This window comes from Ignatzschineria larvae DSM 13226 (assembly GCF_038500265.1).
GTDB lineage: Bacteria > Pseudomonadota > Gammaproteobacteria > Cardiobacteriales > Wohlfahrtiimonadaceae > Ignatzschineria > Ignatzschineria larvae.
In genome coordinates this window covers 351,030-392,500 of sequence record NZ_CP150637.1, presented here as the reverse complement: position 1 = coordinate 392,500, position 41,471 = coordinate 351,030, and the positions used below count along the sequence as shown (strand labels likewise).

The 41,471-nt window shown below is 40.8% G+C and carries 32 protein-coding genes (2 of these 32 cut by a window edge); 6 read left to right on the top strand and 26 right to left on the bottom strand.

Annotation, left to right across the window (positions count from 1 at the left end; translation table 11 throughout):
- On the bottom strand, window positions 1-852 hold the 5' portion of the coding sequence (gene guaA, locus WMO13_RS01725) for a glutamine-hydrolyzing GMP synthase (RefSeq protein ID WP_026879414.1). 678 nt of this gene lie to the left of the window's left edge; 852 of the gene's 1,530 nt are visible here — the first part of the coding sequence; it begins with the start codon at window positions 850-852; its stop codon lies off the left edge, out of view.
- Between the two features lie 311 nt (window positions 853-1,163).
- Between guaA and WMO13_RS01720 the strand changes: the two genes are divergently transcribed.
- The 3 genes from WMO13_RS01720 to WMO13_RS01710 are packed head-to-tail and all read left to right on the top strand — an operon-like array spanning window position 1,164 to window position 4,015.
- On the top strand, window positions 1,164-1,403 hold the full coding sequence (locus WMO13_RS01720) for a FeoA family protein (protein WP_034856089.1): 240 nt from the start codon (window positions 1,164-1,166) through the stop codon (window positions 1,401-1,403).
- Window positions 1,404-1,406: 3 nt separating this feature from the next.
- Window positions 1,407-3,755, top strand: a complete 2,349-nt coding sequence (gene feoB, locus WMO13_RS01715; protein ID WP_034856091.1) for a Fe(2+) transporter permease subunit FeoB — start codon at window positions 1,407-1,409, stop codon at window positions 3,753-3,755.
- Window positions 3,752-4,015 (top strand): FeoC-like transcriptional regulator, encoded by a 264-nt coding sequence (locus WMO13_RS01710; protein ID WP_026879416.1) that lies wholly within the window; start codon window positions 3,752-3,754, stop codon window positions 4,013-4,015. Before feoB ends, WMO13_RS01710 begins: the two co-directional genes overlap by 4 nt.
- Before the next feature lie 214 nt (window positions 4,016-4,229).
- Here WMO13_RS01710 and WMO13_RS01705 read toward each other — a convergent pair whose 3' ends face one another.
- Window positions 4,230-6,512, bottom strand: coding sequence for an FdhF/YdeP family oxidoreductase (locus WMO13_RS01705; RefSeq protein ID WP_026879417.1), 2,283 nt, complete (start codon window positions 6,510-6,512; stop codon window positions 4,230-4,232).
- A gap of 237 nt (window positions 6,513-6,749) precedes the next feature.
- Here WMO13_RS01705 and WMO13_RS01700 point away from each other — a divergent pair, with 237 nt between their 5' ends.
- Window positions 6,750-7,505 (top strand): IS5 family transposase, encoded by a 756-nt coding sequence (locus tag WMO13_RS01700; RefSeq protein WP_342386815.1) that lies wholly within the window; start codon window positions 6,750-6,752, stop codon window positions 7,503-7,505.
- 291 nt (window positions 7,506-7,796) lie between these two features.
- Here the strand turns inward: WMO13_RS01700 and WMO13_RS01695 are convergent, their stop codons facing one another.
- From WMO13_RS01695 to xth, 14 genes are all read right to left on the bottom strand, one after another.
- On the bottom strand, window positions 7,797-8,222 hold the full coding sequence (locus tag WMO13_RS01695) for a YqaA family protein (protein ID WP_026878444.1): 426 nt from the start codon (window positions 8,220-8,222) through the stop codon (window positions 7,797-7,799).
- A 70-nt stretch (window positions 8,223-8,292) separates the two neighbouring features.
- Window positions 8,293-9,585 carry a bifunctional phosphopantothenoylcysteine decarboxylase/phosphopantothenate--cysteine ligase CoaBC gene (gene coaBC / locus WMO13_RS01690; RefSeq protein WP_034855274.1) on the bottom strand — a complete coding sequence of 431 codons (1,293 nt, stop codon included), beginning with the start codon at window positions 9,583-9,585 and terminating at the stop codon, window positions 8,293-8,295.
- A 275-nt stretch (window positions 9,586-9,860) separates the two neighbouring features.
- Window positions 9,861-11,390 carry a ribonuclease G gene (gene rng / locus WMO13_RS01685; protein WP_245601141.1) on the bottom strand — a complete coding sequence of 510 codons (1,530 nt, stop codon included), beginning with the start codon at window positions 11,388-11,390 and terminating at the stop codon, window positions 9,861-9,863.
- Complete coding sequence (locus WMO13_RS01680; protein WP_026878441.1) at window positions 11,390-12,565, bottom strand: phosphoglycerate kinase; 1,176 nt, start codon at window positions 12,563-12,565, stop codon at window positions 11,390-11,392. The genes rng and WMO13_RS01680 overlap by 1 nt, the downstream gene beginning before the upstream one ends.
- Window positions 12,555-13,538 (bottom strand): thioredoxin-disulfide reductase, encoded by a 984-nt coding sequence (gene trxB / locus WMO13_RS01675; protein ID WP_051396104.1) that lies wholly within the window; start codon window positions 13,536-13,538, stop codon window positions 12,555-12,557. Before trxB ends, WMO13_RS01680 begins: the two co-directional genes overlap by 11 nt.
- 282 nt (window positions 13,539-13,820) lie before the next feature.
- Window positions 13,821-14,909: a polyamine ABC transporter substrate-binding protein gene (locus WMO13_RS01670; RefSeq protein ID WP_026878440.1), complete on the bottom strand. Its 1,089-nt coding sequence runs from the start codon at window positions 14,907-14,909 to the stop codon at window positions 13,821-13,823.
- A gap of 160 nt (window positions 14,910-15,069) precedes the next feature.
- A complete protein-coding gene (locus WMO13_RS01665) occupies window positions 15,070-15,504 on the bottom strand; it encodes a c-type cytochrome (RefSeq protein WP_026878439.1) in 435 nt (144 codons plus the stop codon).
- Window positions 15,505-15,660: 156 nt separating this feature from the next.
- The gene (gene ubiB, locus WMO13_RS01660; RefSeq protein ID WP_026878438.1) at window positions 15,661-17,292 is read right to left on the bottom strand and encodes a ubiquinone biosynthesis regulatory protein kinase UbiB; all 1,632 of its coding nucleotides are present in this window, start codon (window positions 17,290-17,292) and stop codon (window positions 15,661-15,663) included.
- Window positions 17,293-17,421: 129 nt separating this feature from the next.
- On the bottom strand, window positions 17,422-18,168 hold the full coding sequence (ubiE, locus tag WMO13_RS01655) for a bifunctional demethylmenaquinone methyltransferase/2-methoxy-6-polyprenyl-1,4-benzoquinol methylase UbiE (RefSeq protein WP_156923245.1): 747 nt from the start codon (window positions 18,166-18,168) through the stop codon (window positions 17,422-17,424).
- A 135-nt stretch (window positions 18,169-18,303) separates the two neighbouring features.
- Complete coding sequence (gene aroE, locus WMO13_RS01650) at window positions 18,304-19,131, bottom strand: shikimate dehydrogenase (RefSeq protein ID WP_051396103.1); 828 nt, start codon at window positions 19,129-19,131, stop codon at window positions 18,304-18,306.
- A complete protein-coding gene (gene mutL, locus WMO13_RS01645; RefSeq protein WP_026878435.1) occupies window positions 19,131-21,077 on the bottom strand; it encodes a DNA mismatch repair endonuclease MutL in 1,947 nt (648 codons plus the stop codon). The genes aroE and mutL overlap by 1 nt, the downstream gene beginning before the upstream one ends.
- Before the next feature lie 153 nt (window positions 21,078-21,230).
- The gene (gene bamC, locus WMO13_RS01640; protein ID WP_169727760.1) at window positions 21,231-22,163 is read right to left on the bottom strand and encodes an outer membrane protein assembly factor BamC; all 933 of its coding nucleotides are present in this window, start codon (window positions 22,161-22,163) and stop codon (window positions 21,231-21,233) included.
- A 239-nt stretch (window positions 22,164-22,402) separates the two neighbouring features.
- Entirely contained in the window at window positions 22,403-23,278 is an 876-nt protein-coding gene (gene dapA / locus WMO13_RS01635; protein WP_026878433.1) for a 4-hydroxy-tetrahydrodipicolinate synthase, read from the bottom strand.
- 276 nt (window positions 23,279-23,554) lie between these two features.
- Window positions 23,555-24,319: an exodeoxyribonuclease III gene (xth, locus tag WMO13_RS01630; RefSeq protein WP_026878432.1), complete on the bottom strand. Its 765-nt coding sequence runs from the start codon at window positions 24,317-24,319 to the stop codon at window positions 23,555-23,557.
- 252 nt (window positions 24,320-24,571) lie between these two features.
- Between xth and glnA the strand changes: the two genes are divergently transcribed.
- Window positions 24,572-25,984: a type I glutamate--ammonia ligase gene (glnA, locus tag WMO13_RS01625; RefSeq protein ID WP_026878431.1), complete on the top strand. Its 1,413-nt coding sequence runs from the start codon at window positions 24,572-24,574 to the stop codon at window positions 25,982-25,984.
- 283 nt (window positions 25,985-26,267) lie between these two features.
- On the opposite strand, the gene WMO13_RS01620 is transcribed toward glnA, so the two are convergent.
- The 10 genes from WMO13_RS01620 to WMO13_RS01575 all read right to left on the bottom strand — a co-directional run bounded on the left by WMO13_RS01620 (window position 26,268) and on the right by WMO13_RS01575 (window position 39,168).
- A complete protein-coding gene (locus WMO13_RS01620) occupies window positions 26,268-26,930 on the bottom strand; it encodes a GntR family transcriptional regulator (RefSeq protein ID WP_026878430.1) in 663 nt (220 codons plus the stop codon).
- An 81-nt stretch (window positions 26,931-27,011) separates the two neighbouring features.
- Window positions 27,012-27,629 carry a malonate decarboxylase holo-ACP synthase gene (locus WMO13_RS01615; RefSeq protein WP_026878429.1) on the bottom strand — a complete coding sequence of 206 codons (618 nt, stop codon included), beginning with the start codon at window positions 27,627-27,629 and terminating at the stop codon, window positions 27,012-27,014.
- Window positions 27,620-29,299 (bottom strand): biotin-independent malonate decarboxylase subunit beta, encoded by a 1,680-nt coding sequence (gene mdcD, locus WMO13_RS01610; RefSeq protein ID WP_026878428.1) that lies wholly within the window; start codon window positions 29,297-29,299, stop codon window positions 27,620-27,622. Before mdcD ends, WMO13_RS01615 begins: the two co-directional genes overlap by 10 nt.
- Window positions 29,289-29,588, bottom strand: coding sequence for a malonate decarboxylase subunit delta (locus tag WMO13_RS01605; protein ID WP_026878427.1), 300 nt, complete (start codon window positions 29,586-29,588; stop codon window positions 29,289-29,291). Before WMO13_RS01605 ends, mdcD begins: the two co-directional genes overlap by 11 nt.
- Window positions 29,569-30,540 carry a triphosphoribosyl-dephospho-CoA synthase gene (locus WMO13_RS01600; protein ID WP_051396102.1) on the bottom strand — a complete coding sequence of 324 codons (972 nt, stop codon included), beginning with the start codon at window positions 30,538-30,540 and terminating at the stop codon, window positions 29,569-29,571. The genes WMO13_RS01605 and WMO13_RS01600 overlap by 20 nt, the downstream gene beginning before the upstream one ends.
- Entirely contained in the window at window positions 30,541-32,181 is a 1,641-nt protein-coding gene (gene mdcA, locus WMO13_RS01595) for a malonate decarboxylase subunit alpha (protein WP_026878426.1), read from the bottom strand. It lies immediately after the preceding gene.
- A complete protein-coding gene (locus WMO13_RS01590) occupies window positions 32,178-33,092 on the bottom strand; it encodes an ACP S-malonyltransferase (RefSeq protein WP_051396101.1) in 915 nt (304 codons plus the stop codon). The genes mdcA and WMO13_RS01590 overlap by 4 nt, the downstream gene beginning before the upstream one ends.
- Before the next feature lie 10 nt (window positions 33,093-33,102).
- Window positions 33,103-34,674, bottom strand: coding sequence for a purine/pyrimidine permease (locus WMO13_RS01585; RefSeq protein ID WP_084331420.1), 1,572 nt, complete (start codon window positions 34,672-34,674; stop codon window positions 33,103-33,105).
- A 124-nt stretch (window positions 34,675-34,798) separates the two neighbouring features.
- On the bottom strand, window positions 34,799-35,896 hold the full coding sequence (locus WMO13_RS01580) for a M42 family metallopeptidase (RefSeq protein ID WP_034855273.1): 1,098 nt from the start codon (window positions 35,894-35,896) through the stop codon (window positions 34,799-34,801).
- 386 nt (window positions 35,897-36,282) lie between these two features.
- Window positions 36,283-39,168, bottom strand: coding sequence for an insulinase family protein (locus tag WMO13_RS01575; RefSeq protein ID WP_026878423.1), 2,886 nt, complete (start codon window positions 39,166-39,168; stop codon window positions 36,283-36,285).
- Window positions 39,169-39,702: 534 nt separating this feature from the next.
- On the opposite strand from WMO13_RS01575, the gene lepA reads away from it, so the two are divergent.
- A protein-coding gene (gene lepA / locus WMO13_RS01570) for a translation elongation factor 4 (RefSeq protein WP_026878422.1) crosses the window boundary here: on the top strand, window positions 39,703-41,471 show its 5' portion. It continues 25 nt past the right edge of the window; the window shows 1,769 of its 1,794 coding nt (coding positions 1-1,769); the start codon lies at window positions 39,703-39,705; the stop codon falls past the right edge of the window.

The following is a 41,471-nucleotide window of genomic DNA, read 5'->3' as shown; positions in this document are numbered from 1 at the left end:
TTTACTCAAGAACCGATCTTTCGCATCAATACGAATAATGTTAAGACCAAATTTACCACCTAAACTCTCCATCACTTGATCCCCTTCGCCTTTACGAAGTAAACCATGATCAACGAAGATACAAGTCAATTGATCTCCAATCGCTTTTTGTAATAGAACACCTACCACACTAGAATCAACGCCCCCTGAAAGCGCCAATAAGACTTTTTTATCGCCGACTAATTCTTGGACTTTTTTGATCTCTTGTTGAATAAAGTAATCCATTTTCCATTGATCAAAACAGCCACAAATCTCATAAGCAAAGTTGCGAAGCAGTTCAAGACCAAATGATGAATGCTTTACCTCTGGATGGAATTGAACGCCGTAAAGATTTCTCTCGGGACACTCCATTGCAGCAATCGGACAATCACTACTATGTGCTGTTACCTCAAACCCTGCAGGTACTTCAGTTACAAGATCACCATGACTCATCCAAACAGATTGTGTTTCTGGTAGGCCATCAAAAAGTGTTGTCTCTTTGAGATCAACATGCAGAAAAGCTAAACCATATTCCCGATTTGAAGCTTTTTCTACTTTACCACCCAATTTATGGGTCATCAATTGCATACCGTAGCAGATCCCTAATACAGGAATACCTAGATTAAAGATCTCTGGATCAATCGAAAATGCATTATCCGCATAAACACTATTCGGACCACCTGAAAGAATAATACCTGAGGGCGCCATCGCTTTAAGCTCTTCTGCTGTTACTTTATGCGAGATTAACTCTGAAAAAACCCCGATCTCACGTATCCGCCGCGTGATTAGTTGATTATATTGACTACCATAATCCAAAACGATGATTTTTTCCATCAAAGCGCTCCTCAAAAGCTTAGTTTAAAAAAGTTCGATCTATTATAGCTGATCTACAACTAATTTAACTATTTCCTCAAAAAATTAATCAAACCCTATAAATCAAAACGAGGAAATCCGTTACCTAAACCTTACATATTTTGCATAAACCATATACACAGCAATACGTTAAACCATTATCGATTAAAAAAACAACATTGATAAACATGATAGTGATCATGAAAATGGTTTAGAGTAATTGATAATCAATCTCAATAGGAATATATTTACATCAGTATTTTACTTTCCTCTATATTTATCGAGAGTCGATCATGACAATATTCACCCTTGATCAATTAGCAGTTAATGAGACTGCCATGGTTAAACAATTGAATACAGCCGAACCACAATATCGCAATAAACTGCTCGCTATGGGAATTACCCCAGGCTGTGAAGTAAAAGTGATTCGCACCGCACCGCTTGGTGATCCTATGCAGATTATGATTAGAGGCTTTCAGCTTTGCCTACGCAAAGCGGAAGCTGCCTCTATTATTGTGGAACAGGGAATTTAAATTATGGCTAAAACCATTGCTCTCTTAGGAAACCCTAACTGTGGGAAAACAACCCTTTTTAATGCCTTAACAGGGCATCAACAAAAAGTGGCTAACTGGCCAGGCGTAACCGTTGATAAAAAGAGTGGGCATTTTACCGTTAAAGGTCAATCCATTGAGGTAATCGACCTCCCTGGTACTTACTCCTTTGAGAGTAGCGATAATAATACCTCTCAAGATGAATTAATCGTACGAAATTATCTCCTCAATGCACCGGACACACTCATTATCAATGTCATCGATGCAGCTAATCTACAAAGAAGTCTCTATCTCACATTTCAGCTTCTTGATCTAAAACAGCCAATGATTATCGCGCTCAATATGATGGATGTGGCAAAACTTGAAGGCATTGAGATCTATCTTTCATTACTGCAAGAAAAATTACACTGCCCTGTCATTGGACTCTCTGCCCGTAAGAATGAGGGTATTGAAGAGCTCAAAAAAATGATTGCGGTCTATGAACCGGCACCTTATTTAGATCATGAAGAGATCTTTGCAACACAGAGCCCGGCGGTTACCCAGATTATTAATGATGGCATTGCAGCACTCCCAGAAAATAGTCCTATCCGTTCGGCAACGCCTTGGCAACTCCTAGAGGCGATTAAAGGGGAATATCAAACAATCCCCTTATCAGAACAAGATCAATTTGCTTTACAATCTATGCAGCAGCAGATTGCGCAATTAGCAGATTGCGAGCTTGATATTATTTTAGCGAGTAGCCGCTATGAAGCGATTGACCAATTAGCCCAATCAGTGATTAAAACAACGGGAATTGCAAGTGGCAAATTAACCGCCAAAATTGATAGCTGGGCATTAGGTCGCTTTACCGGCATCCCTATCTTTCTCATCGTCATGTTCCTCATGTTTGCCATTGCGATCAATGTGGGCTCTGCCTTTATCGACTTCTTTGAGATTCTGTTTGATGCCATTTTTGTCAGTGGTTTAGGCCATCTTTTAGCATCCATCAATGCTCCTGATTGGTTAACAACCTTCTTAGCCAATGGAATTGGTGAGGGAATTAAAACCGTTGCTAGTTTTATTCCCGTATTAACAATGATGTTCCTCTGCCTCTCGCTATTAGAAGATTCTGGCTATATGGCTCGTGCAGCAATGGTCGTCGACCGCGGTATGCGTGCAATCGGCCTTCCCGGCAAAGCCTTTGTGCCTATGTTAGTCGGCTTTGGCTGTAACATTCCTGCTATTATGGGAACGCGCACCTTAGAGAATGAACGTGATCGATTAATGTCGATTATGATGATTCCTTTTATGTCCTGCGGTGCTCGTTTACCCGTTTATGCGCTCTTTGCTGTTATTTTCTTCCCCAATAATATTGGTATGATCGTCTATGCACTCTATCTCCTTGGAATTGTGGTTGCTATCTGCACAGGATTAGCCTTAAAATTCTCTATCCTTAAAGGTCCTAATACCCCTTTTATTATGGAATTACCGGCTTATCATATGCCAACGATCAAAGGGATTAGCATCACAACTTGGGATCGACTCAAAAGCTTCATCTATCGTGCGGGTAAAGCCATTATCATCGTAGTAGCCATTCTCGGGATTCTCAATAGCGCGGGTACAGATGGGACATTTGGTAATGAAAATAGTGAAAAATCAGTCCTCTCTACAATCGGTAGAACCATTACACCTGCCTTTGAGCCAATGGGTTTGACTGAAGAAAACTGGCCGGCAACCGTTGGGATCTTTACCGGTATCTTTGCTAAAGAATCAGTGATTGGTACCTTAAATTCCCTCTACTCTCACGATGCGCCCGAAGAAGAATTTGATTTCTGGGAGCAAGTCGGAGAGGCTTTCCAAACTATTCCAGAAAACCTGGCTGAATTACCCAAACTACTTCTCGATCCTTTAGGTATTAATGATCAGGTGGCTGATGGCGATATTATGGCAATCCAAGAAGCGAATGATGTCAATGATACGACCGTTTCTGAAATTCAACATTACTTTACCTCCACTGCTTCGGTAATCTCTTACCTGATCTTTATTCTGCTTTATACCCCTTGTGTTGCGGCATTAGGTGCTGTTTATCGTGAGGCAGGATTACGTTGGACGGTCTTAGTGGCGAGTTGGACCTTTATTATCGGTTGGATTTTAGCAACAGGCTACTATCAGTTCCATCTTCTTAATATAGGTGCTGGTATTGCGCCGATTATTTGGATCATCTCCTTAGCTGTTGCGCTCTTTGCACTCTTTATGCTTCTTCGTTATATGGGTAAAAAAGAGATCTTTACAGAAAGTAAGCAATTCATTGCACAGAGCCACAAAAAATCTTCTAAAGGGGATTGTTGCCAATGATTTTGATTAAGTTGAAAGCGTATGTTGACCGAGAGAAAGAGGTTCCACTCGGTCGCCTTGCTCATCATTTTCAAATGCCGGAAGATCTTATTGCCAATATGATGGAACATTGGGTACAAAAAGGGCTTATCCGAAAACAGACAAGTCAATGCGGTCAATTAGGGGCGTCACTCTGTGGTGGTTGCACTTCTAACTGCCATACAATGGCAGCACCAAAAGCAACACAGACAACTGTTATCTATCAAGCCGTAGAAAAATAATGATCTCAGTGAGGATTATTTTTCAATAATTAAACTATTCAGTACTACGTCATTGAACTGAGTAATCGAACTAGCCATTTAAATTAACCAATTGAATTATAAACAATAAAAACCACTTCTAGCTGATTACCGGAAGTGGTTTTTTATGCTCTATCTATAACTATCGACAAGATTTTTTAGTGGTAGAACTGAATCCATCTTTCTCTTACCACTATTAACTTGCGAGCTCTAATTTCACAGGAATATTTTTATAAGCGGGAATTCCGGACTGTTCATCGAAGTTCTCTAATTTCACCAAGTTATTCGCCTCAGGGAAATAGGTAGAGACTGATCGATCAGCAATATCGTAGATCACTACTGTTAAATTATCTAATCGACGATCCGTTGGATTACGATCTTTATCTAGTGCAATAATATTAACCTTTTGCCCAGCTTTAATACCTTGCTTCTTCGCTTCATTTTCACTAATAAAGAGTACATCCCGTTGCCCGAAAATACCGCGATAACGATCATTCATACCATAAATAGTTGTATTATATTGATCATGACTTCGCACTGTTGAAAGTGTCAACTCTGCATTCATTGCCGAACGAGGATCTTCAATTAAGCCATCTTGAGTCTTAATAAAATTCGCTTTACCACTCTTAGTAACCCATTGACGTACTGTAGCAGGATTCAAGAGATGAAACCCAGTCGGTGCTTTAATACGCTCGTTATAATCATGAAATGCCTCATAAACAAAAGCGATATCATCACGAATCTTACTATAATCTGCCACAAGGTCATCCCAAGGTACTTTCGTGTCTGGAATAGCTGCTTTAGCAATGCCTGCAACAACAGCACATTCTGATTTTAAATGTTCACTGACAGGTTGCAAAATACCACAAGATGCTGTGACAAAATTCATTGAATCTTCCACTGTTACTACTTGTCGACCTGTTTTTTGTATATCAATTTCTGTACGCCCTAAAACCGGTAGTAGATAAGTATTCTTAGAGGTTAAAAGATGAGAACGATTCAATTTGGTGGCAATATGTACTGCCAAATCTAGCTTCTGCATCGCTTCATAGGTTTTATCATGATCGGGCATTGCTTCAGCGAAATTCCCGCCCATACCGATAAAAGCTTTTGATGAACCGCTATACATCGCCTCAACAGACGCTACAACTGCATGTCCCCATTCAGTAGGAGCTGTAAAACCATATCGCTCTTTGAGTTTACCTAACATCGCGGCACTAGGTTTCTCGGTGATCCCAACAGTGCGATCCCCTTGTACATTAGAGTGCCCACGAAGAGGTAGGATGCCAGCACCAGGTTTTCCCATATTGCCTTTGAGCAATAGCAGATTCACAAGCTGCTGAATATTTTGCGTACCATGCTCATGCTGCGTAATTCCCATCCCATAACAGATAATGGTTCGCTCAGCTTGAATATAGAGCTCTGCAAACTCTTCAATCTCTGCTTTTGATAAACCGGATACATGAGTAATGTTATCCCAATCGGTATTTAAGACATCTTCCCGTACCGCCTCGTAGCCTACCGTATGATTTTTAATAAACTCAAGATCTAGGATAGGCTCATCACCATTCGCAACTGTAGCTTCATGCCGTTCGATCACGATACGCATCAAACCTTTCATCAAAGCAACATCACCGCCCACACGGACTTTATAGTAGTGAGACGCTAAAGGTGTCGCATGATCTGTCGCCATATCTACAGGGTTCTGTGGATAGAGAAAACGTTCAAGCCCACGCTCTTTAAGCGGATTAACTGCCACAATTTTGGCACCTCTTTTCACAACACTACGATAAGTGCTCAAAATACGAGGATGATTCGTGCCCGGATTATGACCAATATCAATGACCAAATCGACCGTATCAAAATCTTCAAAGACCACAGTTGATTTCCCCACACCGATAGAAGCCGCTAATCCAACGCTTGTGGGCTCATGACACATATTAGAGCAGTCCGGGAAGTTATTCGTGCCATACTCTCGGCCAAATACTTGATAGAGAAAAGCAGCTTCATTAGAAGTACGTCCAGATGTATAGAGTTCTAATGTTGTATGATCTTGATACCCTTGAAGAATCTCTCCAATCTCTTTAAATGCATCCTCCCACTCAATAGCCTGATAACAATCCGTTTCAGGATTATATTTCATAGGATGCGTTAATCGACCAAGATCTTCAAGCGAATGCGCATCCATCTTAGCGAGCTCTGATACAGGATTTTTAGCAAAAAAACCAGGTGTTGCAGTTTTACTAGTAGCCTCCCAAGCAACGGCTTTGGCACCATTTTCACATACATCAAAAATCGGTGCTCTAGCTGGATTGGGCCAAGCACATCCCGGGCAATCAAAACCATCGTGCTTATTCATATCAAAGAGCGCACGAATATCAGCGCCTTCCCGATCTTGCGCATCTAATGCTTCTACCACTGCTTTTAGAGCACCCCACCCACCGGCAGGCCCTTTATAATCTTCAATTTTCTTTGTCATTGTAAACCTCACTCAGGGATCTCATTTATTGATCATGCAGACCTATAAACAAAAATAGATTAATAGACTTCTATAAAACTCAACGGTTAACTATTACCCAAACTATTTATTAATATATAAAAATATCTATTAAAATACAATTTTATTTATTTTATATAGGGGCTGTTGAACATTGCAGTTCAAAATAAAAAAAGCGAGCGGTAGAATATTATCGTCAAAAAAAACCTACCTCTCGCTATGTCTCGAACCATGCTTACAGATAAACTATGGCTGAAACTGAAGCCTATTCTCCTAGATTTGAATATCTATGACAAACCAAATTTAAGAAATATCGTTGAGGGTATTCTATTTAGAATGAGAACAGGTGTTCCTTGGAGGGATATTCCTGAGCAATTTGGGCGACCTAATACTATTTTTAAAACTTTTAGTCGTTGGTCTAAAAATAACAAGCTCTTGAAATTATTTAAAAAACTATCACAAGATGTTGACTATGAATGGCTGTTTATAGATGCAACTCACATTAGAGCTCACCAGCATAGCACAGGAGCAACCGCAGATAATCCTCAAGCAATATCTAAAAGTGTTGGTGGAAATAGTTCAAAAATTCATATGATCGTAGATGCTTGCGGTAATCCCTGTGAATTTATCGTAACAGATGGAACGACCCACGATATCAAGGTCGCTCCAGAGCTACTTAGCAGGGTTCATTTAAATACGACAGATTACGTTAGTGCAGATAAAGGTTATGATTCTGAGAGTTTTAGAGAAGATATTATAAATCAAGGAGCTAAAGCTATTATTCCTAAAAAGAGGAATACTCTTACGAATAATAATCATATGGACTGGCATATTTATAAAACTCGGCATTTAGTGGAGAATGCATTTGCAAGGCTGAAACATTTTAGAAGTATAGCAACAAGATATGACAAGCTAAAACAACATTATGAAAACAACGTTGCTTTAGCTTGTGCCTATATTTGGCTGAAGTTATGAATGTTCAACAGCCCCTAAATAAAATAAAAAACATTAAAAATAAAAAGAGATTTGCCATTGAATCTTTCAAATAGATTCCCTGAATGAAGATCAGCGAAAAGAGAGTAAAACAGAGAAATATAGTAAGATCGGTTCAAAATAAGCTTATTTAAATGCCGGCACATCGGTTGTAAGAAGCAAAGAAGCTGTTCTATCCGAATAAGATCTGCCCGCATAAAAAAGCATCCTAAAGGGTGCCTTAATATGCTACCTATCATCTTATAATTTTGCATTTTATCAACACAAAGATTCTTAGATCACCTTTTCAGCTACTTCTAGAAAAGCAATAATAATGAGGTAACGTGCGCCTTTCCCAATTAAAATTGCTAAGCTTGCTTTCCAAATATTGAGTCGAAACCAACCCGCGGCGATCGGCAAAATATCACCAATAAAGGGCATTCCCGAAAGAAGCAACGTCCAAGAACCATATCGGCGAATATAATACTCCGTTCGAGGTTTGATCTTTTTATGATTCGGAATAATACGTCCGACAAAGAGCATAATCATACTGCCTACGGTATTAAAAATAGTCGCAACCAACCAAGCAGATAACGCAAAATCAGGATGTTTATGCAAAAAAGCCACCAGCGCAACCTCTGAACTTCCCGGCAAAATAGTCGAAGAAGTCACACTAGAAAGTGCTAATAATGATAAAGACTCAACAACTGAGAGTGCCATAATCGATTCCTTTCAAGATTTATCTCATAGATCAATCATAAAGCGGGTCAAATAAATTTATTCGACTAATTTATTCGCCCCATTCATTCGGAAACAGGGTTACAATAGCTTCTAGAATTTGTTGGGCAATCTCTGACTTATCAGCTTTAAGCAGCGGGATACGCTCACCACTTTGGGTAAAAAGAATCATCTCATTCTCAGATTCACCAAACACCTTCCCTCCTGAAACATCATTTAAGCAAATCATATCCACATTTTTACGCAGTAATTTCGCTTTTGCGTGCTCTTCCACAGACTCCGTTTCAGCGGCAAAGCCAATACAGAGTTTAGGGCGATCATCTCCTTTGGCAATTGTCGCTAAAATATCCGGGTTTTGTGCCAAAGTGAGCGTTAATAGATCTTGCCCTACTTCCTTCTTCATCTTCTGAGTAGCACGATTTACCACGCGATAATCAGCGACTGCAGCAGAGGCAATAAAAAGATCGCAAGCACCTTTCGTATCACTTGAAGTGGCTTTAGTGACTGCAGCAAGCATCTCATCGGCATTTTTCACTTTTACTAATTGAACATTTTGTGGGGCTTCAATAGCAACAGGCCCTGAAACTAGCGTCACCTCTGCGCCCATTAAGGCGGCTTTCTCGGCTAAGGCGTAACCCATTTTACCGCTAGAATAGTTACTGATATAGCGCACAGGATCGATCTCTTCTACCGTTGGGCCTGCGGTAATCACAACCCGTTTACCTGCAAGAGGTAATGATCTGGATCCTTTAAGGTCAGGGAAATTATTCAAATCACTCACATCACTCGAATGGTTCGAGTCATTCAGCATAAGTGAAGCCCTCATCGCTAAAATGGCATCACGAATCTCAGTAGGCTCTAACATTCGCCCTTCCCCTACTTCACCACAAGCTTGCGCACCATCTCCCGGCATTAGAATATGAATACCGCGCTGTTTTAAGGTTTCAATATTAGTCTGCGTTGCAACATTACGCCACATTAAACGATTCATTCCCGGCGCTAACACAATCGGTTTCTCGGTAGCTAGACAGATCGCCGTTAAAAGATCATCTGCCATTCCCATCGCCAATCTTGCCATACAATTCGCACTTGCCGGCGCAATCACAATCAAATCTGCCCAACGTGCTAACTCAATATGTCCCATTCCCGCTTCGTGAGTGGGATCAAGAAGATCATAAACTACAGGATGGCCGGATACTGCCTGTAACGTCAAGGGCGTAATAAAACTTTGCCCACCTTTTGTCATTACAACCCGTACTGTACAGCCCACTTCTCGCAAGCGACGTACTAAATCTGCTGATTTATAGGCAGCGATACTTCCTGAAACACCCAAAACAATATTCATAATAGTTCCCTACGACTAACCTTGATAATCCATCTGATGATCTATTCAATGACCTATTAAGTAGTCTATTGAATCTACATCATAAAAAGAGCGCTATTGTTGAGCTTTTTGCTTCAACGGATAACGCTCTTATAATCTACCTTTTTCATCTATTTTGGCAATGATACGTGTTAATTCTATTTACCCATCTACTTATGCCAAGCTCTTTACCTATTCAAGATTACCGACCATCAGCGACCCTAAATAGCAATTAATATTATCTACTTTCTACTTCATTACATTGGAACAATATCAAATTGTTCCACAGGATAGAGCTCTTCCGCTTGCAATCGAATATTCGCATCGATCTGATTTTGTAGATCAGCTACGCTATGTGCTTCTTCATCTAATAACCGCTCAATCACTTCCGGCGCGGCTAAAACGAGAAACTCTTTGAGGGTTGGAAAACGTTTTCCATCTCGAATTAATTCCCGCAATATCTCAAAACAGACGGTCGCACTCGTTTTTACATAACCATTCCCCTGACACTTAGGACAAGGTTCACACAATAACTGTACTAAACTCTCCCTTGTGCGTTTACGCGTCATCTGCACTAATCCTAATGAGGTCACCTCACTAATAGACGTTCGGGCATAATCTTGTGAGAGATGCTCAGAGAGCTCCTCTAAAACCCCTTGTCGATGCTCTTCGCTCTGCATATCAATAAAATCAATAATGATAATACCGCCGAGGTTTCGCAATCTTACTTGACGCGCTAAGGCTTGTGCTGCTTCAAGATTCGTCTTATAAATGGTCTCTTCTAGATTTCTAAATCCAACAAAGCCACCTGTATTGACATCAATAGTAGTCATAGCTTCAGTCTGCTCAATCATTAAATAACCGCCAGACTTGAGATCTACTCGTTTTTCTAAAGCAAGGTTGATCTCTTTTTCAGTATTAAAGAGATCAAAAATCGCTCGAGGCCCAACATAATACTCAATACGCTCGGTCATCTCAGGTAGAAAGCGAGTCGTGAAATCCATCATCCGCTTATACCCATCCATCGAATCAATCCGCACACGTTGAATATCTTTCGAAATGTAATCCCGCAGAATACGTTGCTCTAATGGGAAATTACCATAGATAATTTCGCCCACTTTTGACTCCGCAATACGCTGTTTTACTTCGCCCCAAAGACGATTTAAAAACTGCATATCTGCCCGTAACACCCAAGGATCAGCACCCTCAGCCGCTGTTCTTGCGATATAAGCGCCGGGGATCTCTGCTTGGTAATTTTGTAAAATTCCTTTTAACCGATCCCGCTCCTCTTCATCTTCAATCCGAATCGATACACCAATCACATCGGAATTAGCGAGGTAAACAAGATAACAAGAGGGAATCGAGATTTGTGTAGTAATACGCGCCCCTTTTGTACCTAAGGGATCCCGTATTACCTGCACAATTAATTCCTGGCCTTGAGTCAACAATTTAGTGATATCAATAGCTTCAGGATTGCGCTTCGTAGGAAGACGCTCATTCTCTTCTTCTCTATCACTACATTGATCACACTGCTCAGGTGCATATTCACTACAGCTTGTCTGAATATCACTCACGTGTAAAAAAGCAGCGCGATCTAAACCAATATCAACAAATGCCGCTTCAAGGCCCGGTAATACACGAATAACGACCCCTTTATAAATATTACCAACTAATCCCCGTTTTTCATCCCGCTCAATCAGCACTTCCTGCGCTATTGCATTGCTAATTACAGCAGCACGTGTCTCATTCGGCGTAATATTAATCAAGATTTCGTTATTATTCATCATTAATTTGCTCGCTTTTCCAACATCTCAACAGCAGGTAATACTTTACCTTCTAAGAGCTCTAAGAATGCGCCCCCAGCGGTTGAAATATAAGAAATTTTATCTGCAATTCCGAACGTTTCTACCGCAGAAACGGTATCACCACCGCCGGCAATCGAGAATGCGCTACTTGCGGCAATCGCTTCACCTACTTTCTTAGTACCTTCTGCAAAGTTTGCAAACTCAAATACGCCTACAGGACCATTCCATACGATTGTTTTCGCATTCTCTAAAATATGGTGATAAAGCTCAATCGTTTGTGGACCAATATCCATAATCATATCATCTGCTTCTATATCAGAAATGGCTTTAACAACCCCTTCCGCATCTGCAGAGAATGCTTTTCCAACCACTACATCGATCGGTAGTGGAATCTCTTTCCCTTCAGCTTCAGCACGAGCTAATAGCTTTTTAGCTTCAGGAACAAGATCTTTCTCCACTAAACTATTTCCCACTTTATAACCCTTCGCAAGCAGCAATGTATTTGTAATACCTCCGCCGGTAATGAGTTGATCCACTTTATCTAATAGGGCGTTTAATACGGTTAATTTTGTAGAAACTTTTGCGCCTCCAACAATCGCAACCATCGGCTTTTCAGGATGCGCAATAGCTTTAGTCAGTGCTTTAAGCTCTTTCTCTAAAAGAAGCCCTGCAGCAACCTCTTTCGCTTCCATCCCCACACCATAAGTAGATGCTGCTTTACGATGTGCCGTTGCAAACGCATCCATCACATAGACATCACAGAGATTCGCCATTTTTTTAGAGAGCGCTTCATCATTTTTCTTCTCTCCTTCAAGGAAGCGAACATTCTCAAGCAGTTTCACTTGTCCAGGTTGAATCTCAACCCCATTAATCCAATTTTTGACTAGGGGAACCGGCATTCCTAAGCGGTTATTGAGCCATACAGCGACAGGAGCTAAAGTAAATTCTTCATCTTCAACCCCCTCTGCCGGACGACCTAGATGAGACATGATCATCACAGCGCCCCCTTTCTCTAAGATCTTTTGAATAGTCGGAAGAGCTGCCTCTAAACGTGCATCGGAAGTAATCGCACCATCATGAATAGGAACATTCAGATCTTCACGAACTAAAACACGCTTACCTTCTAAATTAAGATCATCTAATGTATTAAATTTCATACTTGCTCTCCTCGTTGTGAATACTACCAATACTATCTAAATAACGCTCAGCATCAAGCGCTGCCATACATCCTGTACCCGCCGAAGTGATTGCTTGTCGATAATGTGAATCCATCACATCACCCGCTGCAAACACCCCTTCTACTGAAGTTGCAGTTGCATTCCCTTCTAACCCCGATCGCACCACAATATAACCATCACGCATTTTCAATTGCTCTGCAAAAATCACGGTATTCGGTGTATGTCCAATCGCAATAAATACACCCGGTACACTTAATGATTTTACGCCATCATTCATCGTCGAAGAGAGCTTCACTCCTGTTACACCATTTTGATCACCCTCAACTTCATCAAGTACATAATTAAGATGAAGTTCAATTTTGCCATCTTCAACATGTTGATAAAGGCGGTCGATCAGAATTTTCTCTGCGCGGAAACTATCCCGGCGATGTACTAAATGCACTTTTGAGGCAATCGCACTTAAATAGAGAGCCTCTTCTACTGCGGTATTCCCACCGCCGACAACAACGACTTCTTGATCTCGATAGAAGAAACCATCACAGGTTGCACAAGCTGAAACCCCTTTACCGAGATACGCTTCTTCTGAGGGTAATCCTAGATATTTTGCTGAAGCACCTGTTGCAACAATCAACGCATCACAACTATAAGTCCCATTTCCGCCGGTGAGCGTAAAAGGTCTTTTTGAGAGATCCACCGATTCAATATGATCAAAGATAATCTCTGTGCCAAAACGCTCGCAATGGGCTTGCATCTTCTCCATCAATTGAGGCCCTGTTAAGCCCTCTTCACCACTAGGCCAATTATCCACCTCTGTGGTGGTCGTCAATTGACCGCCCATTTGCATTCCAGTAATAATGACAGGATTGAGATTAGCGCGCGCCGCATAAAGCCCCGCAGTATAGCCCGCAGGTCCTGATCCTAAAATAATTAATGAATGATGAATAATACTCATAGTTACCTCTATTTGAAATAATCGTTATAAATTTAGATAGCGATCTCCTTATCAGTATCACCCTCTTGAATTTATCTATCTGTAATTTACTTACCATTATACATAAAAAATGAACTCTCTCTCATCCCTCTATCAAAACTAGATCAAAACTCATGCACAATTTTTCAAATTCCATAAAAAATCCTCTAAGCATTACCTTCAACGCTTAGAGGATCGGTCTTATTTCGAGCAACAATCTAATAAAAGATTGGGCCAATTTGTACTATTAAATACTGTTCATTCCTATTTCTGCGCTTTAATTTTTAACCATTGCCGCATTAGTTTTTTCTGCTCCCGCTGCGTATAAGGCTGTTTCACATTCAATAGTGATAATGTTTCCTCTGAGGGATAGAGCGCTTTATCATTCAATAACTCTTGATTCACATAAGGGAAAGCAGCTTCATTTGATGTCGCATATTCAACATAATCAGCCGCACGCGCATTCACTTTTGCATCTAATAAGAAATCGATAAAAGCATAGGCTTCATCTACATTTTTAGCATTTTTTAGAATCGCTAATTGATCAAACCAGAGTAGACCACCCTCTTTCGGAATAAAGTATTCAATATTCACGCCAGCATTCGCTTCTTTCGCTCTTGCTTTTGCTAAATAGAGATCACCCGACCAACCTAAACTCAAACAAGCATCACCATTGGCCATGGCATTGATATATTCTGAAGAATGAAATTTCGTAATATAAGGACGAATTCCCTCCAAGACTTCATTGGCTTTCGCAAGATCTGCATCTGAAGTACTCTCTGGATCTAATCCTAAGTAACGCATTAGCATTGGGTAAAACTCACTCGGGGAATCAATAACATAGATTCCGCAGCTTGCGAGTTTTGAAGCATATTCGGGATTAAAAAGAAGCTCCATAGAATCAAGCGGTGCATCTGGCACGAGCTCTTGAATCTTATCCACATTATAGGCAATACCTGTTGTTCCCCACATATAAGGGACAGAATATTCTGTCGCGCCTGGCAATTCTTCAAGTCGTTCCTCAACAAAAGGCCAGATATTACCAATATTTTGTAGCTTGCTACGATCAATCTTCTGTACCGCATCTGCCTGCGTCATATAGATCAAAGTATAATCTGATGGTACGACAATATCGTATCCTGAATTACCCGTTAAAGTTTTTGCCAATAATACTTCATTACTATCGAATGTATCATAGATCACCTTAATACCTGTTTGATCGGTAAATTCAGTAATCAATTCTGGATCAATATAATCAGTCCAGTTATAAACGCGTACTTCTTGCGCTTGTACTGCTGTCGTACCTAATGCCAAACCTAAAGATAAGAGCGTTGCCAATTTAAATTTTTTCATGACGCGATCAATCTCCTATAAGTGGGAAATATAGAAAAGGCGGTTAGCACCATGCCAACCGCCCTTGATTGTATCTTAGATTTATCGTAATAGCCTAACAAAAAAGCCTATAACAATAAGAATCAACTAGAGATGATGATTTAAAATCATCAATCAGCTATTAATCTAATTTGAATGAATCATGGCAAGACTTACAAGTACCGCCTAATTTACCCATTTGTTGTGCAAGCGTTTGTTTTTCACCTGCAGCTTCAACCATTTTGCCACTCTCTTCGATGAATGCCGCTAAATCTGCATCAAACTCTGCACGATTTTCTGCGATTTTAGGGCTTGCATTAGTTCCTTCATAAGCGCCATCAACGAATGTTGCACCTACGGCCTTAGCCATTTCATTAATACGTTTTGCCGCTGATACCGCCTCTTCTGGGTTGTATTCAACTTCACCTTTAAGCATACCGCCTAAGATTCCCATATTCCAGCCTGCAACTGTGAAAGCTGCTTTACGGTATTTGATCACAGCATCTGTATCTGCCTGTGCCATAGAAATGCCCATAGTCGTTACGGCTAAAATTGCTACTAATGCTAATTTTTTCATTGACTTCTCTCCTTATAAAAACTCTACTCTACCCTGATTATTATCAAGATATTCTCCGCTTATTATAGATGATATTTTGCAAAGAATTGTGTTAAATCAATTTCTTTTTAAAATTCTTTCTTAAGATTATCACATACAGCAAAAAATATCAGCATGTTACCGTCTTTTTCGTAACGATAGATAGAAAAAGAATAGTCCTAATAATGAGATAGAAACCGTTCCCCATAATGACAGATCATCCCATTTAAGTAACAGCGCTAATAAGAATACAGCACCAACACCACCCAAGATTCTCCGTTTACTCTCTTCACTTTGAATCGCTTGTAACTGTTCCCATTGAGTTTGTGCAAGGTTCACCTTTAACTCACCTTTCACAGCTTGACGGAAAACAATATTCCCGTTTTGCATCATATCAGGAATCTGTTCAAGCCAGATGGGAAGATCGTGTTTATACCGTTTAATGATCGCCTTTGGCCCACGCTTTCTCTTCACAAAATCAACAAGATAAGGTTTTGCCGTTTCCCACAGATCTAAATCAGGGTAAAGCTCTCTTCCTAAGCCCTCAATTGCAAAAAGTGTCTTCTGCAATAACATCAACTGTGGTTGCATTTCCATTTTAAAGCGACGCGCCGTTTGAAAGAGTGATAATAGAAAACCACCAAAAGAGATATCTTTTAAAAGCTTATTGAAAACGGGTTCACATAATGAGCGAATAACGGCTTCAAAATCTCCCACCGGTGTATCTGGCGGTACCCAACCAGATTCCACATGGAGTTCTGCAACTTTAAGATAATCTCGATTAAAAAAGGCTAAAAAGTTACTTGCTAGATAATGCTGATCATCTTCATTCAATGTCCCAATAATACCGAAATCTAGTGCAATATAAGTGGGATCTTTCGGATTTGTCACATCCACAAAGATATTACCGGGATGCATATCTGCATGGAAAAAACTATGCTCAAAGACTTGGGTAAAGAAGATATCGACACTTCGTTTAGCAAGTAACGGGATATCTACTCCTAAAGCTTTTAAGGTTTCAATATCGCCGACAGGAACGCCGGAAATACGCTCCATCACAAAGACATTTTTACGGACATAATCAAGATATATTTCAGGCACATAGAGCGCTCTTGAACCTTTAAAATTCTCTCTTAATTGCGCGCCATTTGCGGCTTCAATTGTCAAATCGAGTTCATTCAAAATTGTCCGCGCATGCTCTTCTACAATCTCCACAGGGCGAAGCCGTTTACCATCCGGATAGTAGCGTTCAATAGTGTATGCAAGCACTTCCATCAAGCCGATATCTCGTTTAATCACTTTCTGAATGCCAGGGCGCACAACTTTAACAACCACCTCTTGACCATTGAGTAGTACAGCCCCATGTACCTGTGCAATAGAGGCTGCTGCAATCGGCGTTTCATCAAAAGAGCGGAATATTTGATTAAGCGGCTTTTGATAAGCCTTTTCAATAATATTGATCGCTACATCACTTGGAAATGGTGGCACACTATCTTGTAGCTTTACTAACTCATCGACAATCTCTTTATCAAGCAGATCATATCTCGTTGAGAGCGCCTGCCCTAATTTAATAAACGTCGGTCCAAGTTGTTCTAAAGCAAGGCGAATACGCACCGGCAATGGCGTTGTTTTATAACCATTAAAAAGAGACAACACCGGTTTAAGAAACCGAAGATGCCGCAGTCCTGGCACCATAAAAGCAAGATCATATAGACCAAATCTGAGGAATACCCACCAGATTTTAATCATACGCAAACCACGAGAAATCATCTAATTATCCTTAAGTAAATAGAATATGAAGTAGGAATTCTCTGCAATCCCCACTAATAACCAGAGCTTATCGTTAAAGTTGATAAACTCTATATTAACTAGCGCTTAGACTAATTCTAAGGCTAATATTTAATAGACAAATCCTCGATGAATTGCCACAATCCCGCCGGTTAAATTTTTATAATCCACTTCATCAAATCCCGCTTCAAGCATCATATCGCGAAGCTCTTCTTGTGGTGGATGCATCCGAATCGATTCAGAGAGATAGCGATAGCTATCACCATCTTTTGCAATTAACTCCCCCATACGTGGAATAATTTGGAATGAATAGAAATCATAAAGCGTCCCTAATCCTGGAACCACCGGTTTAGAAAACTCTAACACCAAAAGACGACCGCCAGGTTTTAAGACTCGGCGCATCTCTTTGAGCGCTTTCATTTTATCCGTTACATTACGAAGTCCAAAACCGATCGTAACAAGGTCAAATGTCGCATCTTCAAAGGGAATCTGTTCGGCATTAATCTGTTTAAATTCCACATTGCCGACAATCCCTTCATTGATAAGACGTTTACGACCTTCTTCTAACATTGATTCGTTGATATCTGATAAAACCACTAAGCCTTCAGCACCCACACGTTGACTTAAACGTTTCGTCAAATCCCCAGTGCCGCCGGCAAGATCCAATACTTTCTGACCGCGTCTTGCCCCTGATAAGCTCATCGCTGTATTTTTCCAAAGGCGATGAATCCCAAAACTCATCACATCATTCATCACATCATAGCGGCTCGCAACTGAGTGAAACACTTCTGCAACTTTCGCTTCTTTCTCATCACGATCGACCGTTTGATAACCAAAATGGGTTTTTTCTTCAGACATAATTCTCTCTTCCTTTATGAATGGATTTTGCAAATGATATCAAAATCCAGGATTGAATGCCTGATTAAAGGCACGTTTTATCTTAACTTTCTTACTTTTATCAAAGATCCAAAAGGGAAATAATGTTTATCAATATTACCGCCCAAAGATCGCCATTACACCATCTATCGAGGGCTTCTTCCCGAACCAAAATTCAAAGGCGTATACGCCTTGCTCAATGAGCATCCCTAAGCCATCATAGGCTTTTTTACCACCATTATCGTAGATATATTCCATAAAAATAGTGGGTTGATTGCTATAAACAAGATCATAACCGATAGTATCGCTACCGATCGTTCCTTGTGGTAATGCCGGGAAATCTTGTTGCAGTGAGGCACTTGTCCCATTAATAATCAGATCAAACTCATCCTGTAAATCATGCCAAGCCATCGCTGAAATATCACATTGTGTACTATTTGCAAACTCTTGGACTAATTGCTCTGCTTTAATCAAAGTACGATTACTCAACATCACAGAATGCGGTTTTTGATCTAAAAGCGGTTGCATAATGCCGCGAACTGCGCCACCGGCACCTAATACTAAAATGCGCTTGCCGGCAATTTGAATTCCTTTTAGCTCGGTCATATCCCGAATAAGTCCAATACCATCAGTATTATGTCCGTAGATCTTCCCTTCTTGAATACGAATTGTATTGACGGCTTTCGCTGTACGAGCTTCAGGTGTTAAATCATCACACAATCGATATATCTCCTCTTTAAACGGAACGGTAATATTAGCCCCAACAATCCCTTGATTGACCCAATGCTTTAAGGTTCCTGCAAGATCATCGAGCGGCGTTAGAACCTTTAAATACTCAAGATTGACACCGGCATTACGAGCAAACTGCATCTGCATCTCTGGAGATTTTGATTGCGCAATAGGATTACCAAAAATAACGCATCGTTGTAAGATTGTTGAATTCACTATTCACCTCGTAAAAAGAGTTTATCTAAATCAGTCAATGCTAACGACCGCCAAGTAGGGCGACCATGATTACACTGCCCTGATCGTTCTGTACGCTCCATATCTCGAAGTAGCGCATTCATCTCTGGTAAGGTTAAACGCCGATGATGACGAATAGCGCTATGACAAGCCATCGTTGAAAGAATATCATGGATATGTTCCGTAATCTTTTGACTAGACCCATAGCGGTCAAAATCTCGTAACACTTCGCTCACTAATTTCTCGATATTAGCGCGAATTAAACTTGCCGGAACCTCTCGTACTACAATGGAATTATGACTTAATACTTCTAAAATCAAACCTATTGAGTGAAGTTCTGCCTGAAATTCCTCTACAAGCGCAATCTCTTTCGAGGTTACTTCAATAGTTTTAGGAATTAACAAGGCTTGTCTGACAATCCCTTTATCCGTATCCACTGCACTCTTAAAACGCTCATAAATAATCCGCTCATGAGCGGCATGCATATCTACCATCACTAAACCCTGCCGATTCTCCGCCAAAATATAGGCTTCATGAAGTTGTCCGAGCGCATAGCCTAACGGTGCATCATCAGGATCGAAATCTTGATCATTTTTATTGCCAATTTTATCAGTAGCTGAATGATTAAGCGCCGTTGAAGAAGTTTCATCTGTTAGTTCGGTAAATACTTGTTGCCCTGATGAATTTGATATATTGCGACCGGCACCGATTGCTTCATAGAGATTAAGAGGCTTATAAGGCTTACCCTGCCCACCATATTGATTACCAAAAGAGAGTCCTGTTTGTCGTTGATTTGCAATGGCACTACTCTCTGATGGCGCTTCTTGTGCTGATAAAGGCTGTTTATCCTCTATTGAAGCCACAACCGGAAGCGCATCACTCCCCTCTAGAACTTCCGGCCGAGAGATGACATGATTAAAGGTGCTAAAAAGAAAGTTATGAACAATTCGCGACTCTCGAAACCGCACCTCATGTTTTTGGGGATGAGCATTGACATCTACCGCAGCAGGATCAAGCGTAAAATAGACCACAAAAGCAGGATGCTTATCACTGTACATAACATCTCGATAAGCTTGACGAATCGCATGCGCCACAAGACGATCTTTTACCATTCGCCCATTGACATAGACATACTGCCATTCATTGTTATTGCGGAAAAAAGTAGGCTTAGCAACCCAACCTTCTAACGTTAAAATTCGAGTTGTTCCCACATCATCAATCACCACTTCTTTAGTATGTGAAAAGTGAAAACAATTATCTAAAAATTCTTGATTAAAAACTTGCCCAATTCTTGCCTGTTTTTGCGCCATTGTCTCAGCAATAGGCGCTGAAAAGATCTCACGCCCATTATGAATAAGAGTGAAACTAATATCGAAACGAATAAGCGCTAGGCGTTTTACTAAAGTTTCAATATGACTTAGCTCTGTTCTCTCAGTACGCAAAAATTTCCGTCTTGCCGGCACATTAAAAAAGAGATCAAAAACTTCGATTCGAGTGCCTTGGGGAAGCGATGCCGGCATCGGCTCATTAATTTCATCATGCCCTTTGCTCTGTACTTTAAAGGCATACTCTGTTCCCGCTTCTCGAGAAATAAGTGTTAAGCGAGAAACTGCCGCAATACTCGGTAGCGCTTCTCCTCTAAAACCTAAAGTGGCAATCTCTTCTAGATCATTGGCTGAACGAATCTTACTCGTGGAATGACTTGATAAAGCAAGGCTTAAATCCTCCTTAGCAATCCCACTCCCATTATCTTGTACAATAATCTGTTCAATGCCACCTGCTCGAATATCTATCACAATTTCAGTGGCATTGGCATCAATACTATTCTCAACTAACTCTTTCACAACTGAAGCCGGTCTCTCAACCACTTCACCAGCGGCAATCTGGTTAATGACATGCGGATCAAGTTTCGCAATTTTCTGCCCCATATCTTCTCTCTGCTCCTTTTGAGATAGCTTATTGTACTTACAGTACATAAACGAAACGCCCGATTAATCAATCGAGCGTTTTTATTTTACCAAAATATAGGATTAACTATTCTAAACTCATATTATGATGATAACTATGATTCCAAGACAACATTACTGCAGCTTGGTAGAAATTTTATCTACCATTTCTTCTAAATGATTAACTGTCAAAACAGGTAAAATATCTATCGCGGTACCATTAGCCGATTCATTGACACGAATGTAGTACACTTCACCCTCACGGTCATAACGAGTAAAGAAGAAGAAACGACGTTTTTTGATAACTCGACCAACTCGATAAGTATTGATACCTGAATATTGTTCTAAGATATTAAATTCAGCGCCATCATCTAAGATTTCACCAAGTTGTTTCCATACATCCTGTTGCGATCTATTACTGACAGTAATATGCATCCCCTCCCGGTCAATAGCGGGGATCCCCTCCTTTCCCAAGGCACTAAGCCCATCACCTCCCACGCCTAATCGCGCAGATAGTCGTGCTAAGAATTCAGCTTCAAGCTCAGGATCACCTGCCGATTCAACCCATTTATGGAATTGCTGATCATTACCCGTTGCTTCATCTTTCAATGCGTAATGTGTTACAAATACAAGCACTCGATCACCATCGCGCTCTAAACGAATTTTAAATTTATCTTTAGAGGTCGAACCTAGTAAGCTTCCTGCGACTTTACGAATTAAACCACGAATAAAGCCATCATCTACATTCGCTTGGTTTTCAGCCCATTTAGTTTCGATAATACCGGCTTCAGGGGTCTGGGACTCGATTTCTAAACCAAGCTGACGCACAAGTTGCTGTATCTGTTGCCAAACATAATCTGGTGAATGCCCAGTATTAATCCAACGTCGACCATTTTCAGATTCAATGAAGGTTAAACCAGCATTATCCCCTGTAGGTAATACTTTTTGTGCAACTTGTTTTTGATGTTGCCGATACTCTTTAAGTGTCGTAGTCGCTACAGTATCTGTTCTTGTTGTCTTCACTAAGCTTGGTGGATACTCAAGTGGATTCACTTGCGATGATGACAAATAACGCAAGCTATCGCGCGGTTGCACTTTTTGCGTAGAGCAACCACTAATAACTAAACCTGATAGCAGTACTACAAACGCTATTTTTTTTTGTATACATGGACTAACCCTTAACGAATTAAAATTCTTGTTATTGTATAAGCGATTTAAGTAATCACAAAATACTTTTTGTGGATTATAGCGTAAAAACAAACCCATTGCTCTTTTTATCCTATATAAGCTCTTATAATAGCAATAATTTATGAATAAATCCCTGCATTTTTCATCGCTTCGCGAACGGTCAAATGATACTGTTTATTTAACGGTACAAGGGGAAGGCGAATACCCGCGTGAATTTTTTTCATCTCTTGTAAAACCCACTTTACAGGAATGGGGTTTGTTTCTAAAAAGAGTACATGATGTAACTCTTTAATCTTATCATTTATAGCATATGCTTCAGTCTCATTACCTGCTAATGCTGCTGCAATCATGTCATGCATTTGAAGAGGAGCTATATTTGCGGTAACAGAAATAACACCTTTTGCCCCTGCTAATACACACTTTGCCGCAATTCCATCTTCGCCCGTTAAAACATCTATTTTATCCCCAACACGACGAATCAATTGCTCAACGCGCTCGAAAGTACTTGCTTCTTTAATCGCCACAATATTTTTAAGCTCTGCTAATCTCGCGACTGTATCGACTTGGATATCTGAGCAAGTTCTTCCTGGTACATTATAGAGAATTTGAGGGATATCCACTGTTTCAGCAATTAACTTGAAATGTTGATAGAGCCCTTCCTGTGGCGGTTTATTGTAATAAGGTGCCACAAGTAAGCATGCATCGGCTCCATCTTCAGCTGCCCAATGAGTTAGACGAATCGCCTCTTCTGTAGAATTGCCACCTGTTCCAGCAATTACCGGTACACGCCCATTGACATACTGAACAACACGTTTAACTACTTCACGATGTTCATCAAAATTCACTGTTGCAGACTCACCGGTTGTACCCACAGCAACAATTGCATCTGTTTTATTTTCAATATGAAATTCGACTAACTTTTCAAATGTATCGTAATCAATTCGACCATCAGGGAACATCGGTGTGACAATCGCCACAATACTACCACCAAACATACTTTCTCCTTTGTGAAATACTGGTATCAGGTAACTTAAGAGACCTCATTATTTAAGTTTCATCAAGTTTCAATTATATCCCATATACTTAACTACCATACACTTCATATGCTCTTTATATATACGTTTTATTATATGCTTCATTCATCTCATTTGAATAACGCCAAATAACTTTGAATAGATCTTGAATAAACCTTGAATAAATTTTAGCCATTTATCTGCTCTATTGAGATAATCACCTTTTACATCTTCATTGTTAATAGTTGTCATAAATCATCACTTAAATACAACAGAAACCGGCGCATGATCTGAGGGGCGCTCTAAAGCCCTATAATCAAGATGAACCATTGATGATTGATATCGCCGGCCTAATACTTTCGATGATAATAGATGATCAATACGAATACCACTATTTTTCTCAAATCCACCCTGACGATAATCCCACCAAGTAAAAGTGCCTTTCGGTTTTGCTTCAATACGGAGCGTATCTAAAAATCCTAATGCTAATATTTTTTGAAAAGCAGCTCTTTCTTGATCCGTACAGAGTATCTTTCCTTTCCATGAAGCAGGATTATGCACATCATCATCCGCCGGCGCGATATTAAAATCTCCAATAACGATCAATTGAGCATATTCTTTAGATAGCTGCTGAAGATAAGCAGTAAAAGCCACTAACCAACGCAATTTATATTGGTATTTATCAGAATCAGGATTTTGCCCATTGGGCACATAGGCATTCACAACACGTACACCTGCCACTGTTCCGGCAATTACTCGCTTCTCATCTGAATCAAAGCCCGGTATATCAAGCACAACATCATCGATCGGCTGACTTGCGATCAAAGCAACACCATTATAAGTTGGCTGACCATTAAGCGCTACGTGATAACCGGTAGCTTCGATCTCAATTAGAGGGAATTTATCATTCGGTGCTTTCAATTCTTGCAAACCAATAACATCTGGCTTTTCAGTTTCAAGAAAAGAGAGAAGGTGAGTTAAACGAACATTGATGGAATTAACATTCCAGGTAGTAATTTTCATGAATATGAATCACCTTTCGCTATTTTTAGTGATAGTTCATTATTGAAGGATAATGGTAAGAAAGAGATATCCTTGATCCACACTTTTTAAAGTGAATCGTTCTTTATTCTACGTCACTCCGAGCAAAACATAAAGCAAGGAATTTCATCAACTTTTTTTACAAAAAATTCTAGCTATCTCGCCGTTATTTCTCTATAAAATTAGTGTAGAATATTTAGTTTAGTGATCGAAAATTTGAAGGAGAGAGATTCAATGGCGGCTGATAGTATACGTTCTGTATTAGAACTCATTAAAGAAAAAGGTATTTTATTTGTTGATCTTCGTCTTACTGACATGGTCGGCCAAGAACACCACTTCACTATCCCCGCACGACAGGTTAATGAAGAACTCTTTACTCAAGGAAAATTTTTTGATGGTTCTAGTTTTAAAGGTTGGAAACAGACTGAATCTTCAGATATGATTCTTCTCCCAAACCCTGAGAGTGCGTTTATTGACCCATTAATCAAACATCCTACACTTGTCCTTATTTGTGATGTATTAGAGCCCGATACAATGGATTACTATTCTCGTGACCCTCGAGCTTTAGCGAAAAGAGCAGAAAATCACCTACAAGAAACAGGGATTGCAGACACTGCATTTTTAGGCCCTGAAAATGAATTTTTTATTTTTGATAATGTGCAGTATAGTACAGACCCCAATCGCGTAAGCTATGAATTGAATTCCTCAGTCTGTTATTGGCAATCAAGTGGAGCGAATGCTGTTTCAGGTCATTTAGCCGAGAAACAAGGGGGCTATGCACCTCTTCAACCCGTTGATAAACTCCATGATTTACGTAATGAGATTACACTTATTGCTGAGGAGACGGGTATTGAAGTAGAAATTCATCATCGAGAAGTTGCGTCTGCTGGACAATGCGAAATTGGCTCTCGTTTTAATACGCTTCTTAAGAAAGCAGATGAAACACAAAGACTCAAATATATCATTAAAAGCACAGCTGAACTACATGGTAAGAGCGCAACATTCCTGCCAAAACCTTATTTTGGGGAAAATGGTTCAGGAATGCATGTACATATTTCTCTATTTAAAAATGGGGAGAATATGTTCTGTGGTGATGGTTATAGTAACCTATCACAAACAGCGCTCTACTTTATTGGTGGCATTATCAAACATGCTAAAGCCCTTAATGCCTTTACCAATGCTTCAACGAATAGTTATAAACGCTTAGTGCCACATTACGAAGCACCAATACTATTAGCCTATTCTGCCAAAAATAGAACAGCTTCTATTCGTATCCCTTATATCGCCAATGAGAAAGGTCGTCGCATCGAGATTCGTTTTCCTGATGCAACGGGCAACCCTTATCTCTCATTTGCTGCAATGTTAATGGCTGGAATTGACGGCATTAAAAATCAGATCGATCCAGGTCCTGCTTCTGATGAGAACCTCTATGATCTCTCTAGCGACCAATTAAAAGCCATTCCAAAAGTATGTAAAAGCTTAGAGGAAGCACTTGAAGCTTTAGATAAAGACCGTGAATTCTTACTTGCGGGAAATGTCTTTAGCAATGATCTTATTGATGCTTATATTCAATTGAAACAGAAAGAAGTCAATAAAGTTGCAGAAACACCGCATCCCGTGGAATATGAGCTTTACTATTCAATTTAAAACACTTTCATGCTATCAATTATTCATGAATGATAATCGATCACATGTATAGCTAATGTAAGACCCGTTATATCAGCAAGTAGATATAATGGGTACCTGTTCAGATTAGATTCTCTTTTTATAGTAAGATCGGTTAAAAATAAGCTTATTTAAATGCCAGCGCATCAGCTGTAAATTATTGATTGAAAATATTTGCAAGGTTTATATGAATTTTTATCCTGCAATGAAGGTTAATTTTCTTAAACCAAAATCACTATATGTTCAATATGAAAGATCGATGCCTTTATGCCCCTAACCTCTGCATCACTGTCCGCTGTAGTAGCGCTAAGACATCTTTCTGATGCATCAATAAAACCTCGGTTAACTTATCAAAATCTCGGGCTTTTAATGCTTCAATCAATTCATCATGTTCATTTACAGGTTTTTCGATCTCTGAACGGTGATGATGATATAGCTCATTTTGAATAAAGGCTAAACTCACATAAAAAGAGGGGTAGCGCTCAATTAATACTCGGCTCCCTGAATGCTCTACCAGGGCATAATGAAATTGATAATTATAAAGGCTCAATTCAGCGACATTACGCATCGCATCCTTCATCTTCGTAGAGAGTGATGTTAATTCGGCGATCAATTCTGAAAAATCTTTGATTCTTGGGTATTTCTGAATCGCTTGTTGCTCTAAGAAAAAGCGCAGATGATAGAGATCAATATGCTCTTCATAAGTAAAACTATTAAGAAAAGTCCCTTTATTCTCAATCTTCGTCGCGATCCCTTCGCTGACTAACATAAAAATTGCCTCTCGCACTGAGGCGCGGCTTGCACCCATTTTCTTTGCATACTTCTCCTCTAAGATCTTATCCCTTGGCTGAATTTCGCCGGTCATAATATCTTCAATGATTGTTGCCTTAATCGAATTGGGTAACGTTTTTGCCCGTTTTTCTGTCATAACAATCCATAGTTATTGAAAATTGAAAGAAGTATAACAAATATTGCACACTTCTTTCTACTATTGCAATATTCACCGCGATTACTTCCAAACATCTCTAACAAGAGAGTAACCATCTATTTTCTTTAATAAAATTTCTTTATTTCCCCGCGCATATTCCACCAAATGAAAAGCACCTTTCTCTATTTCTACCTGAAAGTCCACTTTTTTTGCACAATGATTACTCATAATTAACCACTTATTCGCGCATTCCCGGGAAAATTTTTGTGAAGGATAGAGAATAATATCAAGATCACTATTGTCGGTAATCGCCGCCTGCCCTGTCGTTAACTCATAACCTAGACTTCCGCCAATGCCCCACTCAATATCTGTCAAAATATCGGCCATTGCTTCAATTGTCGTGAACATCTCAGAGAACTGATCAGCTCTTGCCCAATGATGCCAAGTCTTATTGACCACTAGATCTTGAGGCCGGATAATCTCTTCAATCCAATCAATAGGAATATAGCAGCCAAATCGCTCTCCTCGAGAAGTGCCACGAATGCCTATCGGTATCTCGTTATCACGGACTATAGCTCGACGAATGACGTGATAAGGCGATTGCTGCCAACGCTCTAAAGCCCATTGTGGCAAGAAAAGCGTATCCAATGATACGCCTTCCTTTACCTTTACAATATCGTGCGGATAGACTATTGCCATACTTCATCCAAACGATTGCGTACTTTATTGGTTTCTACCCGACCAAAGCTTACAGCTTGCGGATTGGTATAGCGGAATGTTAAATCTGTCGCATCATCCCCTAAGCTATCAATGGCCTCTTGGGCTTTTGCTAACAATTTCGCGACATCCGCCTCTGTGGGTTCATCAGCATTATCCACCGTTAATAGATCATAGAGTGCGCCGAGTTTTTGGAAGCTACGAATATCGTAAGCAATAGCCGGGACTTTTGCTGAAGCCGCATCAATCTCTTCCACTGTTCTCAAAGTAACGCGTGCGGCAGATTCTTTCGACATCGCTTGAACGTTAATCGCTTTATCATCTAAAGCAATCAAACGATTTGACTGTAAACCGTGAGCTAAGAACGCCCCTGAAATCGCATTCCCCACGATAAGACCAATCACAGGATGTCCCATCTGACGAGCTGTTGCATACGCATCAGCACTGGCCGCTAAAGCGAGATGAATACCGATCAACTCCTCTTTATAACCATACGCTTGGCTTGGGACATCGATGACGAGCATAATAGGCCGTTTTTCTGCTTTATCCTTATCTTCCTCAATCGCTTGCCAAATATATTTGGCCAGTACAAAGCCCTCTTGTAATCCTACCTCACCATTGCGCACACGATGAAAACGATTCGTTTTATTAGGCACGACTGCAAGATAGCGACGTTTTTGCCCATTTTGCTCCACATCCGCAGCTAATACCGAGGGTACAGAGCTTGTGGGATGCGGAATACCGGTTAAACGAGAAAACCAACTATAACCCCGTCCGGCGCTTTGATCTTTCTCTCCTGCTGTGGCAAGCGGATAATCAAATACTTTATCAGCCGTTGTCTTTGCAAAGAGATCTGCATATTGATCAGGGGTTAAAGGCGCCTCGAAATCAATCACCTCTAATAAACCTAAGAAACGATCTAACTGCCGAGAACGGAAGTTTTTAGGAGGATTAGTGATTACTTTTTCAATAGTTTGACGAATAGTGGCAATATCATCTTCCACCACTTCATCCACTAAACCGGTCTTCGCTTTCTGATTAACGCCGATCGTATCCCAGATTAAGGCTTGATCGCTTGAATCGAACTCTCGCACACCCGCTTCTTGTTCAATAACCTGCGGGCCATTGAGACCAACGCGAGCCCGATTTGTAGCAATAAGATAAGAAGTGACTGCTGAAGTGATCGACATTCCTCCAAATGACCCTACTAATCCTGGCACAAGGCCAATCACTGGAACGTGCCCTCGTAGCGCAATAATCATATTTTGAATTTCAGAGATTGAAAGCAACCCATAATTCGCTTCTTGTAAGCGCACACCCCCTGTATCAAAGATAATAATAGGATAGACTCGATTCCCTGCCTCATTTTCTTCTAAGGCTTTACCAAGCGCCGCGACAATTTTTGCACCACTGACTTCGCCAATTCCACCACCTTGGAAATCCCCCTCGATCGAGATTACAATGGCTTCTTGACCATCAAGCTGGCCACGCATCAAAATGACCCCATCGTCACTTTGTGGCACAATCCCTTGCGGCATCAGATAAGGACTCATCAACTCTTCAAAAGGCCCCAAAAATTCCTGTGAACTCCCTTGGTCGAGTAACGCAATCGCCCGTTCACGTCCATTTAATTCCACAAAACTATTTCTCATTTTTCAATTCCTCCAAGGCTTGTGCTAAACGAAGTGAAACAACGCCCGGCGTTGCACCAAAATCATGAATCGTCACTTTCACTAACAGCGGATAACGGGTAAAAAAGCGATTAAGTACCTTCTCCCAGACAGCTTCAAAACCATCACTGCCGGTAATCACCGAAATCTCGGCATGATCACCCTCAATAGGTTCAAATAATACTTCTAAATCACCAGAACCTACGACCCCTACATGGGCGCGATTGTTGACCGCCTCATGTCCTTGATATTTAAAACGTAACTGTTCCATTGATAACTCCTACTTTTTCTAAAAATATAATGGCTGCTAATAGATCCGCACTGCCCCCTGGTGAGAGATAAGCTTCAGTGCAATATTGGCATAACTGTTGATAAGCTTGCTGTCCTGCTGTTGTTGTCAATCCTAAAGTTAATATTCTAGTGGCAAACGCTTGAATTTTGCGTAAAGTCGCTAAATCACTGCGCGCAATAATACAGGTATCTTCGACTACGCTTATCAGCTGTAATAGCCGTTCAATGTTAGAGAGATCTTCGCTTTTAATAAACTGATGCGTTTCACTAAGATCAGTATCTACGGCTATTGTCGGCAATGACAACACATATCGTAAGGTAGGAAAGCCAAGTTGTGCCTCTTCGAGCGCCCCACGAATACCATATTTCCGTCGGCTCTCTTGCCCTTTGGTCAAAGTACGTGACTGATAATAACGATCGGTAAATGAGGCTAATTGACCACAATCTTGCAATAGAGTAGTCAAAGAGGTCAAAACAGACTCTCCTCTTATCAGCGCCTCACTTATTTGATGGGCTAGTACAGCAATCATCAAGCCCAAAACCCAGATTGCCCCCTTATGAGTATTCACGCCACCGGTCACTTGTAGCATCTTCATCTCCCCCTCTCGACCAATCTTAGCGATCTTTTCTCGCAAAGATTGATCAAGAGGTGCGCTATAACCCGATAATGCTATTTGATAAAAAGTGTCGTGCAGAGCTCTCGCGGAAGCGACTAACAGCGCCCAATCCATATCCTTGTGCGCATTACTGCTCCTAAAATCGACAAGGCCGGGTTTCGGCGTTAAGCTCACTTCCTCAATCAGTGCGAACACCGCTTGATCAGCAAGCATTGATGCAAGCTCTTTTTGAGATGCACAAATAAGGCTCCCCACAAAAGGAATACCGAGTTCACGACACTCACCACTGCGATCACGCTGAATATCTCGATTCATTTAAGACCAACTTCTAAATTTAGCAGGTGGAACATAAAGACCATCAGACCATTGCACAAGATCTTCAATAGAGTGCGCGGCTAATAGTGAACGCTTCGCTTCTGTACGAGCCACTTGTAGATCTTCCGGCAATGCGACAATCCCTTTATCTCGAAGATCCCGGACTTTCGCTTCATCCACATTATCTCCAATAGGTGTTACGCCCGCTACCGCCGCAATCGCCGCTCGGCGCTCCTCTAAACCCTCGGTTTTATAGAGATAGGCAATGCCCTCTTCAGTCACTAAATGGGTTGTATCATCGCCGTAGATCATAATCGGTACAATATCGAGCCCAGCTTGCTTTTTCACTTCGATCGCATCTAAACGATCCACAATCACAGGCTTTTTATTCGCGCCATAAGTTTCTACCATCTGAACGACAATTTTACGACCTTTCGCTAACTCATCTTTCCCTGCTAGATCAAGCCAAGCAGGTGTTGAGTGCCGGCGACCACCGGGATTGTGTCCCATATTGGGCGCGCCCCCAAACCCCGAGAGACGACCTAAAGTGACAGTGGAAGAGTTTCCTTCCTTATCAATCTGTAAGGATGAACCGATAAACATATCCACTGCATATTGCCCGGCCACTTGACACATAGCCCGATTTGAACGCATTGAACCATCGCTGCCGGTAAAGAAGATATCAGGGCGAGCTCGAATATAATTCTCCATCCCTACTTCACCACCAAAGCTATGAATACTCTCAACCCAACCCGATTCAATGGCCGGAATCATCGTGGGATGCGGATTAAGTGCCCAATGTTTCGCAATCTTACCTTTTAGGCCTAATTGTTCGCCATAGGTTGGTAACAGCAATTCAATCGCCGCTGTATTAAAACCGATTCCGTGATTGAGTGATTGCACTTGATGACGTTCATAAATCCCGCGAATGGCCATCATTGCCATTAAAATCTGAATCTCGGTAATCGCTTTAGGATCTCTCGTGAAGAGTGCTTCAAGCGCATAAGGTTCATCTGCAACGACAATCGCATCCACCCAAGATGCCGGGATATCGATACGAGGCAATTGATCGACCATCTCATTGACCTGCACAATGACAATGCCATCTTTAAAGGCGGCAGATTCAATAATAGTCGGTGTTTCTTCGGTATTAAAACCGGTGTAAAGGTTTCCCTCTCTATCTGCTTTATCGGCAGCGACTAACACTACATTCGGAATTAAGTCGATAAAGAGACGACCATACAGTTCCAAATAGGTATGAATATCGCCTAATTGCACCACCTGATCTTCAATCATTTGCGAGATTCTTAGGCTCTGCGCACCGGCATAAGAGAAATCGAGCTTCTTCGCAATCCCTTTCTCAAAAATTGTGAGATGTTCAGGGCGTGACACACTTGGCATAATCATATGCAGGTTATTGACTTTTGCGGTATCTACCTCTAAAAGTTTTTGAGATAGAAATGAAGCTTGCTTCTGATTATCCCCTTCTAATACAACCTTATCGCCGGGATTAATCAGCGCTTCGAGAGCAGCAACAATATTATCACTACTAATATATTTACCATTTAACATCGGTGCAATTTTAGCCATTTTTGCTAATTTTGCCTGCCGTTTTAAATCCCACTGTTTAGCTGTTTTCATACTTCCTTACTCCGTTTATTAAATAAAAAAATCGTATCTTCAATTCCATATTGATCGACGCAGTAGGTCAAAGCGCTTGGATAACTCCGTTTGACAAGATTGGTAAGTGTTGAGCCCGGCGGTAATTCAATAAAATGCTTCATTCGATTTTCAATCGCCACCTGCATCATATCGAGCCACTGCACGGGATGAACCACATTTTGAATAAGATCTGTCACAATCTCTGCTTTCTCAGTTAAAAGCCGCCCGGTACAATTGCTCAAATAAGGATATTTCGGGGCATTAAAATGCATCTCTTTGGCCAATAAGGTCAGTTCATCCGCCACCGGTTGCATTAAAATAGAGTGGGACGGTGTTGGCACAGAGAGTCTTTTGGCCATACTTGCGCCATTCTCTTTCGCCTCTTGAATCACCCGATCAATCCCACTCCACGCGCCTGAAATGGTGAGCTGCAACTCCTCATTTTGATTTGAGACATAGATCGGTGCATCAGTGGTAAAACATCTCTCCACTAACCGTTCGACCTCACGACGAGTCAGCCCGACAATGACGCCCATTCCATAACCTGTTGGGTAGAGTGATTCCATCAGCGAGCTACGTTTATACACCAATGCAATCGCATCTTCCTCAGAGAGTACGCCGGTACACGCTGCAGCACTAAAAGCCCCTAAAGAATGACCAGCGACAAAATCAGGTTGAAGTCCCGCCGATTTTAAAGCTTTCGTCCCACTCATTTGAGTAATCAAAAGTGCTAACTGAATATCAATGGTGTGATTATAATCGGGCAAAGTCACACGATAATCTCGACCTGTAATCTCGGCAACCATCTCAAAATAGCGCTCTTCAACAGGCTCTAACATCGCTAAATTTTGTGCCCCTTGCCCGGGATATAACCAAATACTGCTACTCACATTACACTCCTTATTCCCTACTATTTTCGTGTTTATTGTCGTGTTCGTTGTCGTCTTTATTGCTTTGCTTGTTTTCATCCATTGCCGGCTGTTTGACCACTTCTACTTCCTCATCACTCACAAAGCCCTCTACAGTTTCAACCGGCATCACTTTTGCCTTGGAATCGTGATCTTTATGAATCTCTGTATGAGCCTCTTTATGCAATTTTGACTTCGCTTCGGCTTTAGAGACTAATCCCTGAATAGATTCGATTAAACCGCTTAAGGTTAAGGGTTCTGGTGTAATGCCGGCTTCCTCTTGCTCTCGTTTTTTGAGCATAGAGCGCTCCAGAATAATGGCAAATGCCGTACCGACAATTAAACCATTACTTAAAATAGAGACGGTTAATGCAGACATATTGGCAAAGGCAGTACTTGGCATAAACATAATACCAATACCGATAAACCAAGCAGCAGCGGCGACAAAGTTGCGAATGTCTGGGTATTTCGCGAGTGCAAGTTGATTTTTTGCAATAATAATCGTCCCAAAGCCAAAGGTCGGAACTAATGCCGCAAAGCCTACAGCAGTGGGTAGAGCTGCAAATAGGGCTGTCACTTTTGGCGATAAACTAATAGCAATAATCAACACATTTCCAAGAATAAAGGGAAGTTTTTCCGTAATACGAGTTTGCGCAATAAAGGCCGCAGAACCCGAAATAGGCACAGGTCCGATTGCACCGAAAGCACCTGCCATAATATGAATTAATCCAGATACAACCCCCGTCTCTTTAAGGCGATTTTCAGGTTGAATATTGAAAGTTTCTAACGTAATTTGTACTGCTTTTACACTAGCCATTAAGTTGGTGATTAAGAGCACGGTCAATAGCACAACATTAAGTACCATTCCAATCTCAATACGGGGCATTCCAAATGGGAAGAGTTCTGGTAATTGGAAATAGGTCTCTGTAGGAACAACAGGATTCCCTTTACCGAAGATAATGAAGAGCGCCCAACCTACGGCTATGGAAATTAAGGTGCTATAAGCTGCCACTGATTTAAAGCGTTTTACATAGAAAGCACTTGCTACCGTAATGATCGATAAGAACATCACGAGTAGATCCACTGTATCTCCCGGTGCATTAACACCCATCATTCCTTTCACGAAAGTGCCTGAAAGCTGAACTACCATTAATAGTAGATAAACACCAATAATCGTCGGAGTAAAGAGCTTCGCGATCTTCTCGATCCAACCAAGATACGCAAAGAGAATAAAGACAAAACCACTTAAGATAAAGCAGAACCCCAATACCCGTAAGGTTTCAACATTGTCTTCATTGCCAGGGCCAAACATTGCGCCGCCAATCCCGAGATAGAGCACAAACACTGCCCACCAAACGCCGGCAGGCCCCTCGATGATAGGCATTTTATGCCCCCAAAAAACCTGAATAATACCGGCAACCCCTAAAACAAAAAGTGTTCTAGAGACAAATGTTACTAAAACATCCCCTGTTAAACCATAGGTTGAGCCAACTGCGACAGGAATAACGATACTTCCCATCAATATAAATAACATCCATTGGAATGACGCTAAAGGAATTCTCATATTTAACCCCTATTGATCTGCGCTGATCACTATGCAATATCGATAACCTTGTACGGTAAACCGATGCCCGTTTTACAAGGAAAGCCCCACTACGAGATGTAGCAGAGCTTTATACTCTTTTGAATTAGATGAATGATGTATTCATATTCTCATTATCTTTGATAAGACCTTGAAGAATATTGTATACATCTACACTATCATTTAAATTCGTTAACTCAATAGGTGAATGAGAATAACGGCGCGGAATCGCTAATGTGGCACAAGGAATACCGCCCCCTGCGTGCGAGAGCTTCGCCGCATCCGTCGTATAACCGCCGCCTAAAAGGGTTAATTTTTGCAGGTTAATATTCTGTGCAGATGCTTGTTTCTCAATCGCTTTACGCACAGCGGGATGAATCATACTAAAGAAGATAGGCATTACCGCATCGGCAAGTGGAAGGCCTGGGCCTTGACCTAAACGTACAGGCAGATCACGATCTGTATTCACATCAGGCGTATCGCCCGCAGGAATGGTATCTAATACAATCGCATAATCGGGCGTATAACGATCCCCAGCTTTCTTCGCGCCATAGAGACCCACTTCTTCTTGTACCGTAAAGACCCCATGAACCGTTCCGGCAAAATCCTCTTTAGAGAGGTTTTTGAGAAGTTCAATTAAGATTGAGCAGCCTAAACGATCATCAACCGCTTTCATTGAGACATAATCAGGATCCACCATTTCGGTAAACTCACCAGAGATAATCACTTGATCGCCAACGCTAACACCATGAGACTCCACTGCTTCACGAGAAGGAAGCGCCATATCAACGTAACATTCTGAGACTGTTTTAACGCGTTTTGCTTCTTCAGGTGTTTGCAAATGCCCAGGTTTTGTACCAATGACACCCGGAAGATTATTTTTACCGATATAGACTTTACGTCCAAGAAGTAAGTTATCAGGCACACCCCCTAATTTCTCAATTAAGAGGAATCCATTCGGAAGAATATTTTTAACAATCAGACCAATCTCATCCGTATGCGCTGCAATCATCATTGTTAAACCATCTTTATGGCCTTTTTTAATTGCATGCACATTACCATTTTGGTCTACTTTTAGTTCATCAACATGCCCTTTTAAAGCTTTCATCACATATTCAATCGCAGGTTGCTCTTGCCCAACACCTGCATTAATCATCGTAAGATCTTTTAACAAACTCTTAATATTATTTTTTACATTCGCCATCACAAATACCTCTTTCAATTTAAAGTATTGCTAATCCGTTAGCTGTTTTACTACGCTTTTAAATTGTCGACAATTTTGTCGACAAGTAAAATGTAACTGAAATCATAGGGGAAAGCAAAAGTATTATGATAGGAAAGAATTATCTATTGACTTATATCAAAGGGATATTACGACTCAAAACCTAAAAAAATCCCTGATGTCCGATGACACCAGGGATTCCATTATTAATAATATTAAGTTAAAAAATTATTGATTTTAATATTTACATTGATATTTGTATTGGAATTTATGTTGATATTTATATTAACAGTGATGTCAACAAAATCGATTAATATTCACTTCAACAAATTTAAGGCTAGCAAATTAGTCATTTAACAAAGTTGCAATTACAGCTGTTTTACCTCAAATCCAGCTTCTTCAAGTGCCGCTTTCGGCCCTAATACTGCTGTATGAGTATGACGATCTTTAAAGTAGGTATTCACTACCCGTTTAAGATCATCAAGCGTCACTTTCAAAACAGAAGCGCGATAGGCTTCTAAATCTTCAGGTGTACGCTCATAACGTTGCATAAAATAACGGTCTCCAAACTCCGCTGCCGGCGCTTTAGGTCGATCAATCGCACTAATCACGCCTAATACCGCTTCCTCTAATTGCTGCTCTTCATGCTCATTTTCTAATAACCAGTCAAGGGCTGCGTCGAAATCCTGAAGCGTCTCTTGTAGACGAGGATCTCGATAACTAAAGAAGTTAAATGCACCAGAAGCCGCATTGTAAGTTGCACCACCGCCATAAGCACCGCCCTGCTCACGAATCGCTCTATGAAGATAACCATTACGTAAGAAGCCAGTTAATACCTGTAATACAGGCGAATCTGCATGATCTCTGGTGACCGTTTTATAGCTCTTCGCGCAGTAGAACACAGGCGCATTAATCGCCCAACCTAAAGAGATCACTTCATCTTCTTGAAGCGTTACAGGTGCTTTAAAGCCCGGCGTTTTCTCATCAATATGGTGTGCTATTACCGCTGCAAACTCTTGCCCAATCGCTTCAATATTCTCAGCATCATTTAACACAATGAGTTCATAAGGGCTATTTTGCAGTTTAGTGAGTAGATTAGATAATTTCTCACCAAATGCTCGGCAAGCCTCATTATCTCGCATTGTCTCTTCAATGGTACGGAATGATTTAATCGATTGCATACCGCTTAGACGTTGATCTAACTGTGAAATAAGAGAGATGTTTTGACTCGCAACGCCCATTGCATAAGCATGACCATTGCTGACAATTCCTTGCTCACGACCTAATTTAATCTGCGCTAAGATCTCTTGCATGCGCTTTACTTCATCAAAACGGGCATTAAAGAGAATATCTTGTAGTAATTCCCCAAGCTGATGATGATTCTCTAACAATGCTTTCCCTGATAATACCCAGAAACCTTTAATATCATTGTTGAAAGGCTGATACATAGTACGCGCAGAAACACCGCCGGTAATCGCAGAAATACGGGCTTGTTGTTCACGATAAGAGAGTTCACCAGCCCCCATCTCTGTAATAAAGGCATCTAAAAATGGCAACATATCCATCTCTTCTGCTGTCAATTCAGGTAGATTCACCACAATAGATTGATAAGTCATACCATTAGTCGTGGGCGAACCTAACACGACCTCTTTATGACTATAATTCAATTCAGGGAATGTCAGCTTTTGAGGAATATCCGCCCTGGTGACCATCGGCAAAATGGAATCGTCATCCACTTGCCCTTGACGTGCTTGTAATGCTTTGGCATCGGCAATAATTTTCTCCGCTTCCTCCGGTGTTAAGCTTGCTTGAATCTCTGCTAAACGCGCTTTCTCATTTGCTACTAACTCTTCTGCTAATGTATGACTTGGATTAACCGTTAACATCACACGATGTGGGTTATTGAGTAACAAACGATCGATCAAATTAGGGATGAATTGACGATCTTGAATCTCTTCACGCATTTGCTTTAAGGAGTCGTCAAAAGAGAGCGTATCATACGCCTCGCCACCATGTAACACCGGCGTTAAGGTATCGACAATCAGGCGAAGACCATACGGATAACGATCTCCTGAGATCTCTCTCGAAGCGAGCTCTAATTGATGTAATGCCGCTTCAATACTCTCTTGTGGAACACCCTCGTCACGTACTTGCGTTAAGGTATCAATAATTAATTGATTAATCTTATCTGTATCTTCCCCATTAGCCCCTTCTAAACCACAAGAGAAGAACGCTTCTCGTGTCCCCTCTTCAAGCCCACAGAACATTGAAGGCGCTGTCCCTAAATCAGTGGACTCAAGGGCATAGCGAAGTGGTGAGCTCGCATTATCGACTAATACACTACTTAAAATACGCGCACGCATTAATTCATCAGCATCGGTAATTTTATGTAACAGCCAAGAATTGATCACATGACTCTGCTTCTCAAGCGGCTCTTCTGCCGGCAATGGATAAGTTGCAGTGAAAGATTGGGGTTCCGTATAGCGTTTCTCATCCGGCACACTAAAATCAAAATCTTGATAACTAAATTTTGAGAGCGCTTTTGCTTCAAAGACTTTTTGATGTTCAAGCGGATCCATATTGCCATAGGTCATCAAAACACTATTTGATGGGTGATAATGTTTCTTATGGAAATTCACTAACTGCTCATGGGTTAAATTCGGAATATCTTTCGGATCGCCCCCTGAGTTATTGTGATAAGTAATCGTTGGAAAAAGTGCCTTAGTGAGTTCTTGGTAAAGCACCGAACCAATAGAACTCATTGCCCCTTTCATCTCATTAAAGACAACGCCTTTATAGACTAATTCACTCTTTGGATTCTCCATTTCAGTGAACTCAAGACGATGTCCCTCTTGTAGGAAATCTAAATAGTCCAATTTTGGAAAAAAGGCTGCATCTAAATAGACATCTAATAGATTATAGAAATCCTTTTTATTTTGGCTTGCAAAAGGATAAGCCGTCCAATCCGATGAGGTGAATGCGTTCATAAAGGTATTAAGGGAGCGTCGAATCATCATAAAGAAAGGATCCCGTACCGGATAATTCTCAGAACCGCAGAGCGCCGTATGCTCTAAAATATGCGCCACACCGGTAGAATCTTCCGGCACCGTTAAAAAACCCACTAAAAAGACATTATTACTGTCGTCACAAGCAAGATGGATATGCTTCGCCTTAGTGACATTATGCTCATACTCCTGCAAAGTAATATTGAGCGATGGAATAAATGTTTCTTTAGTTTTGGTAAATGTCTGCATCAATTAAGCCTCTCTTCTTGTATCTAAATTAAAGTATTTATTCAATCATTATCTATTCAATCATTATCTATTCAATCATACATTCATTGAATCACTTCATTAAGATACACGTTCTTTAATATATGGGTAATGTGTCTTGTGTCTGTTTTGTTGTTATAGGGATATATGATGAGTCTGTTATAAAACCACAATCTCTAGTGGCAACAGAATCGATATTCAGTTCCCTATCATAGCAATAATCTATCGCTTCCTCTAAACTTCTCAAAAGTTCCTATCTAGAGATTAGGGAAAGCCTCTCTAATAGATGGTCTTAAAAATGCAAATTTCAAGTAAAGCATTGCAAATGCTACTCAACATTTACCAAATATTGACTAAATCAAAAGGCAAATTCAATTTCTCATTCTTTCCACGCCTCCGGCACAAAATCATTGTAAAATAGTCGATAATATTTAAATTTATGTTGATAGACATTATTTGCTAAGATAGAGCTCTTTTAAAGTACGATCAATCACCTTTTATTAATAGAAAGAATCGATGAAGAATATTAGAAACTTTTCAATCATTGCCCATATTGACCATGGAAAATCCTCTTTGGCCGATCAATTCATCAGAATTTGCGAAGGTCTCTCCGAACGTGAAATGGAAGATCGCGTACTTGACTCGATGGATCTTGAGAAAGAACGGGGAATCACAATCAAAGCACATTGTGTTTCGCTCGACTATAAGGCAGATGATGGCGAGACCTATCACCTTAACTTCATCGATACACCAGGACACGTGGATTTCTCCTATGAAGTTTCACGTTCGCTTTATGCATGTGAAGGTGCGCTCTTAGTCGTGGATGCGGCACAAGGTGTTGAAGCACAATCTGTAGCAAACTGCTATACCGCCCTTGATCAAGGCTTAGAAGTCATTCCTGTTCTCAATAAAATTGATCTTCCGGCAGCAGAGCCTGATCGTGTGGCAATGGAAATTGAAGATATTATCGCAATCGAAGCGCTAGATGCGGTACGCTGTTCCGCGAAATCAGGGATCGGTGTGCGTGATGTACTTGAGGATATGATCAAGAAGATTCCTGCCCCTAAAGGGGATGTGGATGCACCACTTAAAGCCTTAATTATCGATTCTTGGTATGACCAATATGTGGGCGTTGTCTCACTTGTGCGAATTTTTGATGGTGTGATTCATAAAGGCGATAAGATCAAGATTATGAGCACAAAAGATACCCATGAAGTCTCGCATGTGGGCGTCTTTACACCTGCACGAGTGGATAAAGAGAAGCTCTCAGCAGGTGAAGTAGGCTTTATTATTGCCGGCATTAAAGAGATTGATGGCGCGCCTGTTGGGGATACGATTACCCTCGATAGAAATCCGGCAGATGCACCGGTTCCGGGATTTCAACATGTTCAGCCTCGTGTTTTTGCAGGGCTATTCCCGATTGAATCTGAAAAATATGAAGATCTCCGGGAAGCGCTTAGAAAGCTTCGTCTGAACGATTCTTCACTCCATTTTGAACCTGAAACATCGCAAGCCTTAGGCTTTGGTTTCCGCTGTGGCTTCTTAGGAATGCTCCATATGGAAATTATCCAAGAGCGTCTTGAGCGGGAATATGATCTTGATCTCATTACCACTGCGCCGACGGTAATTTATGAAGTAGAAAAGAATAATGGTGAAGTGATCTATGTAGATAATCCAGATGGATTGCCGAAAGTGACCCTTATCAAAGAGATTCGTGAGCCGATTATTGAGGCGAATATCTTAACGCCACAAGAATTTATCGGCAATATTATGAAACTCTGTATCGAAAAACGGGGCGTACAACTTGATATGGTCTATGCCGGTAATCAGGTACAGCTCCGTTATGAACTCCCCTTAAGTGAAGTGGTACTCGATTTCTTTGACCGCCTAAAATCGGTCTCTCGTGGCTATGCCTCATTTGATTATAAATTTATTCGCTTCCAAGCCTCTGATCTTGTGAAGGTAGATGTCTTAATCAATGGCGAACGCGTCGATGCCTTATCACTCATTACCCATAAAGATAATGCGCAGTATCAAGGTCGTAAACTTGTTGAAAAGATGAAAGAATTGATTCCAAGACAACAATTTGAGATCGCGATCCAGGCTGCTATTGGGGCGAATATTATCGCAAGAACCAACGTTCGTGCCCTTCGTAAAGATGTAACGGCAAAATGTTACGGCGGTGATGTGAGCCGGAAACGGAAACTCCTCGAGAAACAGAAAGAGGGTAAAAAACGGATGAAGCAGGTGGGTAGCGTAGAGATTCCTCAAGAAGCCTTCTTAGC

What these genes read in the sequence shown, in the direction of transcription:
- WMO13_RS01700 (WP_342386815.1), top strand. Translation starts at nt 6,750, where the DNA reads ATGTCTCGAACCATGCTTACAGATAAACTATGGCTGAAACTGAAGCCT.
- WMO13_RS01705 (WP_026879417.1), bottom strand. Translation starts at nt 6,512, where the DNA reads ATGACAAAGAAAATTGAAGATTATAAAGGGCCTGCCGGTGGGTGGGGT.
- glnA (WP_026878431.1), top strand. Translation starts at nt 24,572, where the DNA reads ATGGCGGCTGATAGTATACGTTCTGTATTAGAACTCATTAAAGAAAAA.
- mutL (WP_026878435.1), bottom strand. Translation starts at nt 21,077, where the DNA reads ATGGGGCAGAAAATTGCGAAACTTGATCCGCATGTCATTAACCAGATT.
- mdcD (WP_026878428.1), bottom strand. Translation starts at nt 29,299, where the DNA reads ATGAGAAATAGTTTTGTGGAATTAAATGGACGTGAACGGGCGATTGCG.
- WMO13_RS01585 (WP_084331420.1), bottom strand. Translation starts at nt 34,674, where the DNA reads ATGAGAATTCCTTTAGCGTCATTCCAATGGATGTTATTTATATTGATG.
- WMO13_RS01580 (WP_034855273.1), bottom strand. Translation starts at nt 35,896, where the DNA reads ATGGCGAATGTAAAAAATAATATTAAGAGTTTGTTAAAAGATCTTACG.
- feoB (WP_034856091.1), top strand. Translation starts at nt 1,407, where the DNA reads ATGGCTAAAACCATTGCTCTCTTAGGAAACCCTAACTGTGGGAAAACA.
- WMO13_RS01620 (WP_026878430.1), bottom strand. Translation starts at nt 26,930, where the DNA reads ATGACAGAAAAACGGGCAAAAACGTTACCCAATTCGATTAAGGCAACA.
- WMO13_RS01605 (WP_026878427.1), bottom strand. Translation starts at nt 29,588, where the DNA reads ATGGAACAGTTACGTTTTAAATATCAAGGACATGAGGCGGTCAACAAT.
- WMO13_RS01695 (WP_026878444.1), bottom strand. Translation starts at nt 8,222, where the DNA reads ATGGCACTCTCAGTTGTTGAGTCTTTATCATTATTAGCACTTTCTAGT.
- WMO13_RS01615 (WP_026878429.1), bottom strand. Translation starts at nt 27,629, where the DNA reads ATGGCAATAGTCTATCCGCACGATATTGTAAAGGTAAAGGAAGGCGTA.
- dapA (WP_026878433.1), bottom strand. Translation starts at nt 23,278, where the DNA reads ATGTTTGGTGGTAGTATTGTGGCGATTGTCACACCGATGTTCCCTGAT.
- WMO13_RS01670 (WP_026878440.1), bottom strand. Translation starts at nt 14,909, where the DNA reads ATGAAAAAATTTAAATTGGCAACGCTCTTATCTTTAGGTTTGGCATTA.
- xth (WP_026878432.1), bottom strand. Translation starts at nt 24,319, where the DNA reads ATGAAAATTACTACCTGGAATGTTAATTCCATCAATGTTCGTTTAACT.
- WMO13_RS01665 (WP_026878439.1), bottom strand. Translation starts at nt 15,504, where the DNA reads ATGAAAAAATTAGCATTAGTAGCAATTTTAGCCGTAACGACTATGGGC.
- WMO13_RS01720 (WP_034856089.1), top strand. Translation starts at nt 1,164, where the DNA reads ATGACAATATTCACCCTTGATCAATTAGCAGTTAATGAGACTGCCATG.
- mdcA (WP_026878426.1), bottom strand. Translation starts at nt 32,181, where the DNA reads ATGAAAACAGCTAAACAGTGGGATTTAAAACGGCAGGCAAAATTAGCA.
- trxB (WP_051396104.1), bottom strand. Translation starts at nt 13,538, where the DNA reads ATGAGTATTATTCATCATTCATTAATTATTTTAGGATCAGGACCTGCG.
- WMO13_RS01600 (WP_051396102.1), bottom strand. Translation starts at nt 30,540, where the DNA reads ATGAATCGAGATATTCAGCGTGATCGCAGTGGTGAGTGTCGTGAACTC.
- coaBC (WP_034855274.1), bottom strand. Translation starts at nt 9,585, where the DNA reads ATGAATATTGTTTTGGGTGTTTCAGGAAGTATCGCTGCCTATAAATCA.
- WMO13_RS01575 (WP_026878423.1), bottom strand. Translation starts at nt 39,168, where the DNA reads ATGCAGACATTTACCAAAACTAAAGAAACATTTATTCCATCGCTCAAT.
- ubiB (WP_026878438.1), bottom strand. Translation starts at nt 17,292, where the DNA reads ATGATTTCTCGTGGTTTGCGTATGATTAAAATCTGGTGGGTATTCCTC.
- ubiE (WP_156923245.1), bottom strand. Translation starts at nt 18,168, where the DNA reads ATGTCTGAAGAAAAAACCCATTTTGGTTATCAAACGGTCGATCGTGAT.
- WMO13_RS01680 (WP_026878441.1), bottom strand. Translation starts at nt 12,565, where the DNA reads ATGAAATTTAATACATTAGATGATCTTAATTTAGAAGGTAAGCGTGTT.
- WMO13_RS01710 (WP_026879416.1), top strand. Translation starts at nt 3,752, where the DNA reads ATGATTTTGATTAAGTTGAAAGCGTATGTTGACCGAGAGAAAGAGGTT.
- rng (WP_245601141.1), bottom strand. Translation starts at nt 11,390, where the DNA reads ATGATGAATAATAACGAAATCTTGATTAATATTACGCCGAATGAGACA.